Genomic DNA, 49,707 nt, shown 5'->3' with positions numbered 1-49,707 from the left:
CGAATTAGCTAAATTGTGAATCTATCAATTTTAAATATTTTAAATCTTAAGACCCCGCATTGGGGTGGAATTGTACGTTTGAAAAATATCTCCTCAAAAATTCATCGTGACCACAAATAATTCAGTATTAGGCAGTAACTGATCTTAATGTTAAATAGAGTTCCAAACCTTTAAACTATCAATTCAGAATAGGGCATATTCTTAAAATAGTACTTTTTATCTTTTTCATTGATTTCCCTTAATACTTTACATGGGTTTCCTGCAGCAACAACATTTGAAGGAATATCTTTAGTTACAACTGATCCTGAACCAATCACAGTGTTCTCACCAATGCTTATACCTGGGTTGATTGTACTGTTGCCTCCAATCCAAACGTTGTTTCCTATAGATATTCCTTTAGAGAATTTTACGCCTTTGCTCCTTAATTCTGGATCAATCGGATGACTCGAAGTGAATAATCCTACATTAGGCCCAATCATCACCTGATTACCAATTTTTACTTTAGCTCCATCGAGGATGACGAGATTATAATTTGCATAAAAATCTTCACCAATTTCTATGTTGTATCCATAGTCACAATGAAAAGGTGGTTCAATAAAAAACTTACCATTTATTTTTCCAAATAAAATCTTTATTATTTGATTCCTTGCTTTGACTTTTGTAGGGTCCATTTGATTAAATAGGAATAGTTTGGATTTAGCATGTTGCCTCTCTTTAAACAATTCATCACCCATTTCGAGATAGGTCTCCTCACTAATCATTTTTTCTTTTGACGACTTCATGGACTGAAATTATAATTTTTTTACAAAAATCTTCAATTTCTTTTGTTATTCAATGCGATCCATCGACCGTTAAATTAAAACGTTAATAAGAAAGACTTATAGAAATTCTAATTATTAGATAACTATGGAATACTATGCGAGTTTGTGTGTTTCTTTCTTTATGAAAGAAACTTCACATTTTTATATCAGTGGTTTTAAAACCTCTAAAAAAGAAATATACAGGGAATTTTAGCTTAAAATCCCTGTATAATATAAACTTTAGTTTTTGCTAATTACAAAATCTGATTTTGACATTCTAACCTTTTTAAGACTAGCTAACCAATCATTTTGGCTATCTCTGTACCCTAAAGGCAATATGGTCACACTACGTAATCCCAATTCATGTAAACCAAGTAATTCATCTAATGCATTTTTATCAAATCCCTCCATCGGTGTGGCATCAACACGTTGTTCTGCCGCAGCTGCGATTGCCAAACCAAAAGCAATGTAAGCCTGTTTTGATGCATGTTCATAATGTTGGTCCTTAGGCCAAGAATTAAAAGTGTTTAATAAGTTGCTTTTATACTCATCTGCAAATCCTGAAGGAAGCTCCCTTTCGGTTTCTTGTAATTGGAAAGGAGAGTCGACTCTTTCCTTTGTATATTCATCGTACGCTGCGAAAACTAATACATGAGAGGAATCAACAATTTGAGATTGATTAAAGGCAATGGGTAGGATTTGTGCTTTTAATTCAGGGTTTTTGATTTCAATAATTTTAAAGGGTTGAAGTCCGGAGGAAGTCGGAGCTAAACGGGCAGCTTCAATAATATAGTCTATCTTTTGTTGATCTACCTTTTCTCCATTCATTTTTTTAGTGGCATATCTCCATTCTAAATGTTCTAATAAATTCATTTTTTTGACGTTTTTTTGTGTAATTAATATAATATTGATTTTGTAAATCCTTCTATTGCATCTTTGAATACATCTGAGGGACATATGTTTTCTTTTTCCTGAAAGGCTAAAAGATCTACAGCTATGATTCCATGTAATATGGACCATAATGTTTTTAATTTTAGGTGCCGATCTATTCCTGTATTTTCACTTGATTGAATGAGCTCATCTATTAAGGAAAGCATAATGGTTGAAACAATTTTAAGCTCTTCTATTTTTCCAATTGTTTCACAAGTAGGTATCCCTAATCCAAACATAATTTCATAATGCTTTGGATGTGTAGCAGCAAATTTCCAATAGCCTTTTGCAAATTGATTTGTTTTTGTTTGTGGGTCTGCGCTTGGATCTATTGATTCATTTAATGAATTGATTAATTTAAGAAAGCCTTCTTTAATGAAATATGAAGATATTGCCTCCTTATTTTCAAAATGTCTGTAAATTACCGGAACAGAGTATTCAATAGCATCTGCAATTTTACGAATAGACAAGGCATTCCAACCTGACTCTTCAACTATTTTTCTTGAGCAATCAATGATTTGATTTTTTATTTGAATTTGCTGTCTTTGTTTTCTATCAATTAAACTCATATGCACATGTTAACAGTGTTAGCAAAAGTAACATTGATAGATTTATTTTCCAAATAGTGCCAAAAAATAGACTGAAAAATGACAATGCAACCCGCGTAATAATTGATATCTTTAGTTATGAACTTCTTAAAAAGTAAACGAAAAGTGTCTTTAGTATTAGGTAGTGGAGGTGCAAGGGGGATGGTACAAATTGGAATCATAAGAACATTGGAGGAAATGGGCTACCAAATTGATGAAGTTGTTGGATGTTCAATTGGTTCTTTAATTGGAGCTGCGTATGCTGAAGGAAAACTGTCGGAATTAGAAGAGTGGATGAAGACTCTGACCAAAAGACATGTTTTTAAGTTGTTGGATTTTACAGACCCTAGATTTGGAATGTTTAAGGGGGAGAAGGTTTTTGTTTCTTTAAAAAGTGTTTTCCCTGATGAAAATATCGAGGATATGAAATTAAGCTACAGAGCTGTTGCAACAGATTTGAAAAATGATACAGAAGTTGTATTTGATAGCGGTAGTCTCTATAAAGCTATTAGGGCATCCATTGCAATTCCTGCTGTATTTACAAGTATTGAGAGTGAAAACTGGAGTTTAGTAGATGGAGGCGTCATAAATCCATTGCCGATCAATTTGGTGCGTAGAAAACGTCGAAACATTGTAATAGCCGTGAATTTAGATGGAAAACTGGACCCGGATTTGGTCACCAAAAAAATCGAGAGTTCCTTAAACTCCTTAACTCTTTTAAAAAGGGCATTTTTTACGATGAGAAGAAGACTAGCCCAAATGAGTATAGAGTTATACAAACCTGATTTTATAATTAATGTGCCACAAAATATTGGGGGAATCTGGGATTATGAGAATTCTTCGTACTTAATCGAAAAAGGAAACGAACTTACTCGAAAAATAATTCCAGAAGTATCCAAAAAAAAGAAAATTTAATCAGTTCATGCTCTTACTTTATCCATATTATTCAAGTAATTGGTTCATATGAAAATTGAACTCCTCAGGATTTTCTAGATTTGGTAGATGACCACAGTTTTCAAATTCAATAAATTTCGATCCTATAATATCTTTTGATAATTTTGTCATCACCTCGCGAGAAACTACTTGATCTTCCTTTCCTCTTATAATCAATGTAGGAACATTAATTTTGCTTAATACTTCCGTAGTGTCTGTTCGTGAGGCTAGGGCCAATAAAGTTGAACAGATTGACGATACACTGTTTCTGCGTATGCTACTTTTTATAAGTTCAACCGCTTCTGGCCTATTTTCAATACTATTTTTATGAAATACATTTGCGGCAAATCCAATTGAAAATGGTCTCCGACCATGCTGTAAAACTGCCTGAATAGCATCGAATCTCTTCTGTTTGCCTAAATCATCATCTGATTTACTGTGTGTGTCTGATAGAATTAGTCCCGAAATTTTCTCAGGGAAAAGTTGGTAAGCTCTGAGGGCAATATATCCCCCCATTGAAACCCCACACAATACAGCTTTTTCGATCTCCATTTTTCTCATAAAAACATCCAGATCTTTTGCGAAAACGTCTATTGAAAAAAAACCGTGACCTTTAGTTGTATTGCCGTGACCTCTAATATCAATCGCTATTCCCGAGGTATTTTCATCTAAGGATTCTAATTGGTTACGCCACATATTCTTATTAAATGGAAATCCATGTAGAAAAATGATGAATTTTTCTGGTGTTTGAGTTGCCTTTTTGATCTGATATGCGATGCTAATATCACCAATTCGGAGCTTGTTGCTTTTTATTATTCGTTCAGCCATAAGTTTAAATATATAAATATCAATAGACTATGCAAAATATTGATCAAAATGATTAAAAAACACTTTAAACCATTTGGAAAATGCAAAAAAGTGACGATATTTGCAGCACTTCAATGGACCATTTGTCCTTAAGATTGCGCTCATAGCTTAACTGGATAGAGCATCTGACTACGAATCAGAAGGTTAGGGGTTCGACTCCCTTTGAGCGCACTCCTTATCAATATTCAACAGAATCTTCATACAATTTTTAAGCCAACCTCAAAAAAAATAACTCGTTGAACGTGAAATGTTTTGGACTAAAAATGAAAAAAAGTTTTGCTGAAATGATTATTTCCTTATATTTGCATCACCAAAACATAAAGGGCGTAAGTCGTGAGGTGATGGTCTATGCGCTCATAGCTTAACTGGATAGAGCATCTGACTACGAATCAGAAGGTTAGGGGTTCGACTCCCTTTGAGCGCACTTGGAAAGAGCCTAATTCATTATGCGGATTAGGCTTTTGTTTTTTATCATCAAAAATAAAATAACATCAAACTATGCTAAACCTTGTATTATTCGGACCTCCAGGAGCTGGAAAAGGTACCCAATCGGCTAAATTAATTGAAAAATATGCGCTTCATCATGTGTCTACTGGTGATATTTTTAGAGCACATATCAAGAATCAAACTGAGTTGGGGAAACAAGTTAGTCAAATCATCGCAGATGGAAATTTAGTTCCAGACTCCATTACAATTTCGATGTTAGAAGAAGAAATAAAAAATAATTCAAATGCAAAAGGATTTATTTTCGACGGTTTTCCTCGAACTGTGGCCCAAGCTGAAGCATTAGATTTATTTTTAGAGTCTATAAGTTCAAAAATAACAGGTGTTATTGCTTTAGATGTAAATGAAGATGAGCTTACTCAACGTATAGCTAAACGCCAAGAGATTTCTGGTCGTGCAGATGATGCTGCTGATAAGCTTAAAAAGCGCATTGAAGAGTATTTTAGTAAAACAATTCACGTTTTACCCTATTACGAGAAACAAGGGAAATTAAGTAAAGTGAATGGTATTGGAAATATTGACGACATTTTTGCTGATTTATCTGCAATTATTGATCGCTATTAATTGAGGTTTTAAAATTTATTATGGCGCAAGGGTCTAATTTTGTTGATTATGTAAAGATATGTTGCCGCTCAGGTCATGGGGGGGCTGGATCATCCCATTTGCACCGTGATAAACATACGGCAAAGGGAGGACCTGATGGTGGTGACGGAGGCCGTGGAGGACATATCATCCTTCAAGGTTCTAGTCAACACTGGACTCTGTTGCACCTAAAATACAGAAAACATATTATTGCCGAAAGTGGTCATCCTGGAGGGAGTTCTCTACGTTCTGGAGCGACTGGAAAAGATGAAATATTAGAAGTACCACTTGGGACTGTAGCTAAGAATTCAGAAACCGGTGAAATATTATTTGAAATTACCGAAGAAGGTGAAACGCAGATCTTAACCCCAGGGGGCAAGGGTGGCTTGGGCAATTGGCATTTTAAATCCCCAACAGTACAAACACCTCGCTTTTCCCAACCTGGATTACCAGGACAGGAAGAATGGATTATTTTGGAATTAAAAGTATTGGCCGATGTAGGGCTTGTGGGATTCCCGAATGCAGGGAAATCAACCCTTTTGTCTGTGGTATCTGCAGCGAAACCTGAAATTGCGAATTACCCTTTTACAACCTTAGTTCCTAACCTAGGGATAGTGAGTTACCGTGATAGTAAATCTTTTGTCATGGCGGATATTCCTGGAATTATAGAAGGAGCTTCTGAGGGCAAAGGTTTGGGTCACAGGTTTTTGAGGCATATAGAAAGAAATTCAGTGTTGTTGTTTATGATTCCTTCCGATACAGATAGGACCATTGAGGAGGAATATAACATCCTCTTTAATGAATTAACAGCTTATAATCCTGAATTACTTGATAAACCGAAATTATTGGCAATTACCAAGTCCGATATGTTGGATGACGAGCTTGAAAACGAAATGGAAAAGCAAGTTCCCAAGGGAATTCCTCACATTTTTATTTCTTCAATAACTGGAAAGAATATCCAAGGACTAAAGGATCTAATTTGGAAAGAAATTAACAAATAACTGAAAAGAATAGCAACCTTGAAGTTTGTCTTCTTTCTTATCTGATTATGGACTTATCGATAAAAGAATTCTTGGATAAAAAAGTTGAAGAATTCAACCAACCCAACTTTATCACGAATGATCCAATAAGCATACCCCATAAATTTTCAAATTCTGTCGATCAGGAAATTATGGGCTTTTTTGCTAGTATACTAGCTTGGGGGCACAGAAAAACAATTATCAACAAATGCATTGAATTGATTCAAAGAATGGATCATTCACCGTATGATTTTATACTTAATCATACCGATCAGGATCTTAAGAGTTTGCTTGGATTTAAGCATCGCACCTTTAACGATACAGATCTTCTTTACTTTGTGGCCTTTTTTAGACATCACTATAGTCAGTATAGCTCCCTCGAGGATGCTTTCTTGCAATTCGACGACCCAATCTCCTTCAGTGTAGAAAAATCTTTAAATGCTTTTAGAACTTATTTTTTCTCTTTGCCTGATTTTTCTTTGCGTACACGCAAACACATTAGTTCGCCACTTCAAAAGTCTACTTGTAAAAAATTAAACATGTTTTTGAGATGGATGGTGAGAAAAGATAATAATGGAGTAGATTTTGGTATTTGGAAAAGAATACAATCAAAAGATCTAATTTGTCCATGTGATGTTCATGTAGAACGGGTTGCCCGGAAACTCCATCTGATCACCTCAGATAAATCGAACTGGAAGACAGCATTGGAGTTAACAGATAATCTTAAGAAATTTGATGAAAACGATCCAGTCAAATACGATTTTGCATTGTTTGGAATAGGTGTAGGAGGAGAAATGTAATATACTTTTCTTCTAATGAATAGCATTATTAGCCCTGGTGGATATAATTTCAATAATATCAACTAATCTATTCGAGTAACCAAACTCGTTGTCATACCAACCGACCACCTTGACCAGCCCCCCAACAATACTTGTTAGTTGAGAATCAAATACACAAGAATATGGATTGTTTATAACATCTACCGATACAATTGGATCTTCAGTGTAATATAGTACGTTTTTTAATTCTGTCTCTGAGGCTAGTTTGAATTTCTGATTTATCTCTTCTACAGTTGTATTTTTCCGTAATGTACAGGTGAAATCTGTAAGTGAACCATTCAATACAGGTACTCTTATACCTGCACCACCTAATTTCCCTTCTAAATGCTTAAATACATTGGTTATTGCTTTGGCAGCTCCGGTAGTTGTTGGAATGATGGAGGCAGAGGCTGCTCTTGACCTTCTTAAGTCGCGATGAGGTGCATCGTGAAGGTTTTGATCGCCCGTCATGGAATGTACGGTTGTAATATAACCATCAACTATATTCCAATTTTCGTCCAGTATTTTGATAAGCGGTGCTACATTGTTTGTTGTACAAGAAGCATTGGAAAATAGGGGAGTGTTCCAGTCAAATGCTTGGTCATTCACTCCCAATACAACTGTTGGAACATCTTTATCTGGGGATGGTGCTGAAATAAGTACTTGTTTGGCTCCAGCTACCAGATGTTTTTTTGCGAGGTCACTTTTAACAAAAACCCCAGTAGATTCGATAACTAAGTCAATCTCGAGTTCCCTCCAAGGTAATTCCGAAGGATCTTTTTTATTAAATATTAATATAGTTTTGCCATCAACCGTCAATGTATCTTTTTCAAAAGAAATTACACGATTCAGTGGTCCATGAACAGAATCATATTTAAACAAATGGGAAATAGTCTCTGAATTTGCCAAATCATTTATAGCAACAACCTGAACCGTATCGTTTTCCCTATTTAATAAGTTTCTCAACGTGTGCCGACCTATTCGACCGAAACCATTAATGGCAATTCTCATTATTTTTTAAATTCGGCTATAACCTCATTAATATCCTTTTCACCTTCCCATGAAGATTTTAATGAACCGTCAGAGCCATAAACATAGTTTGCAGGAAACATTTTTGGGACATGGATTTTTTGTATAAATTCTTGATTCCGATCATAAAGCATTTCAATGTTTGCTTTGCCTTCGAGATCCTTTCCAAAAGTTTTAAAGAAATTTACCATTAATCCAGGGTCATTCATTGAAACATAAAGAATAGTTATATCTTTTATCTTGTCGTAATTCTTAGATAGCGCAGCTGCTTCTTGTTGGCAGTGGTTACAGGAAGGATCAAATAAAACAAACACGGTATTCCGTCCCGATGGAATATCCGATTTTGAATATGCTATTCCAGATTTAACCTTATAGAAGGTGAATTCTGGAATAAGATTGACTGGAGCACTTACGGATTGTGGTTTCTCAGAAACAGGAGGATTTACCTCTTGCTCTTTATGTTGATCTACACCTTTAACATCATTGTGAACCTGTTCCTCAGTAGTTTTATTATTGTTGCAACTTAATGTAAAAGTACATAAGGATAGTCCTAAAATAGGTAAAACAAATTTTGTCTTCATCTCTAATTATTATACCCAAAACTAATAAAAATAATAGATTAAAGGAGAATTAAATATACTCTGTAAATCATAATAAATCAAAAGGGCCCCGCAAATTTTTCGGGGCCCTTTTGATTTATGTGTTTTTCCTTTAATTAAGGGGTAGCTACTTTTTTACGTTTTTGTTCTTCAGAGCTAGTAGTAGCAGTTAAATGTTTACGACCACTTAAGTCATAAATTGCTGGTGCCGCTAAGAAAATCGAAGAATAGGTTGCCACAATAATACCAATTAATATTGCAAATGAGAATCCACGGATTACTTCACCTCCAAAAATAAATAATACCGCCAACACAAAAATGATAGTCAAGGAGGTAATCACAGTTCGGCTTAATGTTGAATTGATTGCATTGTTGATAGTAGACCCGAATTCTTCTTGCTGGCTATTGGGTTTCTTTAAATATTCGCGTAAGCGGTCAAATACAACCACTGTATCATTTACTGAATACCCTAATACCGTTAAAATTGCTGCTACAAAATGCTGGTCAATATCCAATGAGAAAGGAACGATTCCGTCTAACAAAGAAAATAGTCCCAATAAAATAATTGCATCATGAATTGTTGCAAATGCCGCTCCAGCAGAATATTGCCATTTATGAAAACGGACTAAAATATATGCTGCAATCACGAGCATTGACAATATCGAAGCATAAATCGCGCGGTCACGAATGTCATTAGCAATTGTTGGTCCTACTTTTTGTTGTGATAGGATTTCGTAATTATTGCCTTGTACCTTTTTTAAACCCTCATTCAATTTAGATAAAACATCTTTATCGGCAACATCACTTGTTTCCTCTATTTGATAAGATGTTGTTATTTTTAACTGATTCTCGTTTCCGAAGGTTTTTACCTCAGTGGTGGTTCCAAAGATTTCATCTAAATTATCACGTACTGTTTCTGGACTAATTGCCTCTTGAAATAATACGGTATAGGTACGACCTCCTTGAAAGTCAACTCCATACGTGAAGCCTTTTGTTGCAACTGCTGCTAAAGAAACCAAAATTGCTATTCCAGAAGCTATATATGCTATTTTCCTTTTCTTAATAAATTGAAAATTAGCGTTTTTCATTGTGTGATTCGACCATGGATACGATAATGTGATTTTGATATCCTTACTCAACATATATTCAAAAATTATACGTGTGATGAAGATTGCCGTGAACAATGAAGTGATTATACCAATCATCAAGGTAGTTGCAAAACCTTGTATTGGTCCACTTCCGGTAAAGAAGAGTATCAATCCAACTAAGAACGTGGTAACTTGAGAGTCAAGAATTGAAGGCATAGCATGCTTATAACCATCAGCAACAATTTGACGCATAGACTTACCCAATGCCTTTTCCTCACGCATTCTTTCATAAATTAAGACATTCGCATCCACGGCTGTACCCATTGTTAATACGATACCTGCAATACCGGGTAAGGTTAAGACAGCATTTAATGATGCTAATACTCCCATTAAAAAGAACACATTGAAAATTACTGCAATATTTGCAGCTATACCAGCACGATTGTAATAAGAAATCATGAAGCCCATTACCACGATAATCCCAATGATAGCAGAGTTCACACCGGAATCAATGGCTACCTGACCTAATGATGGTCCTACAATTGCTTCTTCAACGATTTTTGCGGTTGTTGGGAGGCGACCAGCCTTTAATACATTGGCCAAGTCATTGGTATCTTCTATAGTGAAATTACCAGAGATTTGAGAGCTACCATTTGGAATTTCTTCATTTACTCCAGGAGCTGAATACACAACACCATCTAAAACGATTGCAATAGCATCTTTGTTTTGTGCGGCTTGTGCAGTAATTCGTCTCCATTGGCGGGCACCGTCAGAATTCATATCCATTGAAACAACCGGATTGTTGAATTGGTCAAAATCTGCACGGGCATCCGTAATCACATCTCCGGTCATTACCGGTAAATTATCACTACCTGTGGTTTTTATTGCATATAAAGACAAGAATTCTTTAGTTTGATTCTCTGGCTTTACAGCCCATAATAATTTTAGATTACCTGGAATTAAAGATTTTACTTCTGGACGATTTAAATAAGCATTGACTTTGGCAGTGTCCCTTATGCTAGAGTACCCAACTACTGCGCCTGGTGCTAATTGCTGTTGTCCGCCTTCTGCCGAATAAGTTGACGGGCTTAATACAGCAAACAATGGATTATTAGCCATTACAGCGGCATCAGCTTGTGTAGACGAATCGCTTGAGGAAGAGTCAGTTCCTTGGGTATTTGCTCCTAATTTAGCTAATAAGTTCTCTTCTTTTTTAGTGCTATCAATCGACGTATTTGCAGTCGAGTCAGAAGATTCAACTTTAGTTGATTTTAGCGTGTTTGCTAGTGTATTGTTTATGTTTTCTAGCAATGAATAAATTTGTACGTTATTATACGTATTATAGAATTCTAATTTTGCAGAACCTTGTAGCAATTTACGTACACGTTCTTCATCATTTACCCCAGGTAATTCAATTAAAATACGATTTGTACCTTGTTGAATTTGAATATTTGGTGAGGTAACCCCAAACTTATCAATACGAGTGCGTAATACTTTATACGAATTTTGAATTGCATTATCTGCTTCTCTTTTCAAAAATACTCGTAAATCTGATTCAGAACTATTCGCTTGAATTGATGCAGCGTTATCATTTGTTGCAAAAAAACTAGCAATGGGAGCCCCAGCTCCACTAGCCTTATACTCATCGATAAATAAATCAATCAACGAAGTGTTGACTGTCTTGCTTTTAGCAACTGCTGTTTCTAATGCTTTGTTGAAGTTTACATCTTTTGGATTATCAGCCAAATTGGCAATTAGTTCGTCCAATGAAATTTCCATTGTTACGTTCATACCACCTTTTAGATCTAGTCCTAAAGCAATTTCATTTGCTTTTGCTTCGCGATAAGTGAATTTTGCAATTCCCAAATTGTACACTACTTCTCCAGAAATAGAATCTAAATAGGCTTTTTCTTTAGCCATATCGCCATTCGCATATTTTGCAGCATCCTTTTCAACTTTACGTGTTACAAAAGTGAATGATATGGAATAGAGGCACGCTAAGGAGACCACTATCACCAAAAATTTAATCAGCCCTTTACTCATTGTTTAATCGTAATAAATTATGGTTTTTGTTCTTTTTTAAGCTTAATAATATTTACCAAGAACCGCAAAGGTATAAAAAAAATGGATAATGAATATAAATAAGCAAAACTTAATCTTGAAAAAAATAAACTTATAATTCCCTTCAGAATGTGGAGGCGTTTTGAGCTATTCAGCTTTTGTAGTCTCGCCGTATAGGTGGTAATAGCTGATCACAAAAAAGGCCATATCAAAATGATATGGCCTTTTGCCTTAATATTTTAAAAATTTAGCTTATTTTAAAACAAATTTTACGCCGAAAGTGAAACCTCCACCATCAAAACCAGTATCGTTGTTCAAGCCTAAATATGGTTTATAATCTAAGTGCATTGCAATAGGAATAGTTGGGATTCTATATTCTAAACCTACCTGTGGACGGATTCCGAAATAAGTTTCTGAATCACCATCCCAGCTCGCAATACCAACCTGTGCACCCACACCTGCGTACCAAGCTAATCCATCTGCATTTGGAATTGCTTTTTCATATTGCCAATCTCCACCGAAAGAAACCCAATGATTACGGAAAGATGCTTGTAATTGTAATGCTGATGTGTTCGTTAATGCGGTTTTATATTGTACACCTACGTTTGAACCATCGTATCCATCAAAAACGATACCTAATGCTGATTTATAAGGAGTCTGAGCTTTTGCTTCGTTAAAACAAAAAGTTAATGCTCCTGCAGCTGCTAATGTAAGTAATGCCTTTTTCATAAATTCTAATGTTAATTTTTAATTTATTTACCTAACAGCAATTAGCTTGCCAAATTTTAACAATAATTAACCTTTTCTGAAAATTTTGTTCAAGAACGGATTGTTTATTTTTTGTCTAAGTATTGTAAATACTTTCTTGTTATTTTAAAATTCAATAAAATTTCATAAATTTGCCTCGCAAATAGGTAACCCCATTAATATTTGCTATGCAATTAGATCCACAAAAATTCGTCCAAGAAGGTCTCACATATGATGACGTTCTATTAATACCTGGATATTCCGAAATATTACCTCGTGAGGTTGATACAAGTTCCTTTCTTACAAAGAAGATAAAAATTAATATTCCTTTAGTGTCCGCTGCAATGGACACTGTTACAGGAGCTGACTTGGCAATTGCTATTGCGCAAGCGGGGGGTATTGGTATGTTACATAAGAACATGACAATTGCTGAACAAGCCGCTGAGGTCCGAAAAGTTAAACGTTCAGAAAGCGGTATGATTCAAGATCCTGTTACATTACTTGAGAACGCGACAGTAGGTGATGCATTTCAGATAATGAAGGAGCATAAAATTGGGGGAATTCCAGTGATAAACCTGGAAAGAAAATTAGTAGGTATAGTTACTAATAGGGATCTTCGTTTTCAAAAGGAAATGTTGCGTCCGATTAGTGAGTTAATGACAAAAACAAATCTCGTTATTGCTCCAATTGGTACGGATCTAATTAAAGCAGAAGAAATCCTTCAAAATTATAAAATTGAGAAACTCCCTGTAGTAGATGAGCATGGTGTACTTAAAGGATTGATTACATTTAAAGATATTCAAAAGTATAAACATTATCCAAATGCTGCTAAAGATGAACATGGAAGACTATTAGTGGGCGCTGCAGTTGGCGTAACACATGATACATTGGAAAGAGTAGATGCGCTAGTTAAAGCAGAGGTTGATGTTATAACAATTGATACAGCTCATGGACATTCCCTTGGTGTTATCAATAAATTAAAAGAGGTTAAAGCCGCTTATCCTGATCTTCAGGTAATTGTGGGTAATATTGCAACAGGGGAAGCAGCAAAAGCTCTGGCAGACGCTGGCGCAGACGCAGTTAAGGTAGGGATAGGTCCGGGATCAATCTGCACAACACGTATTATAGCGGGTGTAGGGGTTCCGCAGTTATATGCAATCTATGAGGTTGCTAGCGCTTTAAAAGGAACTGGAGTTCCAATCATAGCAGACGGTGGAATAAAACAAACTGGCGATATTGCTAAGGCAATTGCTGCTGGTGCTAATACCATTATGGCAGGATCATTATTTGCAGGAGTTGAAGAGGCTCCAGGTGAAACTATTTTATTGGAAGGTAGAAAATTTAAATCATACCGAGGTATGGGATCCATTGAAGCAATGGAAAAAGGTTCAAAGGATCGCTATTTTCAAGATGTAGAAGATGATATCAAAAAATTGGTACCTGAAGGTATTGTTGGTAGAGTACCCTATAAGGGTACTTTAGCGGAAGTTGTTTACCAATATATTGGTGGCTTGAGAGCTTCCATGGGGTATTGTGGTGCACCAACTATTGAAAAACTACAAGATGCAAGGTTTGTGCGTATCACCGGTGCTGGCTTACGCGAATCTCATCCGCACAATATTCAAATCACAAAAGAATCTCCAAATTATAACAGTAGAGGATAAGCTGAAATTTTTCTTTTGTGAATGTTTCAGTAGGATTAACTATTGACATATTATTAAGCAGCAATTGATTATACTATTGCTGCTTTTTTGTGCTTTTGTATAACTTTGGGGTAGTTCCCGTAATTGCTTTGAAGGATTTGTGAAAGCTCGCGAAATTGTAAAAGCCACTCTCAAAACATATTTCTTTAAGGCTGAGCTGAGAATTTCGAAGCTGAGAACAGGCATGAGAAACACGTAATTCAGTGATGAATTGAATAGGTGTTTTACTTGTTTTTTGTTTGAAATATCTGCAGAAAGAATTTTCTGTTAGATCTGCGATATTGGCAAGTTTGGATAATTTAATTTTCTGCTTGTAATTTTCCCCTATATATTCCATAAGACCATTCATTCGATATTGATCCATTGATTGATTCAGAATAGAGTAGTTTTTACTGGTTAAGGCTTCACACTCAATTGAGCTGATATCCTCTAAGAGCATCAAAAAATGTAATAGTTTTTGCAGACCGGTACATGTGAGCACCGTTTCAAGTTGATCTTTAATCTTATTGTTCTGATTTAAACGAATAAATCTACCCTGTTCTGAATGTTCAAGCAAGTATTTTAAATTTAACAATTCAGGTATACCTAAGAAATTGTTTAATCCGAAATTTTTGTTAAAATGGGCTACTATACAATCAATAGGTTGTTCTAATTCGATTTGCTGAGGTAATTCTTCGAATAGCCAATAATGAGGAGTTTGTGAGGAAATGAGTATGGTGTCACCCGGTTGAAAAGATTTTATTCTATCCCCAATAAAAAGAGTTCCAGTGCCTTTATTAATATACACTAATTCCCATTCTTGGTGGTAATGCCAAATCAATTGATGTTTTGGGAAATAATCCCTTCTAATTTGAAAACTTTGATCAATTTGAAATGGAAGAGTTAGTTGTTTGATAATCATAGTTAACTAATATATTCTATAACTTTCTAGGTTTTGTGATAAATATGGTAAAATAGTTTATAATTTTGGTAAAATACCTTATTTATTTGCAATCCATTTTACCGAGATTAGTCGTTCCATTATAATCTAATAGTATGAGTAAGACTAATAATAAGGTTGCCGTTATTTTAATAACATCTCTTTTTTTCTTTTGGGGGTTTCTTCATAATCTGGATCCGATATTGATTGCACATTTAAAAAGTGCCTTTAGTCTGACTCATTTTCAAGCATCTTTAGTAGATTCTGCAGTTTTCATTGCCTATTTATTCATGGGAATTCCTGCTGGTTTGATCATGAAAAAATATGGATATCGAGTAGGAATCCTTATCGGGTTGGTCCTTTTTGCTGTTGGATGTTTCTTGTTTGTTCCAGCGGCCAATACGATGAGCTATGCATATTTTTTATCTGCGCTTTTTGTGGTTGCATGTGGGATTACTCTATTAGAAACTGCAGCAAATCCATACATGACTGTACTTGGAGATCCAGATACTGCAACCCAAAGACTGAATTTTGCACAATCCTTTAATGGGCTCGCGGCATTTGTAGCTCCAATTGTTGGAGGACAGTTCATTTTGACTGAGAATCCATTATCCGTAGAGGAGGTGTCGAATTTAAGTGAAGTACAAAGGACATTATATATTCAAACAGAGACAGCCATAGTAAAGGGACCATATGTTATTTTAGGATGTATAATTTTATTGGCAGCATTCATCTTTTTTTGTATAAAATTACCGGAAGTGAAGGATCATCAAGAAAACAAATCAGGTTTTTTGAAAGCCTTTAAACATAAAAATGTTACGTGGGCAGTTGTAGCACAATTTTTTTATATTGGCGCACAAGTATGTGTCCTAAGTTTCTTGATTGTATTTGCCTCCGAGGTTTCCGGAGTAGATCCAAAAGATGCAAAATATTATGCAGGGGTAGCTGGTCTATTGTTCATGTTAGGTAGGTTCATTGGGACTTTTATGATGCGAAGGATTAACCCTTCAAAATTATTATTATATGCTGCATCAATTTCTGTATTATTAACATTGATTTGTGTTTTTGGTAAGGGGATAATTACATTATACGCTATGGTTTCTATTGCATTTTTTATGTCAATAATGTTTCCAACAATTTTTGCTATTGGTGTTCAAGGGACAGGTAGTGATACAAAATCTGCCTCAAGTCTGATTATTATGTCAATAGTGGGTGGAGCTGTGTTACCACCAATTTTGGGCTTTGTTTCAGATAAAACCGGTCATTTGCAATATGGGTATTTTGTTGTACTGGTTTGCTTCCTGGTTGTAGCATTATTTGCTTCGCAAAATAATTCATCTGGTAAAATTCAATCTGTCTCACATTAAAATATACTAAAATGAGCAAAAAATATGCTTTAGCCTTGGATTTGGTCGATGATCCAAAAATGATCACTGAATATGAAAACTATCATAAAACAGTTACCTCAGAAATTAAAAAATCAATAACAGATTCCGGTGTTACAGTTATGGATATATATAGATTTGGAAATAGGCTATTTATGGTAATGGAAGTAAATGAAAACTTTAGCTTTGAGGCGAAAGCAAAAATGGATGAAAGTAATCCGTTGGTACAGGTTTGGGAGCAATTAATGTGGAGATATCAACAACCCATTCCAGGCGCTAAACCTGGTGAAAAGTGGGTAATAATGAATCAAATTTTTGAATTATAGTAACAAATGGAAAATGAAAAATTAGCATTTCTACAAATCCATCCAAAAGATAATGTTTTGGTTGCTTTAAGGGACTTACCTCAGGGATATACTGTGAGGTTTGATAATGAGAATTATCAACTTAAAACTAAGATTCCTGCAAAGCATAAATTTACTGTCAATAAACTGAAAGAGGACGATGAAATCTATATGTATGGAGTTCTTGTTGGGAAAGTAAATTTTGATTTGGATCAAGGGGAGTTAATCAATGTAGAAAACTTAAGACATGCTTCAGATAGTTTTAAACTGGGGAAACGAAAATTGGAATGGGTAAAGCCAGATGTTTCTTCTTTCGAGTCAAAAACCTTTGATGGCTATCATAGAAGTAACGGACAAGTCGGGACTGCAAACTATTGGTTAGTCATTCCATTGGTTTTTTGCGAGAACAGGAATGTTTTGACATTGAAAGCTGCTTTAGAAGAAAAACTTGGGTATAAAGTCGATTCCAAAGATTATTCTAATGAAGTAGACGTTCTGATTTCTAAATATAAAGCGGGAGCTTCCGTTGATGAGTTATTAGGAACTGATCTTAATTATAGCAAAGAGAATAGTAAGAAATCAAGGTTATTCCCCAATATAGATGGTGTTAAATTTTTAAATCACGATATGGGATGTGGCGGTACACGCATGGATTCCGATGCTCTTTGCGGTTTATTAGCAGGTTATATTACCCACCCAAATGTTGCAGGGGCCACCGTTTTGAGTTTAGGCTGTCAACACGCGCAGGCAGGAATTTTACAAGCTGAAATTTTAAAAAGAACACCAAACTTAGATAAACCACTCCATATATTCGAACAACAATTCGAAGGGACTGAACGAGAGTTGATGCAAAAAGCAATTAAATCGACTTTTGCAGGTCTTACGATTGCAAATAAACAAACGCGAGAACCAGCACCTTTAAATAAACTTTGTGTAGGATTAGAGTGTGGTGGTTCTGACGGATTTTCCGGAATTTCAGCAAATCCAACTTTGGGATTCGTGTCAGATATTTTGGTTAGTTTAGGTGGCTCAGTGATTCTATCGGAATTCCCCGAACTTTGTGGGGTAGAACAGGAATTAAGTGACCGTTGTATTGATGATTCTACTGCTGAATATTTTATTCACTTAATGAAAACCTACAATGCAAAAGCTGAAGCTGATGGATCTGGTTTTTACATGAATCCATCTCCTGGAAATATACGTGATGGTTTAATAACTGATGCCATTAAATCGGCAGGAGCTGCAAAGAAAGGGGGAACTTCCCCTATAACGAATGTTGTAGATTATCCCGGATTGGCAAATAATGCTGGATTAAATCTATTATGTACCCCAGGGAATGATGTAGAAAGCACAACGGCAGAGGTTGCGGCAGGTGCTAATTTGGTGCTTTTTACTACTGGATTAGGGACGCCAACTGGAAACCCTATTGTTCCAGTAATCAAAGTTTCGTCTAATACCGCGATTTATAAGAAAATGCCCGATGTCATTGATCTAGACTGCGGAACCGTAATTCAAGGTGAAGAGACCATTCAACAGGCTGCGCATCGACTCTTAGATTATATCATTGAGGTCGCATCAGGAAGGGAAATTCCCAAAGCAGTTCAATTGGGACAAGATGATTTCATACCATGGAGACGTGGAGTATCACTATAAATAATAGTTATAAACTTTAATAAATCAATTTATTATGTTAAAATTAGAAGGAAAGATTTCGGTGATAACTGGAGGGGGAAGTGGGATAGGAAAAGCAATTTCTGAACTTTTCGCAGAAGAAGGTTCAACAGTACATATTTTAGACCTAAACACTCAAAATGCCAATCAGATTAAACAATTAATACAAAAATCTGGTTCTAAATGTCTTGTTCATCAGTGCAATGTAAGTAACCAAAAGGAAGTTCATGCAATTATTCAAAAAATTGGAAGAATTGATATTTTAGTAAATAACGCTGGAATAGCACACATTGGAAACGTAGAAGAATGTACTGAAGAAGATTTTGACCGAATCTACCAAGTGAATGTAAAAGGAGCCTATAACATCTTGCATGCTGTGGTTCCTGTGATGAAGAATCAAGGAGGAGGAGTTATTCTTAATTTAGCTTCCATTGCATCGTTGGTTGGAATCGCGGATCGTTTTGCCTATTCCATGAGCAAAGGAGCAGTTTATGCGATGAGTCTTTCAATTGCTAGGGATTACCTAAAAGATAATATCCGTTCTAATTCAATTTCGCCTGCCAGGGTTCATACACCATTTGTAGATGGTTTTATTGAAAAGAATTATCCAGGTAAAGAAAAAGAAATGTTCGAAAAGCTATCCCAATCTCAGCCTATTGGTCGAATGGCTCAACCTATCGAAATTGCTAAATTAGCCTTATTTCTTTGTTCTGATGATTCATCATTTATAACTGGTAATGATTATCCTATAGATGGTGGATTTATAAAATTAAATAATTAGTATTTTTAAAAACATAATAAAGTCATAGATTCATATTAAACTTTAAATATTTACGAAATGAAATTAATAAGATTTGGAGAGGCTGGTAGGGAGAAAATTGGAGTTAGAATTAACGAAAAAAATTATGATGTTTCTGCATTCGGTGGAGATTACAACGAAGAGTTTTTTGAAGGAAATGGTTTAGAGAGATTATTCGAATTTGTTGAAGCAAATAAAGAAAAATTAATAGAAATTCCGCAAACAACACGATTGGGTTCTCCTTTTACCAGGCCCTCAAAGATTGTTTGTATTGGTCTGAATTATAAAGACCATGCGGAAGAAACCGGCGCAATGATTCCAGCTGAACCAATAATTTTCATGAAATCTACAACCGCTTTAATTGGACCAAATGATAAAGTAGTCATCCCTAAAAACTCAAAGAAAACAGACTGGGAAGTTGAGTTTTGTATAGTGATTGGAAAAAAAGCTACATATGTAGAAGAATCTGAAGCGTTGAATTATGTTGCAGGTTATGTTTTGCATAATGATGTATCCGAACGCGAATTCCAAATTGAACGAGGTGGTACTTGGGATAAAGGTAAGGGATGCGATACGTTTGCCCCAATGGGTCCTGTAATGACTACTCCCGATGAGATTCCAGATATAAATAATGTGAAACTTTGGCTTAAAGTAAATGGTAAAACTTTCCAACAAGGAAATACATCCAATCTGATTTTCTCTGTTCCATTTGTAGTTTCTTATGTATCTCAATTTATGACTTTATTACCTGGAGATGTTATTTCAACCGGAACACCTGCGGGAGTGGGACTAGGCTTTAATCCGCCAATCTATTTAAAAGAAGGTGACGTTATTGAGCTTGGCGCAGACTATCTAGGTGAACAAAGACAAGAGGTAATCGGTTATAGCCAAAATAGATAGCAAAATTATGCGTATAGATGCTCATCAACATTTTTGGATATTTGATTCTGAAAAAGATGCATGGATTACCGATGATATGAAAATTATCCAGAAAAATTTTCTTCCTAATGATATTTCACTAACCCTTAAGGAACGAAATTTTGATGGCGTAATCGCGGTTCAGGCAGATCAATCTTCTAAAGAGACTGAATTTTTACTAGAACTCTCAACGGTCTATGCTTTAATTAAAGGAATTGTTGGATGGACGGATTTAAGATCTGAACATGTAGATGAACATTTAGAAAATTATTCAAAACATTCACTAATTAAAGGTTTTCGTCATATAGTGGAAGCCGAAGAAGATCCTGATTTTCTAAGTACAGATGAATTTTTACGGGGAATTTCAAGTTTGACGAAGTGGAATTTTACTTACGATTTGTTAGTTAATCCACAACAGTATCAAAGTGCATTACAGTGTGTCTCATGTAATCCAAACCAAAAATTCGTGTTGGATCACCTGGCCAAACCAGTTATTAAAGGGAGAATTCCAGATCAACATTGGAGGAGGTTTATCCAAAGACTCTCTGAATATCCAAATGTGTATTGTAAAATTTCTGGATTGGGGACCCAAGCGGACTGGAATCATTCTAATATTGGTGATTTTAAGAATTATATTTTGCATGTCGTTCAATGCTTTGGGAAGGAGAGAATAATGTATGGTTCGGACTGGCCAGTGTGCTTGCTTGCTGGAACTTTTCAAGAAACACAAGAAATAATAACGGCGAATTTGTTCGATTTTTCAGAATCTGAATTAGAAGGATTCTGGGGAAATAATGCTGTTAAATTTTATGACTTACAATAATATAGTTTTTTAGTAGTGAGTTTAACGCATTGTCGTAAGAAAAAAAAATGTCATTTGTATGAATTTAAATTTAAAGGATAAAGTGGTTATCGTCACTGGTGGCGCTAAAGGTATAGGAAAGGGGATAGTATTGGCATTAGCCGAGGAGGGGGCAATCCCAGTTATTATCGGTAGGAATAAACTGGATAATGATTTGCTTAAAACTGAACTTGAGACATTAGGTAAGGAGGCTTTTAGCGTTCAGTCAGAACTAGCCAATCCAGAAGAATGTAAGAAAGCTGTAGAGACCGTCGTTGAGGAATTTGGGCGAATTGATGGACTCATTAACAATGCAGGTCTGAATGATGGGGTTGGTCTAGAATCTGGTGATTATGACTCTTTTGTTAAATCGCTACATAATAGTTTAATTCATTATTATCTGATGGCTCAGTATAGTCTGCCATGGTTGAAGAAATCAAAAGGGGGCATTTTGAACATAAGTTCTAAAACTGCAGAAACAGGTCAAGGTGGCACCTCCGGTTATGCAGCTTGCAATGGTGCCCGGAATGCGTTGACTCGGGAATGGGCGGTCGAATTGTTAAGTTATGGGATTCGTGTGAATGCCATCATCGTAGCAGAGTGTATGACTCCACAATATAGGAGTTGGATTCAAACCTTGTCCAATCCACAGGAGACTCTTCGGAAAATTACGAGTCGAATTCCCTTAGAGAATAGAATGACTACGACGGAGGAAATTGCTAATATGGCTGTTTTTTTACTTTCCGATCGTTCCAGTCATACGACAGGTCAATTATTACACGTAGATGGGGGGTATGTACATTTGGATCGTGCACTAATAAACGATAAAAACGTCCCACACGAATAGATCGACTTTGTAAATTGTTCAAAATCACATAAGAAGTATTCTTCAGGAGGGATATTTAAGTATTAATAAGTTGTAATTTTTAAGAATTATTGGTTAGTGGCCAATTTGAAATGAATTTGTTGATTATTCAATAATCATCTATGCTATTGTTCCTTTAGAAAACGTAATTTTTTCTATTGATTAAATTTTTGACAGGATAGTGTTTGGTGAAGGTTGAAATCAATGTTGGTTAAAATAGTGTGATTTAGATGGAAATATTTGATACTTTTGTGATTAACTAAATTATGATTTTCATTTTCCTTAGGCAGTCATTGCTATTGGAAATTCAAAAAGTTACCTAAGTATGAATGTAATAAAAAATGGGGATGTTAAGCATCCTGTGGAATTTACTATACCCGCAGCTGGGGTAGGTTCATTTTATATCCAAGAAGATTTCAGATCGAACTTTTACAATCATTATCACCGACATAAAGAATATCAGATTTCTTATATTTTAAAAGGTAAAGGATCTGTTGTGATTGGTAATCTAATTCAGCCTTTTTCAGAAAATGAAATTTTTATAATAAAGGCAAATGACCCACACGTTTTTATTAATGAGGAAAATAGTTCTGAGGGAATCCATGCTATACATATTTTTATCACATTTGAGAAGCTAAAAAATTTTTTCGACATGCAAGAGTTACAATCTACTCGAGACTTATTTAAAAATCTAGACGCGAGTAAAAGGTTAACTTCAGTGTATAGCAAAGCGGTTCGTTCAAAATTTTTAGATCTGAAAAAAAACGAAGGATTAGCTAAGTTTAGGTGCTTATTGGAGGTTTTTGATTATTTAATTTCAAATGAGAAGTCAATGAATTCTTTATATTCAGGACTAGCTGATTCAAATTTTAATGACAAAGTAGGTGTTAGAATCAATGAAATTTTAAGATTTTCTTTAGAGAATTATAATAAAGAAATTAGTATCGAGGAGGTAGCAAAACTAATCCATATGACGCCTTCTGCATTTTGCAAATACTTCAAAAAACATACAATGAAAACTTATGTGACTTTTCTTAACGAAATCCGTATTGAAAAAGCATGTCAACTTCTAATCAATAAATCAACGGAAAATATTTCTCAAGTTGCTTATTTGTGTGGCTTCAATACTGTTGTACACTTTAACAGGGTTTTTAAGACCATATTACATAGTTCACCAAGTGAATTTGTTCATAACCATACAGCAAATTGGGCCTGAAGGGCTATGAATTTGGGTATTGAAAGTATCGGTTTCATCTAGATATTGATCCGTAAAAGCAAGTATTCTGTCAGAAAACTTGGCAATTGGATTAAAATTTGCTATATTATCGCAAACAGAAAAAGAAAGGTGATAACTATATGATAAAAAAACAGAAGATAAAATTAGAAAAGCTTTTAGAAAACCCGTACATTTTATATGTAACCAATGCGGGTTTTATCGGGACAGTCTCAGCTGAACCGAATCCCAAGGATGTTAACCACAATGGGTAACATACCTCAACACAAAATATAAATATTAAAATTTAGAGGTGCTTTTTGCTTGAAAAGCATTTTGTGTTTAATGACATTTTAACCTATAAAACTTTACTGCTTTTTAAAATTCAAAAATAGCTGACTTGGTTGGATTATCAACTTTTGTGCTTTTACGTATTTTATCAACCGTAACATGTAATATATTAGATTGATTTTTAAACTCCTTGTAAAGCAATTGATTGATGACTTCTAATTTCTTAATTTTATTATTTTCTTGAATTTCAAAATAACACCAAGCTACATCATCTTGAATCTCATAGCCTACATAGTTCATCTTTTTCTTTTGCCCGTTAACGCTAATCAGAAAATTTTTTTGAATGTATTTTGAGACTACTGAATCAACAAGGACCTTGTTTTCGGGGTTAATTATATCTATTCGTCGAGATTGATTGTTGTTTAGTGCTAGTTCAAGATCATCGTGGAAAAGTCTACAAGAAATCTCTATTTGTTTTTTATTGGAATTAAAATCAACTGAAGTAATGCTAACATAAAAAGGGTGCGTAAATGCGCTTAAAGCGATTAAACTTAGCATTAAAATAACCAACCTAGAGATTTTAATCATCTTTTATTTCTAATTTATCTTCAAATATTCCACTAATTTACCCAAAATAAAGAAATAGACTTTTGATTAATAAAAAAATATTAATTTTGCTTTCAATAAAACTGAATTATACCTGATAAATGAACGACTTTTCAATCTATTTCCAGCTAGGATGGCAACATATTTTGGATATTAACGGTTATGATCATATCCTTTTTGTATTTGTTTTATGCTGCAGTTATGTGTTTAAAGATTGGAAGCAAATTCTTTGGCTAGTAACGGCATTTACCTTAGGACATTCAATTACTTTGGCTTTAGCGGTTTTTAAAGTTGTTCAAGTGAATGGCAGTTGGATTGAATTTTTAATACCGGTAACCATTTTGATTACTGCATTATATAATCTGCCAAAAAGAAGAAAAAAAAGAAATCCTTATATATTATATGTAATGACTTTGAGTTTTGGACTAATACATGGCTTAGGGTTTTCAAATTATCTGCAGTCGCTTTTAGGTCAAGAAGTAAGTATCATTTTTCCCTTATTATCTTTCAATCTGGGATTGGAATTTGGGCAAATCTTAATTGTATTTTTTATTCTTTTAATATCAGAAATGATGTTAAAGGTATTTAGTGTGAGCAACAGGGATTGGAGTTTTTTCCTTTCGTCTGCTGTGAGTGGTGTATCCTTAGTTATGGCATTAGAACGTTTTCCGTTATGAAAAAAAAGTATCATTTGAAAAGTCTTCATTTATTTTTGTTGGGTTTAATTTGTTGTCAAGTTGGCTTTTCGCAGTCGAATAATAACCCCGGTTCAAATCATGGAAATAAATTTGAACAATTGGGCACCTTGTTAAGTGATCCCAACATCTTTAGAACAGCATCTGGCGCTCCAGGCGCTATGTATTGGCAACAAAAGGCCGATTATGTAATTAATGTTGAAATTGATGAAATAAATCAAATCCTAAAGGGATCTGAAACAATTACTTATACAAATAATTCTCCTGACCCACTAAGTTATCTTTGGATTCAATTGGACGAAAATGAACACGCTGACAACGCTGAAAGCAAAAGGTTTGATGAGAGTCAACTCGAAAATGAGGTATCATTGAATCAATTGAAAAACTTGGTCCCGGAACAGAAGGGGTACGGTGTTAATATTCAGAAGGTAGTTGACGGAAATAACAAAGCGTTAAAATATACCATCAATTATACAATGATGAGAATAGATTTACCCACGGCGTTAAAACCAGGGGCTAAATTCGAATTGAATATTGATTGGAATTTTAAGATTACCGATAGAATGGTGGAGAATGGCCGAGCCGGTTATGAGTACTTCCAAAAGGACGGTAATTATTTATACACAATTGCTCAATGGTTTCCTAGAATGGCTGTATATTCTGATTTTCAAGGCTGGCAAAATAAGCAATTTACAGGTAGGGGAGAATTTGCGCTTGTTTTTGGGGATTATAAAGTTAATATAACTGTTCCGGAAGATCATATTGTTGGGGCAACAGGCGAGTGCATGAATTATAATCAGGTACTGAGCGCAACCCAGGTTGCCCGCTGGAAACAGGCACAACTCGCCGATGAACCTATTGAAATTGTAACATTGCAAGAAGCAAATCAAGCAAGTCAAAAAAAGGCAAGCGGGAAAAAAACCTGGATATTCGAGGCAAAGAACGTTCGAGACTTTGCTTTCGTCTCATCACGTCGATTAATTTGGGACGCTTTTAAAGTTCGTGAAGGAATCCAAGGAAACCAACCTATGGCTATGTCATATTACGGCCCTGAAGCCTATCCACTTTACCGTAAATATTCTACCAAAGTTGTTGCTCATACCTTAAAAACATATTCAAAATTTTCTATCCCTTATCCGTATCCTGTCGCCATTTCTGTCGAGGCAGCAAATGGTATGGAATATCCCATGATTTGCTTTAATTACGGACGTGCAGATGAAGATGGAACATATTCTGAAGCAGTGAAATATGGCATGATAGGCGTTATCATCCATGAAGTTGGTCATAATTTCTTTCCTATGATTGTGAATTCTGATGAGCGGCAATGGACGTGGATGGATGAAGGCTTAAACACTTTTTTGCAGTTTTTAACTGAACAAGAATGGGATAAGGACTTTCCATCAAGAAGAGGTCCTGCGCATAAAATCGTGGATTACATGAAACTACCCAAAGATCAATTGGAACCTATCATGACAAATTCGGAAAATATCGTTCAGTTTGGTCCAAACGCTTATGCGAAGCCCGCGACAGCTTTAAATATCCTTCGTGAGACGATTATGGGAAGAGAGTTGTTTGATTATGCATTTAAAGAATATGCAAGACGTTGGGAATTTAAACACCCTACGCCTGCAGATTTCTTCAGAACTATGGAAGATGCTTCTGCGGTGGATCTTGATTGGTTTTGGAGAGGTTGGTTTTTTACTTCTGATGCTGTAGAAATCTCATTGGAAAGTGTAAAACAATATCGGATGAACGGTGCAAACCTGAAAATGGTCAGTAATCAAATGAAAGATGCTTTCGAGAAGGATAAAAACACGATTACCAGACAACGAAATATTGAAGAGAATATGACATTTATGGTTGACAAAGATACCTCTTTGTTAGATTTTTATAATAAATGGGACAGATTTGCTGTAAAGCCTAACCAAGAAGCTGATTATCAAAAATTTTATGACTCTCTTACAGCAGTAGAAAAAGATATATATAACGGTAACATTGGATTTTATGAAATAAAATTCCAGAATAACGGAGGTTTGGTCATGCCATTAATTATTGAATGGACATTTGCTGATGGCACAAAAGAAATTGATAATATACCGGCCTATATTTGGAGAAAAAATGAAAATGAGATTAGTAAGGTATTTGCAAAATCTAAGGAAGTTGTCGGAATTCAGTTAGATCCGTATCGTGAGACTTCAGATATTGATGAATCGAACAACACTTGGCCAAGACAAAATAAACCATCTAGGTTTGAGATATTTAAGGAGAATGGACGTTCAGTTAGAGGACAGTCTTCAAATTCGAATCCAATGAAAGAAGCAAAGAATCAACGCTAAACGAATTGAATAGGTTGATAAATAAATTTTGAGAAACTTTATTCTTAAAAACAAAAGACATTTTTATTTCGAAATAAAAATGTCTTTTGTTTTTAAATGGACTAAAAAGAGAATCGCATTTTTATCAAAGTTGCAGCTTTATTATTAAGTATTCTCGGAGAGGTTACTGCCATTTATTTTATTTCCTTGGAAGACTTAAGAGCTTAAATAAGGCATTTTCAATTCGCTCTCTTCCAGTGGCTTCGTTGACATCTATTCCGCAGAAAGTACTTCCATTTGATTTTGCATGTAGTGCTAAATAATAAAGTCCTGCTGTTTGAATCGCTAAAATTGCATGAATATCAAGATCTTTTGTGTCGTAGGAATTCTCAAGCTTTTGGATTAATAACTGCCCAACATATTCTCGATCATCTGCCGTTTTTTTGAGCACATCATTAGGTTCAGATAGCTCCCATTGCAGGATTCGACGTAAGATGGGATCTTCCAATACGGCTTGAAATTGACCTTTTAGCAGATCATACATCTCTTCAAATGAAATTTCATCTTGAGAGAGAAGCTCGGTTATTGTATTTTGGGCCTTACCTTTCCAATAATCCCGGCCAGTAATATACTCTTGAACCAAATTGTCTAAAGTTCCAAAATAGATATAAACTAGTTTTCTGTCCACTTTGGATTCACTGGCAATATTTGAAATTGTTAGGCCTGGATAACCATGTTTTTTTAAAACTTTCCCAACAGATTTGATTAATTTTTCCATTGTTCTCGCCTTTTCTCTAATCGGTCCTGATGTGACCTTTCTTTTTTTTGGTGGATTATTCGCCATTGCAATTAGTCATTGAATTCTTTCAAAATACTAAATTAAAATTAGATTATGCTAGGTTTTGTATGTGAATCTGTCGAATTCTTTTTGCTTTTATTCAGCATAATCCTGAATATTCTAAAAGCAATATCTGATTTTAGAAACAAAATTTAGTGGACACTTAAGTCGGGTTTAAGTTCTTAAATGAGTACAATTATTTTGACAACTTTAAGCTGAAATTTTACCTTTAAAAGAAAAATTGATCTTTATCGAATGTTCTACTTTAAGTATTCTTTAAAGGTCGATCCAGTAATTAAATTTTAACATAAAGGTATTTGTTGCTGGTAGACCAAACATGTTTTCTATATTATTTCCCCATCCTGGAAAATATAAATTGTCCTGTTTTGATCTGTTATGTTCCCAAACAAGATAAACTGTTGATCCTGGTAAGTATTCCCAACGAGCGACTAAATTAGAACGAAATTCATTAAAGCTAAAATTCGGATTCTTGAAGGACAACGTTTGATTATCAATCGTAGTTGAATACATCCCGTCTTTTAAACTTATTTCATCTGATGAAATTGCTCTGAAACGATCCTCATAATTTGATGCTTTGGTGTTTGTAGCTTGCTTAAACTCATCAAACTTTGCAATCGATGTAAATGGAGAAGCATAATACTGAATGGAAATATCTGGAGTCATATTTAATTGCATATTAATGGTCACTCCATAAGTTTTCTGCTTCATTTTCGCTAGCATGTAAAATGTTTTTTCTTTGCCATCATTTTCTGCTTTAAGGGAATTTATATATTGTAAATTATCAATATTATTCGCAAAATTGAATTGGGTTGTAAGTTTGACATGATTCCCCAATCGGAAAATTAAACTGGGGTGGACTGAATTATATCCGGTTTGTTCTTCCAAATAATGTCGACCATTATAAAGGAATTTAAAGACAACCTTTTTTGCTCGATCCGTGCTCAAATCCACTTTAGTTTCAAAATTTGCGTTATATTTCATATCAGGACCACCTCTAAGTCTTCGGCTGTCTACGGTATTCCAGCTAAAGGTTTCCTTTATATCCATTTCGAATCTACGTTTGGTACTCAAACTTCTCCATCGAAGACCTACATCATTATTGATTGCTTGGCCAGCATAGTTCCAAACATTTTTTTGAGTTAGGTTTATACCAGCGAATCGAAATGGTCCCCAAGGATCAGTCTTGCGAAAAGCTATCTCAGACTCGTTTAAAATGTAGTCTGATTCTTTCATATAGCCTACATCGTTAAGATCAAAACCAGGGGAGGACCAATTAAATGTTTGAGAATAATTCCATTGGGCATTTCCTTTTTTACCAGCCTTAAAATACCCCCCAGTTCCTTGAAGAGTTGTTTCTCCTGGATTCATCTTTAGATACTCTGCTGCTGACTCTCTATGATAATAATGAGTAGCATTCATTTTTTTATATAAAATAGATTCCGAACTACCATGGAGACTGCTGAACATTGCTTTCGCATCAATATAATATAACCGGTTGGAGAAATATTGCGTAAAATCTAAACCTGAAGTAAAAGCATTTTTAATTAATGCATCTTTGAGATGATCTTTGGACAAACGACGGTTTACTGATGTAAGCATTCCTCCAAATAATGTGTTGCCATTCCAATTTTTTTGAACACGTCCAACAGTATAATTTGTCAAGGGTTCAGTTATCTCTTTGTCTTGAATTCCGTTGCGCATTGTATTGGCATTGGTCTGTGCTGTGACACTCTCTAAGAGACCAATGGTTAGACCATTTTTATTTGTTCCAGTTAATTTCATTGCTGCCAGAATAGGGATAAAATTAGCTGTACTGGCAAAGTTGTCAATATTATCTATTCCTTGCGGTCTATAGGAAGGCATCGCACCAATACGTCTTGAATAAAACATCATTCCTCTTTCATTATTGTCAAATTCAAGAATATGTTTTCCTTCTAAAAAAAAAGGTCTTTTTTCATCATAGAAAATCTCATAAGCTGTAAGATTCATCACTGAAGGATCAAGCTCTACTTGTCCGTAATCAGGATTTATGCTTAGGTCTAAAGTATAATCACTTAAGGAAAACTTTGCATCTAAGCCCGCTGTTCCCTGTAATTTATTGCCTTTTTGAAAAGGACTGTTGGGTATTTTTGGTTCGTTAATATATTTGGTCATTGCATAGGGAAGAAATTCTATACCTTTTGGCTTAGGTAATTCATTCATTCCATGCATTTCTCCAAAAGAGAAAACATGACCGTTGTTTTTAATTGGAATTATACTCCAATTTTGAACTTCATTATTTTCACGAATTATCCTTCTTACATGTAATCCCCAAATTCCATCTGAATTGTCTTGATTATAACGTAGTTGACTGAACGGAATTCTTAATTCTGCTGTCCAGCTTGAGTCTGCCAGATTGATATTGGTCTTTCCTTCCCATACTGCATTCCAACTGAGATTAACTGAGAGTTTATCAGTAACCGTAAGGTCGGTTTTATTTCCACCTAGGTTGATATTAAATTCGGGCGCAACCCGATAATCATGATAGGTATCAAAAGCAATACTTATCAGGTCCCCATTGCTATTATCATCCCTATTACCAATGAAAGCATTCATTTTTTCCGGATGTTGGTCTTTACAATAAACCCCCACATAAATGTTTTCATCATCATAAAATATTTTAACCTGAGTCCAAGAAGCTGTGTAGACTCTTTCAAAAGGAATAACTTGTGAAAATTTTTCAGACCAATTCCCTGTGTTCTCCCATAAATCTTCGTCTAATTTACCGTCAATTTCTGGTCTACTATCTTTTAGCTTTGTGATATTGTATTGACGCTTGTAAGCATCTTCAAAAGAGACAATTTCTTTAGGTATGTCTTGAGCCTTACTATGTATACTTATGCTGAATAGAATCAGCAAACCAATGTGTTTATAAAAATAATTCAATGTTTTGGGTTTATTGTGATTTGCTTCAAAAGTATTAAAATTAAATAATTATAGATGTCTTTTTCATGCTTTTTATTTTATCACAAAAGAAGAAACTAGTTAACAAAGGAAACAAATCTTCATGGCTACTAGTTATATCATTTACCTTATTCACTTGAGATTCAACAGATTTATCCATTTGAACATGCTAATGTCATTTTTAAATGCAATATAGTTGCAATTACAGTTAATTTCGATATTTTCAACCCTATAAAAACGTGAAATCACTATGGAAAAGATTAATTTAAAAATTTACGATGTAATAATAATAGGCGGTAGTTATGCAGGTCTTTCAGCCGCTATGTCTCTTGGCAGATCCTTGAGGACGGTTTTGATTATTGATAATGATTTGCCTTGCAATAAGCAAACACCCTATTCACACAATTTTTTAACGCAAGACGGTCAAAAACCAGATGTCATTGTCAAAAAAGCAAAAGATCAATTGTCCACGTATTCCACTGTGGAGTTTTATACCGGTTTGGCTATTCAAGCAAATCGAATGGAAAATAAATTTTCTATTTTGACAGAGCAAGGAGATCGGTTTGCAGCATCAAAATTGATTTTTGCTACTGGAATAAAAGATCTATTACCTGAAATTGATGGATTTTCTTCCTGCTGGGGAATCACTGCAATCCATTGTCCTTATTGCCATGGATATGAATTTAGAAACGAGAGAACAGCCATTATGGCTAATTCAGACATCGCGTTTCATTATGCGCAATTAATTGGAAATCTCACACCCAAACTTTTAATCTTAACTAATGGAAAAGCTGATTTTACCTCACCACAGCTCAAAAAACTAAATTCGAATAACATAGAAATTATTGAGAAGAACATTGTGTCAATTAACCATAATAAGGGAGAAATTTTTGAACTTAAATTTTTTGATGGTACAACAACCCAATTGAAAGCACTCTACTATAGACCGCAATTTCGACAACATTGTGAAATTCCAGAGAATATTGGATGTGAATTAACTGAGCTTGGTTATCTGAAAGTAGATGCCATGCAGAAAACCAATATTGAAGGTGTGTATGCTTGCGGTGATAGTACGAATCCTATGCGTTCAATCGCTCATGCTGTCTCTACTGGGACTATGGCCGGAGCGGCTGTAAACATGGCCTTGGCAATGGAAATTTTTTAAAAATAGGGACGAAATATTTAGAATTTTGACGTTAGTTTCTTGAAATTGACGGATTCTTATTAAAATATTAGTATCTTAAACACAGATTCTAAACCTGAGATTCTAGCTTTGTTTAATTTTTTGTTAAAGTATATAGTCATTAATTGAGATAATTGGAGTATAATTCAATTTATCATTTCACATTAAATATGTCACTTTAGCCCAACTGTGTTTTAATTATTTATAAATAAACTCCATACTGATACTTGAATGGCTAGCGATAGAGAGATAATATGCCTAAAAATACCATCATTATTGCATGGTGAGGGACCTATTTGGCATTCTGGTCGGAAAACTGCTTTTTGGGTTGATATTTTGTCTGGAATAATTTTGGAGTACGATCCTATAGTGATCACTTATAAAACCTATAGCTGTGACCCAATGGTTTCGGCTGTCTTTGAATGTGAAGGAAATAACGAAAACTTGATTGTTGCGGTTGCTGGGGGTATCGGATTATATAATCTCGCATTACAAGAATTGACTATTAAGACCGATTTAAGTATTGATTGGAAGGATATACGTTGCAATGATGGTGCAATTGATTGCCAAGGAGACCTATGGATTAGTACAACCCATATGGATCACTTAGAGAATGTAGGTGATTTGTACTGTATATCTAAAGGATGGAGTGTTCAAAAAGTGATACCAAATGTTACCATTTCAAATGGTCCATGTTGGTCTAAGGACAATACTAAAATGTTTCACACAGATAGTGTTTCAAAATCAATAAAAAGCTATCTTTTCTCTAGCAAAGACAAGCATTTGAGTATCGAGGGCGATCTTGTGAATATTCATGATAGTATGGGGTTTCCAGATGGAATGGCCTTGGATCAAAGTGGACGCTTATGGGTTGCTATTTGGGGAAGTTCTTGCGTGGCTTGTTTTGACTTAAATTCTGGTGCGCAAGTAGATTGTATTCATTTGCCCGTCCCTCAGGTTTCTTCAGTTTCATTTATTGGCGACGGGTTGAATATGTTGCTTATTACAACGTCGAAAAAGGAAATGACTGAAAAACAATTAGCAGTCTATCCAGAAAGTGGATGCACGTACCTAGTTAAAATGGATGTACCAGGCATAGAAACTTATGCTTGTAGATTATAAGATACCAAAAAAAACTAAATATAATTATGAAACTACGTAGTCAGGATTGGTTTGCTAGAAAAGGCAAAGACGGATTTATCTATAGAGCTTGGATGAAAAATCAAGGTATACCAGCAGATATGTTTGAAGGTAAACCGGTTATTGGTATCTGTAATACCTGGTCAGAATTGACTCCATGTAATGCTCATTTAAGAGATCTGGCCGAATCCGTCAAAAAAGGAGTTCTTGAAGCCGGCGGCTTTCCACTAGAGTTTCCAGTGATGTCCCTAGGGGAGACGCTAATGAAACCCACTACGATGCTATTCAGGAACCTGGCTAGTATGGATGTGGAAGAGTCAATTCGGGCAAATCCGTTAGATGGTGTAATTCTTTTGTGTGGTTGTGATAAAACAACGCCTTCCTTAGTCATGGGAGCATGTAGTGTAGATTTGCCAACCTTAGTCGTTTCTGGAGGTCCGATGTTGACTGGAAAATATAAAGGAAAAAATATCGGAACATCTGATTTGTGGCGTCTAACGGCCGAAGTAAAAAAAGGAACACTAAGCGAAGAAGAATTAGGAGTTGCTGAGGCCGGGATGTGTAGAAGTATTGGTCATTGCGCAGTTATGGGAACAGCTTCTTCAATGGCCTGTATGGTTGAGGCGTTAGGGATAAGTCTACCGGGCAATGCTACAATTCTTGCAGCAGATTCAAATCGTAAAGTGTTAGCCCAACTCTCAGGAAGAAGAATTGTTCAGATGGTACAAGAGGATATGAAAATTTCAGATATCCTTACTCGTGAAGCAATTGATAATGCGATAAGAGTAAATGCTGCTATAGGAGGGTCGACTAATTTTACAATCCATCTGTTGGCCATTGCCGGAAGACTGGGTATAAAACTGGATTTAGACGATTTCGATGAACTCTCTAAAAACATTCCTCTGGTTGCAAATCTACAACCATCAGGAGAACATTTTATGGAGGATTTTTATTATTCCGGAGGTTTACAAGCTGTAATGCATAGTATTCAAAACTCACTCAATCTAGGAGTTATGACCGTAAATGGAAAAACATTGATAGAAAATATTCGTGACAACCAGAGTTTAAATGAGGATGTCATTTCAACTATCGAAAAACCATTTAACGCCATTTCGGGAATTGTTGTTTTAAAAGGTAATCTAAGTGAAAATGGGGCGGTGTTAAAACCGTCGGCCGCTTCCTCAAAATTGATGCAACATACTGGACGGGCTGTTGTCTTTGAAAATATTGAAGATTATAAAGCTAGAATTGATCATCCTGATCTAGAGGTAGATGAAAACAGTGTTTTAGTCTTAAAAAATGTTGGTCCCAAGGGATACCCAGGTATGCCTGAGGTCGGAAATATGAGTATTCCTAAGAAACTTCTTGAACAGGGAATTGAAGACATGGTTCGGATTTCTGATGGCCGGATGAGTGGAACAGGATATGGGACTGTTGTCTTACATGTATCTCCAGAGGCTGCCATAGGTGGAAACTTACAATTGGTTAGAGAAGGTGATTTAATAAAATTGGATGTTCCATCACGAATTTTAGAATTGTTAGTTGATGAAACTGAGCTTCAAAGGAGAAAGCAGGAGTCTGAAACGCCAACAAATGAATTTGATCGAGGGTATTATAAGCTATATGTTGATCATGTTGAACAAGCACATTTGGGTGCAGATTTGGATTTTTTAAGAGGTGGATCTGGTAGTATAATCACCAGGGATTCCCATTAATTAACATAGACCACATTAAATATGCAAAACAAAAGATTTTTAGGAAAAACCGCAATCGTTACTGGAGCAGGATTAGGTATTGGTTTTGAAATAGCTCGTATTTTGACATGTGAGGGGGCAAATGTAATATTGAATGATATTGACCCGAATTTAAATGAATCTGCAGTTCAACGGATTAAAGAGTTTGGCAATTGCAAAGCATTTTCAGGGGACGTTGCTGACCCATTATTTAATAAGGAACTCGTTCAGTTTGCCATCACTGAAACAAAATCACTTGATATTGTTATGGCGAATGCCGGTATCACGCTTTTTGGAGACTTCTTGAGTTATTCTGTCAAGGATTTTAACCGGGTGATCCAAGTGAATCTGGGTGGCGCATTCTTCTTAGCTCAAGCAGCTGGAAATTACTTTAAATCAACCAAAAAAGGTGGGACTATTGTTTTTACATCCTCTGTAGTTGGACATAGAGCACACAAAGATTTAGCGGCTTATGGAATGACCAAAGCTGCGATTGAGATGTTAGCAAAACATTTAGTACTGGAATTATCACCTTATAAAATTAATGTGAATGCTGTTGCTCCTGGAGCAACTCTTACTGACCGTACATTAGAGGATGCCAATTACACAAAGGCGTGGGCTGATGTAACTCCGATTGGTTCTGCGGCAATGCCAGTCGATATAGCAAATGCAGCACTTTTTTTGGCTAGTGAGGAAGCTCGACACATCACCGGTCAAACCATTGTGGTTGACGGTGGATGGACCTCGATTAGTCCTTCTCCGTTTAATTAGAAGTAATTGCTCTATGAGATTAGGTTAAAAAGTGAAAACAATAATTAGATTTTTAGAGATAAATAATTTAAATTTATTCATCAATTAAACCTAGAATCTTTACTATTTCTTAATAAACAGGAAATAGTAAAGGTTTATTTTCACGAATTAATCTAAACTCATATACCATGAAGAAAAGGCTCTTAATGTTTTGCACTGTAGGCTTGTCTATTAGTGCGTTTGCCGGTAATTTTCCTCCTCTACCAAACAATGATTTTCTTATTCCTAGGGACGTTTTATCGCAAAGGGAAGTAAAAGGCAAGGTAACAAATGCCCAAGGTGAGGGGCTTGCCGGTGTAACTGTCACCAACATTCAAACTGGACAATCTGTTCAAAGTGATGGCTCGGGAAATTTTGAAATTATTGCAAAAGCCGGGGATAACCTAACTATAAAAATTATAGGGTATACAGAGAAACAAATTCAAGTGACAGAGGAATTTATAAATGTTTCGTTGGAGAGTTCAGATGAAACAATTGATGAAGTTGTGGTCGTTGGTTACGGCACGCAAAAGGCATCCACAATAACAGGATCAATCGTGGGAGTGAAAGGCGAAGTTTTGGCAAAAGCACCGGTGACAAACCTGTCTAATTCGCTAGCTGGTAGGTTACCAGGGCTAGTTGCTGTTTCACGATCAGGTGAGCCTGGTAGCGATAATGCGACTTTAAGGATTAGAGGCGCCAACACCCTTGGAGATAATTCTCCATTGATTGTTGTGGATGGAATTGCTAACCGATCCTTGGAACGAATCAATTCACAGGATATTGAAAGTGTAACGGTTTTAAAGGATGCATCGGCAGCAATCTACGGATCTCAAGCAGCAAATGGTGTTATTTTGATTACGACAAAAAAAGGGAAACAAGGAAAACCTGAGGTCAAGTTATCCTATAATCAAGGTTTTACCAAACCTACTGTAATTCCTGAAGTACTAGATGCGGCAAGCTATGTCGAGATGTTGAACGAGATTAGTGTTTCAGCAGGTCAGTCCCCAAAATACAGCCAGGATGATATTGATCTATTTAGAAATGGAAACGACCCCTGGGGACACCCAAATACCGATTGGTATGAAGAAACATTTAATAATGTTGCTCCGCAGATTCAAACTAATTTCAGCATAAACGGAGGGTCTGAATATATCAATTATTTTATTTCAGCTGGTTATGACAAACAAAATGCGATTTACAAAAATACAGCTACCAAATTCAATCAATATAACTTCCGTTCAAATTTAAATGGGAAATTGAATGAATATGTTAAATATGGTGTCAATGTAGCCTTGAGAGAAATTAATAGAAATTATCCTACTCGATCTGCTTCAGACATTTTTGTGATGTTGCGTCGGGGTAAACCAAATATGCAAGCATATTGGCCAACCGGGGAAAACGGACCTGATATAGAATATGGAAATAATCCAGTAGTGGTTACCACCAACCAAACTGGATATGATCGGAATAAATCCATGATGCTGGAATCTAAAGCTAATATCGATATAACAATACCTTGGGTAAGTGGATTAAACTTATCCGGTAATGTGGCTTTTGATAGAACGGTACAAAATAACAAATTATGGAAAACCCCATGGTATTTGTACAATTGGGACGGTAGTACAGTTGATCAGAATGGCACTCCTGTTTTGGTTAGAGGTGAGAAAGGGTTTACTGGTCCAGAGTTAACGCAGGACTTCAGAAATGATGATTTGTTAACCTTAAATTCGTTGTTACGTTATGAGAATAATTTTGGAACATCACATCATTTCAATGCCTTGGTGGGTATCGAAAGAATTTCCGGAAGTATGATGTCCTTTGAGGCGTTCCGTAAGTTCTTTGTCTCCACAGCTTTGGAGGAATTGTTTGCCGGAGGAGATGCAGAGAAAAATAATACAGGGAATTCTTCAGTTCAGGCTCGTTTAAACTATTTTGGGAGAATTAATTATGATTTTGCTAATAAATATTTATTTGAATTTTTATGGCGTTATGATGGATCTTATAAATTTCCTGCAGAAAAACGTTTTGGATTTTTCCCTGGAGTATCATTAGGATGGCGTGTTTCCAATGAAAAATTCTGGGAAAACATTAAACCGATTGTAAGTGATTTCAAAATTAGGGGTTCTTGGGGTCAAACAGGTAATGATAGAATTAGTGATTATCAATTTTTATCTAGCTACGGATTCTTAACAGGTGCATCAAACATTTATGTATTTAATCAACAAGAGGAACAAAAGGTTCTGAACGAATTAAGGATTCCGAATCCAAATGTGACATGGGAAATTGCCAACCAATCTAATATTGGTTTAGACGCTAAGTTTTTAGATAATAAAGTATCCTTGTCAGCAGAGTATTTCTATAATATCAGATCAAATATTTTATGGAATAGAAACGCTTCAGTACCAACCTCTACAGGATTGACTCTGCCTCGCGAGAATATTGGTGAGGTGGTAAATAAAGGAATAGAGATCCAATTAGGGTATAACGATTTTATAAATGACTTTCAATATGGACTCTCCGCTAACGTAGCTACTAACAAAAATAAAATTAGGTTTTGGGACGAAACACCAGGAGTTCCTGAATACCAAATGTCTACTGGTAAATCCATGAATGCCGAATTGTATTATAATGCAATAGGGGTTTTTAAAGATCAAGCCGCTGTTGATGCCTACCCTCATTGGGCGGGAGCTAAAGCTGGCGATATCATATTTGAGGATGTGAATAACGACGGTAAGATTGATGGATTAGACCGTATACGAATTGATAAAACTGATCTCCCTACACTTACTGGAGGTTTTAATATAGATTTAAATTATAAAGGGTTTTATTCTAGTATATTTTTTCAGTGGGCGACTGGAGCAAACAGAAATAACTATTATGAAATGCAAGGAGAGGTAGGGAATTTTTTGGTCCAAGATATAGAAGGTCGATGGACTGAAAGTAATACAGACGCTCAAAAACCAAGAATATGGAATAGATATAGTGAGTATTGGCGTTCAAATGGAAATACCTATTGGTTACAGAATTCTGACTATCTCAGATTGAAAAATTTAGAACTAGGATATAGCTTTCCTAAAGAATGGTGTGAACACTTAAAAGTCAATGGAATACAGTTATATTTTACAGGTCAAAATTTATTAACATTTACAAAGGTTAAAGATTTCGATCCCGAAACCAATTCTGCTACTGCATATCCATTAAACAAAGTGTATAATTTTGGTTTAACGCTAAACTTTTAATCATGAAAAATTTCATTTATTTATATATAAGTCTAATTGTTATATGTTTCACATCATGTAATAAAGATTTCCTGAACACGAATCCATCAACCGAATTCTCAGAAAATAATGTTTGGTCAGATCCTGCACTTGTAGGAACATTTATTAACCAAATTTATTTTAGATTAGATGAACCATTAACTGATGGCCGATTTAAATCAAATCTAGTTGATGAAAGCCATTATCGTGGTAACGCTGCTTCTTTAAATTTTAATAAAAGTTTAATGACCCCGGATGGGCTCCATGGATGGTCTGTATCAAGATTCAGAACTTGGAGTGATTTGTACAAAACCATTCGTTTCTGTAATATTTTCTTTTCAAAAGTAGACCAAGTCCCGTTTACTGATGAGGTGATTGATGGTAAAAGTACGAAAGATAGAATGACAGGAGAGGTCCATTTTCTAAGGGCATATTTGTACCATTTCTTAGTCAGTACCTATGGCGGTGTACCCATCGTTACGGAAGTTTATGCTTTGGATGACGAATTTGAAAAAGCTAGGAATACCTATGAAGAATGTGTGGATTTTATAGTCGAGGATTTGGATAAGGCCGCTGGACTTCTCCCAATATCGCACTCAGGAGCCAATTTGGGACGTGCTACAAAAGGAGCTGCTTTGGCTCTTAAATCTCGTGTACTGCTGTATGCAGCAAGTGATTTAACGAATGAGGTAATTTTTCCGAATTATGATCATCAAGAACTTATAAGATATACGACTGGTGATCAAAATGCAAGGTGGAATGCAGCGAAGCAAGCTGCAAAGGATGTCATTGATTTAGGCGTATATCAACTTTATAAGGCTGAACCTTCGGAAACGGACTCTATTGCTCAAAATCTAACAGAAATATTTCTAAGTAAATCAACCCAAGAGGATATTTTTATAAAATATTTTACCACAGCAATGGGACAACGAGCTGGACTATATTCTTCCCCTAATGGTTATCACGGCTGGGGAACTAATGCTCCAATTGGCAATTTAGTTGATTCCTATGAAATGAGAGATGGAACCAAATTCGATTGGTCCAACTTAAGCCATTCCTCAGATCCTTATAAAGATCGGGATCCCCGATTTTATGCTACAATATTATATAATGGAGCAGGATGGAGGGCCCGCCCTGATGATGCAAAAGGCCTGGATCCTCTAAATAGGGTCCAAACTGGGAGATGGGAAAAGTGGAATCCAACAACATCAAAAATTGAAATAGTTAATGGGATTGATACCCGGAAAAGTAGTATCGAGGATTGGAATGGCTCCTACACTGGTTATTATCTTCGAAAGTATATTGACCCAAGCGTTGATGCTCAATATGTAAGACAAGCGGTGACTTGGAGATTTATTAGGTATACTGAAATTTTATTAAATTACGCTGAGGCTTGTATTGAACTAGGACAGGATCAGGAAGCAAAAATATATTTGAATAAAATTCGTAAACGTGCTGGAATGCCTGAAATAACTGAAACCGGTGAATCTCTGAGAGAAAGATATAGAAACGAAAGGAAAGTTGAGCTGGCCTTTGAGGAACATAGGTTTTACGATGTAAGGCGATGGGCTATCGGCGCACAAGTTTACAACATCACAACTAAAGTGGCCGATATCTTATACCCCATGAATAGTGATCATACAACTGCTAGCCATCCCAATATAAAACATGTTAATTTTGAAAAATATGAATGGAATGATAAGGCTTATTTTCTCCCGTTAATGAGAGATGAAATGAATAAAAACAGTTTATTACAACAAAATCCAAATTATTAAAATGAATATTAAAAATTTAATTGCAGCATTGTTAGGGATATTTTTCTACTTCCATTTATCAGGACAGGAAAAACTAACTATAACACACCAACCCTACATTCAAGCGCTCACTGATAGCACAGTCTCTCTCGTTTGGACGACAAATAACCCAGCGATCGGCTGGGTTGAACTCGCTCCTGATGATCAGAGCCATTTTTATCAAAAGCAGAGACCTAAGTTTTTTTCCGGTAAGTATGGTTTTAAAAAAATAGGGAGTGTACATCAGGTGGATTTAAATAATTTAAAACCTGGAACAAAATATCGTTACAGGGTTTATAATCAGGAAGTGCTTAAACATGAGGGTGTTAAAGTGCAATATGGTGAATTTACGGCCTCGAATGTTTATAAAACGGCACCCTTGTCATTTTCAACACCCAAACCATCTAATCAGTTATCTTTTATTGTCGTAAATGATATACATGGTAAAAATGACGTTCTCACTAACCTTATTGGGCAGGCTGATATGAGTAAGACTGATTTTGTCGTATTTAATGGTGACATGGTAGATGCTTTACACAGCGAGGATCAAATGTTTGAAGGGTTTATGGATACAGCAATTAAACTTTTTGCTAGTGAGAAGCCAATGTATTATTCAAGAGGGAACCATGAAACAAGAGGGCCATTTGCCACCTCTTATCCTGAATATTTTCCTACCAGTACTTCTGAACTTTATTATACCTTTAATCAAGGAGATGCTTGTTTCATAGTGTTGGATTGTGGAGAGGATAAACCTGACTCTGATATTGAATACAGTGGCATCGTAGATATGGATGCGTACCGTACTCAACAGGCCCAATGGTTGGCAAAAGTTGTCGAACAACCTTCTTATAAGAATGCTAGATATAAAATTATAATTTGTCATATGCCTCCATTAGGAGGGTGGCATGGAATGATTGATATTAAAGAAAAATTTGTTCCAATATTAAACAAAGCAGGTGCTCAAATCATGTTAACCGGGCATCTTCATAAGCATATTATGCAAAAACCAGGTAATGGAATAGACTTTCCTATTCTAGTTAACTCTAATGTAAACTTAGTTAAAGCGGATATTACGGCTGAAAGGGCTGTCTTTGAAATTGTAGACCAAAATGGAAAACTCGTTGATAAAATAAGCATTAACCCATTACGGTAAAATAATGGTTTTAAGTGATTCAAAAATGATTTTTGAAACTAGAAATCCATAGTTGTCTTACAGATATCTATAAATATCATTATATTTATGACTATGCTGAATAACTTATTTATTTTGGAAACCAGGTTCACAATATTGAATCTCCGGTAAAAATAAATCAGCAAAGATTATTTAGAATGGAACTGACGAAACACCAAATTATTAGTAGACTTGTAAAAGAGTCTGTTTGTAACGAACTAGCCTAGTAAAGGATGGAAACATTGATTCAGAAAGGATTCAAGTAAAAATTTAATCTAATTTTTGAATAGTGGATCCGATGATGTTAACTTAAAAATGGATAGATATTTAATGCTTCTAGAAAGAAATAGTTAATAGGGTAGCATTAATTATTTTATTATTCACAGCTATAGGTAGAATAATTGGTAAAAGGATATTATTTTTGGAACAGTAAAATTCAATTGACTATAACAATATGGTAATTATTAACAATTATGAGGAGTATAAGACTCATGAAGGACAGGTCTTAGGTTTATCGAAATGGCATCAGATTGATCAACAACAAATTAATAAATTTGCAGATGCGACATTAGACCATCAATGGATCCATGTTGATAAGGAAAGGGCCGAAAACGATGGTCCATTTAAATCGACTATTGCGCATGGTTATCTTACCCTTTCGCTAATACCATATTTATGGAAACAAATTGCTGAAGTTAGAAATGTGAAAATGGAGATTAATTATGGAATCGAGAATTTTAAATTTGGGCAAGCAGTCTTGGTAGACAGTGAGGTGCAATTGCAGGCAAAAGTGAAAACTATTGCTAATCTTAGAGGGACCGTAAAAGCTGTTATTCAAGCAACCTTATTAATTAAAGATAGTGCAAAACCTGCGTATGTTGGCGATGTAATTTTCTTATACCATTTTAATTAAGAAACAAGCTCTCAAAGATCGAACACCTATTGGCTTTGAGAGCTAATTTTTCAAGACAATTCCACAGTGCCAAACTTAAAATTAGAATTGGTTTTAAGTTTTAATAATGAAATCAATAACCCGAAATTATTCTCAATCTTAACCCATGAAAATTCTCATTATAATGTTCCTATGGACATTTCTTTTCCAGAGCGAAAATAAACAGGAATGTAAAAGTGATGTTTCTATAGATGCCGCAGTACCCTTAGGGGACCCATTTGTACTGTTGCACGATGACGTATATTATGCTTATGGAACGCATGCACGAGATGGCATTGAAGTCTATACCTCACAGGATTTGAAGATTTGGACTAAGAGCGAAAAGCTAGCACTCAATAATTCAGACTCATGGGGAAATCGGTGGTTTTGGGCACCAGAAGTTTACTTTATTAAGGAGAAAAATAAATTTTTCATGTATTATACAGCAGATGAACACATCTGTGTTGCGACTGCTGATTCACCATTAGGTCCATTTGTGCAACAAGTGCAGGAACCTATGTTGCCTTTTGAAAAAGCGATTGATAACTCGTTGTTTATTGATTCAAATGGAGACCCGTATCTTTATTTTGATAGATTTAATGACGGTCTGAATATCTGGGTTTCAAAATTAAAAGATGATTTAATTACCGTTGATACTAATTCCATGAAGCCCTGTATACATGTCTCTCAGGAATGGGAGAAAGTATGGCCTAGAGTGAATGAGGGTGCTTTTGTTCTAAAACATCAGAATCGTTACTATATGACCTATTCTGCTAATAGTTATGAAAGCAAACATTATGGAATTGGGTTTGCGGTTTCTGATACTCCAAGCGGACCATGGGTAAAATACGATAAAAACCCAATTTACCAGATGTCTGGCAATTTGGTTGGTATTGGGCATAGTGCATTATTTAAGGATAAGGAAGGAAATCTTAAAATTGTTTTTCATGCCCATCATAGCCAAGAAAAGATTCATCCCAGAGCAATGTATATTGCTGATCTATATTTCACAAAAGAGGAGGTTCCAGTGATGAAAATCTCCACTGAAATTTTAAAACCGATACTGAAACAGTAATTATTTTATCTAATTTCAGATCGATAAATTAGCAATTCAATACTAAATCGATTTATCTTTTTAGTATAAAGTTGTTATATTGCTTTTGATTAGCAACCTTTAAACTATGTCACTCACACAAATTTTTAAATCTGGATCTTTTCTGTTATTGATTTTAGTAGCTTTCTTTACAAAAGCTATAGCGCAGTCTGAGGCTGTAATTGCGGGAGACTTCCCTGACCCCACAGTAATTTATGCGGACGGAAAATATTATGCTGTAGGGACTTCAAGTGAATGGGCTCCACATTTTCCAATATATTCATCTTCTGATCTGCAAAATTGGAAACAAAATGGTTTTGTTTTTTTTAAAACTCCAGATTGGGCTGAATCGTCCTTTTGGGCGCCTGAATATTTTTTCCATAAAGGATTATATTATCTTTATTATTCAGCAAAGAGAAAAGGAGATGGGGTTTCCTGTATAGGAGTGGCAACGTCCAGATTTCCAGATCGTGATTTTGTTGATCAAGGAATAGTTGTTGCTTATGGGTCCGAATCAATCGATGCATACGTTGTAAAAGACGATGAAGAGTTATATATGACATGGAAGGCGTATGGATTGGATAACAGGCCTATTGAATTATTAGGAAGTAAAATGTCTCCGGATGGAATGAAACTTGTGGGCGAGCCGTTTACTTTATTAAGAGATAATCAGAAAATTGGAATAGAAGGGCAGAGTTTTGTGAAAAAAGACGGATATTATTATATGTTTTATTCAGCTGGCGCTTGCTGCGGTCCAGAATGTAATTATCGCGTGTATGCCTCTCGATCAAAGTCGATTAAGGGGCCGTTTATAAATATAGGAGAGACGGTCTTATTAGGTGAGAATAAAAATTGGAAATGTATGGGACACGGTACCTTTGTAAAGGGAGCAACCGACAAGCTGCATTATTTATTTCATGGATACAACAAAAATGGCTTTACCTATACGGGTAGAGAGGGGCTTTTGGCTGAATTGATATGGTCAGACAAAGGAAATCCAGTTTTTGATTTTATACCAAATACTACCAACGAAGAAAACATATTTAAAATTGATTTTACAAAAACCAAAGATTTATTTTGGCAGTGGGACTTTAGAAATACAAATCCGATTTGGAAATTTACAAAAAAAGGGGTTGGGATAACAGGTGAAATAAGACAGGGTAATGAGGTAGGGGTTGTTATGGGATGGAGGCCTAAAAAGAAATCATATTCAATTGAAACTAATGTAATTTTGCAAGAAAATGATAATTCAGCGCTAGTTGGGATTTCTATTTATGGAGACAAGGAAAAAGCAGTGGGAATAGGAATACAGAAAAATTCTGTTAAAATATGGCATACTAAAGAGCAAAAATTTCATGTTTTGAAATCAATTGAACTACCTTCAGGAATTGCATCAATTGAATTAAAATTAGAAGTTCTCGCTGATCTACGCTGTAAGGCTTTTTATAGAACAGCAATAAATGATTGGAAAGAGCTGAGTTTACCAAATAGCGATTTCACTATAGAAAATCTAGCACCATGGGATAGAAGTCCAAGGCCATCTCTACACGTAAAAGGAAAAGAGGATCAATTTGGTTACTTTTCAGCTGTAGAACTTAAATATAATTAAAAGATCAGAAATGTCCATTTCAAATGAAACTGAATTAATAGGAATGCAAAAGGCTGGTAAGGCTGTCGCATGTGCTTTAAGGGAAATGATGAATTACGCCCAACCAGGAATGAATACCAGCGAGCTTGATGAATATGGTGCAAAGATTTTATCCGAATATGGAGCGCGATCTGCCCCCTATTTAACTTATGGGTTTCCAGGATGGACATGTATTAGTGTGGACAATGAGTTTTGCCATGGTGTGCCGTCTAAGAACAGAATATTAAAAAAGGGAGATCTTGTTAATATTGATGTTTCGGCTGAGCTTGAAGGGTTTTGGGCCGACAATGGAGCATCATTTGTTTTGGGGAACGAAGACAATCAACACCAACACTTGGTTAATACATCCAAGGAAATTTTAAAAAAGGCAATCAACAACATAAAAGGTGGGGTAAAAATAGCTGAAATTGGATTTTTGATGGAAATGGAGGCCAAAAAAAAGGGATACAAAGTTATTAAAAATTTAGCAGGTCATGGAATTGGCCGTAGTCTTCATGAACAACCTGACGAATTATTTAATTATAAAAATCGTTTTGATAATAGAAGATTTAAAAAAAATTCTGTAGTTGCAATTGAAACCTTTATTTCGACAAATTCTTCAATTGCAGTTGAATTGAATGATGGCTGGACTATGGTGGGTAATAAGGGTGGCTTTATGGCTCAACACGAACATACGATTGTTGTAACTGATGGATTGCCAATTATCTTAACTGAGATGAATCAAATATTTGATTAAAGGTCAAGTAATTCTAAATCGATTAATGCATTGACTTATGGCAATGTGCAAGTAAGTGGTTAGCTTGAGATTTTTGGATTATCGAAACCAAATTTGTACTAATAGCTTCTTTGAAGATGGCCCTAATTAAATAGTAGATTATTTTACTATTTTACTCATATATTTTCTAAGATTATGAAATTAAAACGATTAGAATACCTACCTTCGCGGCGATGAAAAAAATAGCAGACTACAGAAAGCTCTTAAATGTAGATAAAACAGCAGATTTGGGTACTTTAAAATCAGTATACCGAACAATAATGAAAGAATGTCATCCTGATAAATTTGTTAACGATCATGAAGGTCTTTTAGCTGCTGAAGAAAAAAGTAAAGGAATGATTGAAGCATATCATTTTCTTGTTAGCATATCTTCAGAAACTTTAGAAAAACAATATCCCATTTATAAAAATACAATAGAAACCTCTGTTATCTATGACTTTGAGTGGAAAGGTCAAATTCTAACGATTACATTTCTTGATGGCAGCCAATATGAATACTTTGGTGTAGCTCGAAACGAGTATGTTAAGTTAGTAAATGCCGATTCTCCAGCTCGCTTTGCGAAGAGACATATTTATCCTAAATATGCATATAGAAATGTGTTAAAAACAAAGGAAGCAGTTTAATTCTTATACTAAATAAGTAAAATCTGTACTCTTTGCGTTGTCAAAGCTTAAAGCTTATTGACTTTGTTCACACAGATGGAACTGTACTTTTCTCTAATTCTAATAACCATTTTTTACGCCAGATGCCACCGCCATAACCTGTGAGATTTCCATTAGAACCGATCACTCTGTGGCAAGGTATTAGAATTGCAATTTTATTCATTCCGTTTGCATTGGCAACGGCACGTACAGCTTCTGGATTTTTTATAGCAATTGCCTGTTGTTTATAAGATATAGTTTCACCATAACGAATCTCTTTTAAAACATTCCAAACTGAAATTTGGAAATCAGACCCAGGTGTGAACAAAGGGACAGTAAAATTTTTTCGATGTCCATTAAAATACTCTTTTAACTGCTCTTCCAATAGGTTGAAATGAGGATTGTCACCTTGGATTATTGTAGCATTTAAGGTTTTTGAGAGGTACTTAAACTCTGTTTCAAGCATTTTTCGATCCGTAAACTCCAACAAGCAAATTCCTTCTTCGACACCACAGGCATACATTGTCCCAAGAGGAGTTTCAATGCGTTTTAAATCAATTATTTTTTTATTTTTACTCTTCTTTGGAGATATCCCAAAAATATGTTTAAAGGAATCTCCAAAACCGCTTAGGGATTCAAAACCTGAATCAAAAGCAACTTCTGTTACCGAAGCACCATTTTTTATTTTTTTAAATGCAGAATTTATTCGAAACATTCGTTGATAAGCTTGAAAAGTAATTCCGTGATTTTTCATAAACCAACGCCTTAACTGATTCGGCTCAATTCCTCGCTGACTTAAGTCATCATCTTTGAATTTTAAACTTGGATTATTAGAAAGTTCGTTAAGAATTTGTTTGATGAACTCTGGTGTTTTGTGTAGCATTTCAAGAGGACGACATATTTTACATGCTCGATATCCTTTTAAAATGCACTCTTTGGTTGATTTAAAAAACTCAATATTTTCTGGTTTTGGTTTTCTAGCTGTACAGGAAGGGCGGCAAAATATTCCCGTGGTTTTTACTGCAGTGAAAAAAATACCTTCATAATGAATATCTTTATCAATTATTGCTTTATACATTTGCTCAAAACTTAGTTCCATGACTTAAATTCTTTTAAATTGAATAACAAATGTAGAGTTGTTCAAAGCTATACACAACCGAAAATTTAACAGGTATTTTTTTTAGTATCTCTATCTCCAAGTTTCCTGAGAATCTCCTGAGCGTGGATTTGAGATCTTTTTGAAAATACTTTTATAATCTAAATATTATAAAATAAGTATATAAAAACACAAGACAGATATTTAAAATGGAAGAGGCTTAATAGTTCTTGTCAAAATAATTTAGGTTTAGCAGCAATTAGCTTGTCAAGTTCCAAATATTTTTCTTTTATCAGGCTTAAAGCGAAAGCTGCGGCAGAAGCAGTAAATACAGAATAATCAAAAGCTCCTTTGAGTCCTGTTGAAAAACTCATTGACAGAGCAAATATTAACAAAAGCAATCCACTTAATTTCGCAAATAGTTCAGTTTTAAATCCGATTATCAGGAAAATCGCGAAAGCGAGTTCAGCAGCGGTTGCTATAATGCCCATTGTTGGGATTAATACCTTCGGGATCCAAGGATTTATTAACTGGGTATAATCCAAAAAATTATTCCAATTTCCCCAAACAGAAATTTCTTTCTCTAACATTCCAAACCTATCCGCAACCGCTGATAAAAATCCTATTGAAATTGCAAATCTCAAAAACAGTTTTATAGTCTTTTTTTCCATAACTAATTGTTTTACCTAGATTAATATGCTAGTGATTTTTTGAACTGTAAGTTACGTATTCTTCCCCGAAACCTGATATCCCTTGTAGTCTTTCCAAAGTGATTTGTTTTTTTACAATCTGTAAGTACCTTTGTATATTCACTCTAAAATACTGATGGAGTCAAAGATGATTTGAAATATCTTCTTCTAGTTTTGTAAATATTAATTCCTAGTGTTAAAAGATACTGTCATGGTGTGTCTGACAAGGTTCTCACTAGTAATATTATCTTTTCTATCAACTCTCCTTTTTAAATTTATTACATAAGTAGGGATAATGGTATTGTTTTTCATAGATTTCCTTAAATGATTTATTGGATTAACTTACTTACAACTAATGCACCGCGTTAGGATCAAAATTTTGTAAAACGAACTTTAATCCTGAAGATTCGTTTTTATTGCTCTTATTTAATTTGGGCAAATTTAAAGTTGAAAATTCATAAAGCTTTGATCTGATCCTCAATCGATTTGTCATTGGAATTCTAATAATTCCTTCAGATTTATTCGCTGAAGTTAGTAGGACATATTCAACAAATGCAAGGACAAAAAGGTAGCATTTACCAAACTTGGCCTGTGGCACAATAAGGTTGAGAACGCCGGCATACCATCATTTAAGAGCGTCGCAAGATCCATTGCAGCACATCATCAATACATCCTACACTACTTCGACAACAGAAGCACCAATGCCTCGGCGGAGTCTTTCAATGCAAAGCTCAAAGCTTTCAGGAGTGTCTTTCGTGGCGTAAGGGATACGACATTCTTCCTGTACAGAGTGATGAAATTGTATGCTTAAAAAAGATATTCCCCCCAAACTTT

The 49,707-nt window shown here is 35.2% G+C and carries 42 protein-coding genes and 2 tRNA genes; 30 read left to right on the top strand and 14 right to left on the bottom strand.

Annotated features, from left to right (window positions below):
• Positions 1-170 precede the first annotated feature (170 nt).
• The 3 genes from AC6CHH_RS15270 to AC6CHH_RS15260 form a co-directional block, all read right to left on the bottom strand.
• Positions 171-782, bottom strand: coding sequence for a sugar O-acetyltransferase (locus AC6CHH_RS15270; RefSeq protein ID WP_498284419.1), 612 nt, complete (start codon positions 780-782; stop codon positions 171-173).
• A gap of 258 nt (positions 783-1,040) precedes the next feature.
• Entirely contained in the window at positions 1,041-1,673 is a 633-nt protein-coding gene (locus tag AC6CHH_RS15265; protein WP_498284417.1) for a nitroreductase family protein, read from the bottom strand.
• A gap of 23 nt (positions 1,674-1,696) precedes the next feature.
• Positions 1,697-2,299 (bottom strand): TetR/AcrR family transcriptional regulator, encoded by a 603-nt coding sequence (locus tag AC6CHH_RS15260; RefSeq protein WP_498284415.1) that lies wholly within the window; start codon positions 2,297-2,299, stop codon positions 1,697-1,699.
• 117 nt (positions 2,300-2,416) lie between these two features.
• Between AC6CHH_RS15260 and AC6CHH_RS15255 the strand changes: the two genes are divergently transcribed.
• Positions 2,417-3,232, top strand: coding sequence for a patatin-like phospholipase family protein (locus AC6CHH_RS15255; protein ID WP_498284413.1), 816 nt, complete (start codon positions 2,417-2,419; stop codon positions 3,230-3,232).
• 27 nt (positions 3,233-3,259) lie between these two features.
• Here AC6CHH_RS15255 and AC6CHH_RS15250 read toward each other — a convergent pair whose 3' ends face one another.
• Positions 3,260-4,078 (bottom strand): alpha/beta fold hydrolase, encoded by an 819-nt coding sequence (locus AC6CHH_RS15250; RefSeq protein WP_498284411.1) that lies wholly within the window; start codon positions 4,076-4,078, stop codon positions 3,260-3,262.
• Between the two features lie 136 nt (positions 4,079-4,214).
• Between AC6CHH_RS15250 and AC6CHH_RS15245 the strand changes: the two genes are divergently transcribed.
• The 5 genes from AC6CHH_RS15245 (at position 4,215) to AC6CHH_RS15225 (ending at position 7,022) form a co-directional block, all read left to right on the top strand.
• A tRNA-Arg gene (locus AC6CHH_RS15245) sits at positions 4,215-4,288 on the top strand.
• A gap of 179 nt (positions 4,289-4,467) precedes the next feature.
• Positions 4,468-4,541: transfer RNA gene (locus AC6CHH_RS15240), tRNA-Arg, on the top strand.
• A gap of 74 nt (positions 4,542-4,615) precedes the next feature.
• Positions 4,616-5,185 (top strand): adenylate kinase, encoded by a 570-nt coding sequence (locus AC6CHH_RS15235; RefSeq protein ID WP_498284409.1) that lies wholly within the window; start codon positions 4,616-4,618, stop codon positions 5,183-5,185.
• A gap of 20 nt (positions 5,186-5,205) precedes the next feature.
• On the top strand, positions 5,206-6,204 hold the full coding sequence (gene obgE, locus AC6CHH_RS15230; protein WP_498284407.1) for a GTPase ObgE: 999 nt from the start codon (positions 5,206-5,208) through the stop codon (positions 6,202-6,204).
• A gap of 47 nt (positions 6,205-6,251) precedes the next feature.
• The gene (locus tag AC6CHH_RS15225) at positions 6,252-7,022 is read left to right on the top strand and encodes a TIGR02757 family protein (RefSeq protein WP_498284405.1); all 771 of its coding nucleotides are present in this window, start codon (positions 6,252-6,254) and stop codon (positions 7,020-7,022) included.
• A gap of 12 nt (positions 7,023-7,034) precedes the next feature.
• Here the strand turns inward: AC6CHH_RS15225 and gap are convergent, their stop codons facing one another.
• The 4 genes from gap to AC6CHH_RS15205 all read right to left on the bottom strand — a co-directional run bounded on the left by gap (position 7,035) and on the right by AC6CHH_RS15205 (position 12,546).
• A complete protein-coding gene (gap, locus tag AC6CHH_RS15220) occupies positions 7,035-8,051 on the bottom strand; it encodes a type I glyceraldehyde-3-phosphate dehydrogenase (RefSeq protein ID WP_498284403.1) in 1,017 nt (338 codons plus the stop codon).
• Complete coding sequence (locus AC6CHH_RS15215) at positions 8,051-8,650, bottom strand: peroxiredoxin family protein (RefSeq protein ID WP_498284401.1); 600 nt, start codon at positions 8,648-8,650, stop codon at positions 8,051-8,053. Before AC6CHH_RS15215 ends, gap begins: the two co-directional genes overlap by 1 nt.
• A 134-nt stretch (positions 8,651-8,784) precedes the next feature.
• Complete coding sequence (gene secDF, locus AC6CHH_RS15210) at positions 8,785-11,799, bottom strand: protein translocase subunit SecDF (RefSeq protein WP_498284399.1); 3,015 nt, start codon at positions 11,797-11,799, stop codon at positions 8,785-8,787.
• A 270-nt stretch (positions 11,800-12,069) separates the two neighbouring features.
• Positions 12,070-12,546, bottom strand: a complete 477-nt coding sequence (locus AC6CHH_RS15205) for a hypothetical protein (protein WP_498284397.1) — start codon at positions 12,544-12,546, stop codon at positions 12,070-12,072.
• A 206-nt stretch (positions 12,547-12,752) separates the two neighbouring features.
• Between AC6CHH_RS15205 and guaB the strand changes: the two genes are divergently transcribed.
• A complete protein-coding gene (guaB, locus tag AC6CHH_RS15200) occupies positions 12,753-14,228 on the top strand; it encodes an IMP dehydrogenase (protein ID WP_498284395.1) in 1,476 nt (491 codons plus the stop codon).
• Between the two features lie 73 nt (positions 14,229-14,301).
• Here the strand turns inward: guaB and AC6CHH_RS15195 are convergent, their stop codons facing one another.
• On the bottom strand, positions 14,302-15,168 hold the full coding sequence (locus AC6CHH_RS15195; protein ID WP_498284393.1) for an AraC family transcriptional regulator: 867 nt from the start codon (positions 15,166-15,168) through the stop codon (positions 14,302-14,304).
• Positions 15,169-15,302: 134 nt separating this feature from the next.
• On the opposite strand from AC6CHH_RS15195, the gene fucP reads away from it, so the two are divergent.
• The 8 genes from fucP to AC6CHH_RS15155 all read left to right on the top strand — a co-directional run bounded on the left by fucP (position 15,303) and on the right by AC6CHH_RS15155 (position 23,225).
• Entirely contained in the window at positions 15,303-16,553 is a 1,251-nt protein-coding gene (gene fucP, locus AC6CHH_RS15190) for an L-fucose:H+ symporter permease (RefSeq protein WP_498284391.1), read from the top strand.
• Between the two features lie 11 nt (positions 16,554-16,564).
• On the top strand, positions 16,565-16,897 hold the full coding sequence (locus tag AC6CHH_RS15185) for an L-rhamnose mutarotase (protein WP_498284389.1): 333 nt from the start codon (positions 16,565-16,567) through the stop codon (positions 16,895-16,897).
• Positions 16,898-16,903: 6 nt separating this feature from the next.
• A complete protein-coding gene (locus tag AC6CHH_RS15180; RefSeq protein WP_498284387.1) occupies positions 16,904-18,568 on the top strand; it encodes a UxaA family hydrolase in 1,665 nt (554 codons plus the stop codon).
• 34 nt (positions 18,569-18,602) lie between these two features.
• Complete coding sequence (locus AC6CHH_RS15175; RefSeq protein WP_498284385.1) at positions 18,603-19,367, top strand: SDR family NAD(P)-dependent oxidoreductase; 765 nt, start codon at positions 18,603-18,605, stop codon at positions 19,365-19,367.
• Between the two features lie 57 nt (positions 19,368-19,424).
• A complete protein-coding gene (locus AC6CHH_RS15170) occupies positions 19,425-20,285 on the top strand; it encodes a fumarylacetoacetate hydrolase family protein (protein WP_498284383.1) in 861 nt (286 codons plus the stop codon).
• A gap of 7 nt (positions 20,286-20,292) precedes the next feature.
• On the top strand, positions 20,293-21,126 hold the full coding sequence (locus tag AC6CHH_RS15165; protein ID WP_498284381.1) for an amidohydrolase family protein: 834 nt from the start codon (positions 20,293-20,295) through the stop codon (positions 21,124-21,126).
• 58 nt (positions 21,127-21,184) lie between these two features.
• Positions 21,185-21,991, top strand: coding sequence for an L-fucose dehydrogenase (locus tag AC6CHH_RS15160; protein ID WP_498284379.1), 807 nt, complete (start codon positions 21,185-21,187; stop codon positions 21,989-21,991).
• Between the two features lie 343 nt (positions 21,992-22,334).
• A complete protein-coding gene (locus AC6CHH_RS15155) occupies positions 22,335-23,225 on the top strand; it encodes an AraC family transcriptional regulator (RefSeq protein WP_498284377.1) in 891 nt (296 codons plus the stop codon).
• Positions 23,226-23,600: 375 nt separating this feature from the next.
• Here the strand turns inward: AC6CHH_RS15155 and AC6CHH_RS15150 are convergent, their stop codons facing one another.
• Positions 23,601-24,101, bottom strand: coding sequence for a DUF6702 family protein (locus tag AC6CHH_RS15150; protein WP_498284375.1), 501 nt, complete (start codon positions 24,099-24,101; stop codon positions 23,601-23,603).
• A gap of 119 nt (positions 24,102-24,220) precedes the next feature.
• Here AC6CHH_RS15150 and AC6CHH_RS15145 point away from each other — a divergent pair, with 119 nt between their 5' ends.
• Positions 24,221-24,796, top strand: a complete 576-nt coding sequence (locus AC6CHH_RS15145; protein WP_498284373.1) for a HupE/UreJ family protein — start codon at positions 24,221-24,223, stop codon at positions 24,794-24,796.
• Positions 24,793-27,150: a M1 family metallopeptidase gene (locus AC6CHH_RS15140; RefSeq protein WP_498284371.1), complete on the top strand. Its 2,358-nt coding sequence runs from the start codon at positions 24,793-24,795 to the stop codon at positions 27,148-27,150. Before AC6CHH_RS15145 ends, AC6CHH_RS15140 begins: the two co-directional genes overlap by 4 nt.
• Positions 27,151-27,328: 178 nt before the next feature.
• Here AC6CHH_RS15140 and AC6CHH_RS15135 read toward each other — a convergent pair whose 3' ends face one another.
• On the bottom strand, positions 27,329-27,907 hold the full coding sequence (locus tag AC6CHH_RS15135) for a TetR/AcrR family transcriptional regulator (protein WP_498284369.1): 579 nt from the start codon (positions 27,905-27,907) through the stop codon (positions 27,329-27,331).
• 336 nt (positions 27,908-28,243) lie between these two features.
• Positions 28,244-30,913: a DUF5916 domain-containing protein gene (locus AC6CHH_RS15130; protein ID WP_498284367.1), complete on the bottom strand. Its 2,670-nt coding sequence runs from the start codon at positions 30,911-30,913 to the stop codon at positions 28,244-28,246.
• Between the two features lie 268 nt (positions 30,914-31,181).
• Here AC6CHH_RS15130 and AC6CHH_RS15125 point away from each other — a divergent pair, with 268 nt between their 5' ends.
• The 12 genes from AC6CHH_RS15125 (at position 31,182) to AC6CHH_RS15070 (ending at position 47,070) form a co-directional block, all read left to right on the top strand.
• Positions 31,182-32,096, top strand: coding sequence for an NAD(P)/FAD-dependent oxidoreductase (locus AC6CHH_RS15125; RefSeq protein WP_498284365.1), 915 nt, complete (start codon positions 31,182-31,184; stop codon positions 32,094-32,096).
• 249 nt (positions 32,097-32,345) lie between these two features.
• On the top strand, positions 32,346-33,236 hold the full coding sequence (locus AC6CHH_RS15120) for an SMP-30/gluconolactonase/LRE family protein (protein WP_498284363.1): 891 nt from the start codon (positions 32,346-32,348) through the stop codon (positions 33,234-33,236).
• A gap of 26 nt (positions 33,237-33,262) precedes the next feature.
• On the top strand, positions 33,263-34,969 hold the full coding sequence (locus AC6CHH_RS15115) for an IlvD/Edd family dehydratase (protein ID WP_498284361.1): 1,707 nt from the start codon (positions 33,263-33,265) through the stop codon (positions 34,967-34,969).
• Between the two features lie 21 nt (positions 34,970-34,990).
• Complete coding sequence (locus AC6CHH_RS15110) at positions 34,991-35,758, top strand: SDR family NAD(P)-dependent oxidoreductase (RefSeq protein ID WP_498284359.1); 768 nt, start codon at positions 34,991-34,993, stop codon at positions 35,756-35,758.
• 167 nt (positions 35,759-35,925) lie between these two features.
• On the top strand, positions 35,926-39,018 hold the full coding sequence (locus tag AC6CHH_RS15105) for a SusC/RagA family TonB-linked outer membrane protein (RefSeq protein WP_498284357.1): 3,093 nt from the start codon (positions 35,926-35,928) through the stop codon (positions 39,016-39,018).
• A 2-nt stretch (positions 39,019-39,020) separates the two neighbouring features.
• Positions 39,021-40,811 (top strand): RagB/SusD family nutrient uptake outer membrane protein, encoded by a 1,791-nt coding sequence (locus AC6CHH_RS15100; protein ID WP_498284355.1) that lies wholly within the window; start codon positions 39,021-39,023, stop codon positions 40,809-40,811.
• 1 nt (position 40,812) lies between these two features.
• Positions 40,813-41,982 (top strand): purple acid phosphatase family protein, encoded by a 1,170-nt coding sequence (locus AC6CHH_RS15095; RefSeq protein ID WP_498284353.1) that lies wholly within the window; start codon positions 40,813-40,815, stop codon positions 41,980-41,982.
• Positions 41,983-42,454: 472 nt separating this feature from the next.
• Positions 42,455-42,913 (top strand): MaoC family dehydratase, encoded by a 459-nt coding sequence (locus AC6CHH_RS15090; protein ID WP_498284351.1) that lies wholly within the window; start codon positions 42,455-42,457, stop codon positions 42,911-42,913.
• A 145-nt stretch (positions 42,914-43,058) separates the two neighbouring features.
• Positions 43,059-44,006 (top strand): glycoside hydrolase family 43 protein, encoded by a 948-nt coding sequence (locus tag AC6CHH_RS15085; RefSeq protein ID WP_498284349.1) that lies wholly within the window; start codon positions 43,059-43,061, stop codon positions 44,004-44,006.
• A gap of 106 nt (positions 44,007-44,112) precedes the next feature.
• Positions 44,113-45,633: a glycoside hydrolase family 43 protein gene (locus AC6CHH_RS15080; protein WP_498284347.1), complete on the top strand. Its 1,521-nt coding sequence runs from the start codon at positions 44,113-44,115 to the stop codon at positions 45,631-45,633.
• A 10-nt stretch (positions 45,634-45,643) separates the two neighbouring features.
• Complete coding sequence (gene map, locus AC6CHH_RS15075) at positions 45,644-46,408, top strand: type I methionyl aminopeptidase (RefSeq protein WP_498284345.1); 765 nt, start codon at positions 45,644-45,646, stop codon at positions 46,406-46,408.
• A gap of 212 nt (positions 46,409-46,620) precedes the next feature.
• Positions 46,621-47,070: a KTSC domain-containing protein gene (locus AC6CHH_RS15070; protein WP_498284343.1), complete on the top strand. Its 450-nt coding sequence runs from the start codon at positions 46,621-46,623 to the stop codon at positions 47,068-47,070.
• A gap of 67 nt (positions 47,071-47,137) precedes the next feature.
• Here AC6CHH_RS15070 and AC6CHH_RS15065 read toward each other — a convergent pair whose 3' ends face one another.
• Together AC6CHH_RS15065 and AC6CHH_RS15060 are read right to left on the bottom strand one after the other, a co-directional pair.
• Positions 47,138-48,187 (bottom strand): bifunctional transcriptional activator/DNA repair enzyme AdaA, encoded by a 1,050-nt coding sequence (locus AC6CHH_RS15065; RefSeq protein ID WP_498284341.1) that lies wholly within the window; start codon positions 48,185-48,187, stop codon positions 47,138-47,140.
• 230 nt (positions 48,188-48,417) lie between these two features.
• Positions 48,418-48,855: a DoxX family membrane protein gene (locus AC6CHH_RS15060; protein ID WP_498284339.1), complete on the bottom strand. Its 438-nt coding sequence runs from the start codon at positions 48,853-48,855 to the stop codon at positions 48,418-48,420.
• A gap of 559 nt (positions 48,856-49,414) precedes the next feature.
• Here AC6CHH_RS15060 and AC6CHH_RS15055 point away from each other — a divergent pair.
• The gene (locus tag AC6CHH_RS15055) at positions 49,415-49,684 is read left to right on the top strand and encodes a transposase (protein ID WP_498284421.1); all 270 of its coding nucleotides are present in this window, start codon (positions 49,415-49,417) and stop codon (positions 49,682-49,684) included.
• Positions 49,685-49,707 lie beyond the last annotated feature (23 nt).

The sequence above is a fragment of the Sphingobacterium sp. GQ94 genome (assembly GCF_059758715.1).
This window is presented reverse-complemented; position numbering and strand designations above follow the sequence as displayed.

Excerpts from the sequence above, each read along its gene's own strand:
- AC6CHH_RS15270 (WP_498284419.1), bottom strand. The coding sequence starts at position 782 with ATGAAGTCGTCAAAAGAAAAAATGATTAGTGAGGAGACCTATCTCGAA.
- AC6CHH_RS15265 (WP_498284417.1), bottom strand. The coding sequence starts at position 1,673 with ATGAATTTATTAGAACATTTAGAATGGAGATATGCCACTAAAAAAATG.
- AC6CHH_RS15260 (WP_498284415.1), bottom strand. The coding sequence starts at position 2,299 with ATGAGTTTAATTGATAGAAAACAAAGACAGCAAATTCAAATAAAAAAT.
- AC6CHH_RS15255 (WP_498284413.1), top strand. The coding sequence starts at position 2,417 with ATGAACTTCTTAAAAAGTAAACGAAAAGTGTCTTTAGTATTAGGTAGT.
- AC6CHH_RS15250 (WP_498284411.1), bottom strand. The coding sequence starts at position 4,078 with ATGGCTGAACGAATAATAAAAAGCAACAAGCTCCGAATTGGTGATATT.
- AC6CHH_RS15235 (WP_498284409.1), top strand. The coding sequence starts at position 4,616 with ATGCTAAACCTTGTATTATTCGGACCTCCAGGAGCTGGAAAAGGTACC.
- obgE (WP_498284407.1), top strand. The coding sequence starts at position 5,206 with ATGGCGCAAGGGTCTAATTTTGTTGATTATGTAAAGATATGTTGCCGC.
- AC6CHH_RS15225 (WP_498284405.1), top strand. The coding sequence starts at position 6,252 with ATGGACTTATCGATAAAAGAATTCTTGGATAAAAAAGTTGAAGAATTC.
- gap (WP_498284403.1), bottom strand. The coding sequence starts at position 8,051 with ATGAGAATTGCCATTAATGGTTTCGGTCGAATAGGTCGGCACACGTTG.
- AC6CHH_RS15215 (WP_498284401.1), bottom strand. The coding sequence starts at position 8,650 with ATGAAGACAAAATTTGTTTTACCTATTTTAGGACTATCCTTATGTACT.
- secDF (WP_498284399.1), bottom strand. The coding sequence starts at position 11,799 with ATGAGTAAAGGGCTGATTAAATTTTTGGTGATAGTGGTCTCCTTAGCG.
- AC6CHH_RS15205 (WP_498284397.1), bottom strand. The coding sequence starts at position 12,546 with ATGAAAAAGGCATTACTTACATTAGCAGCTGCAGGAGCATTAACTTTT.
- guaB (WP_498284395.1), top strand. The coding sequence starts at position 12,753 with ATGCAATTAGATCCACAAAAATTCGTCCAAGAAGGTCTCACATATGAT.
- AC6CHH_RS15195 (WP_498284393.1), bottom strand. The coding sequence starts at position 15,168 with ATGATTATCAAACAACTAACTCTTCCATTTCAAATTGATCAAAGTTTT.
- fucP (WP_498284391.1), top strand. The coding sequence starts at position 15,303 with ATGAGTAAGACTAATAATAAGGTTGCCGTTATTTTAATAACATCTCTT.
- AC6CHH_RS15185 (WP_498284389.1), top strand. The coding sequence starts at position 16,565 with ATGAGCAAAAAATATGCTTTAGCCTTGGATTTGGTCGATGATCCAAAA.
- AC6CHH_RS15180 (WP_498284387.1), top strand. The coding sequence starts at position 16,904 with ATGGAAAATGAAAAATTAGCATTTCTACAAATCCATCCAAAAGATAAT.
- AC6CHH_RS15175 (WP_498284385.1), top strand. The coding sequence starts at position 18,603 with ATGTTAAAATTAGAAGGAAAGATTTCGGTGATAACTGGAGGGGGAAGT.
- AC6CHH_RS15170 (WP_498284383.1), top strand. The coding sequence starts at position 19,425 with ATGAAATTAATAAGATTTGGAGAGGCTGGTAGGGAGAAAATTGGAGTT.
- AC6CHH_RS15165 (WP_498284381.1), top strand. The coding sequence starts at position 20,293 with ATGCGTATAGATGCTCATCAACATTTTTGGATATTTGATTCTGAAAAA.
- AC6CHH_RS15160 (WP_498284379.1), top strand. The coding sequence starts at position 21,185 with ATGAATTTAAATTTAAAGGATAAAGTGGTTATCGTCACTGGTGGCGCT.
- AC6CHH_RS15155 (WP_498284377.1), top strand. The coding sequence starts at position 22,335 with ATGAATGTAATAAAAAATGGGGATGTTAAGCATCCTGTGGAATTTACT.
- AC6CHH_RS15150 (WP_498284375.1), bottom strand. The coding sequence starts at position 24,101 with ATGATTAAAATCTCTAGGTTGGTTATTTTAATGCTAAGTTTAATCGCT.
- AC6CHH_RS15145 (WP_498284373.1), top strand. The coding sequence starts at position 24,221 with ATGAACGACTTTTCAATCTATTTCCAGCTAGGATGGCAACATATTTTG.
- AC6CHH_RS15140 (WP_498284371.1), top strand. The coding sequence starts at position 24,793 with ATGAAAAAAAAGTATCATTTGAAAAGTCTTCATTTATTTTTGTTGGGT.
- AC6CHH_RS15135 (WP_498284369.1), bottom strand. The coding sequence starts at position 27,907 with ATGGAAAAATTAATCAAATCTGTTGGGAAAGTTTTAAAAAAACATGGT.
- AC6CHH_RS15125 (WP_498284365.1), top strand. The coding sequence starts at position 31,182 with ATGGAAAAGATTAATTTAAAAATTTACGATGTAATAATAATAGGCGGT.
- AC6CHH_RS15120 (WP_498284363.1), top strand. The coding sequence starts at position 32,346 with ATGGCTAGCGATAGAGAGATAATATGCCTAAAAATACCATCATTATTG.
- AC6CHH_RS15115 (WP_498284361.1), top strand. The coding sequence starts at position 33,263 with ATGAAACTACGTAGTCAGGATTGGTTTGCTAGAAAAGGCAAAGACGGA.
- AC6CHH_RS15110 (WP_498284359.1), top strand. The coding sequence starts at position 34,991 with ATGCAAAACAAAAGATTTTTAGGAAAAACCGCAATCGTTACTGGAGCA.
- AC6CHH_RS15105 (WP_498284357.1), top strand. The coding sequence starts at position 35,926 with ATGAAGAAAAGGCTCTTAATGTTTTGCACTGTAGGCTTGTCTATTAGT.
- AC6CHH_RS15100 (WP_498284355.1), top strand. The coding sequence starts at position 39,021 with ATGAAAAATTTCATTTATTTATATATAAGTCTAATTGTTATATGTTTC.
- AC6CHH_RS15095 (WP_498284353.1), top strand. The coding sequence starts at position 40,813 with ATGAATATTAAAAATTTAATTGCAGCATTGTTAGGGATATTTTTCTAC.
- AC6CHH_RS15090 (WP_498284351.1), top strand. The coding sequence starts at position 42,455 with ATGGTAATTATTAACAATTATGAGGAGTATAAGACTCATGAAGGACAG.
- AC6CHH_RS15085 (WP_498284349.1), top strand. The coding sequence starts at position 43,059 with ATGAAAATTCTCATTATAATGTTCCTATGGACATTTCTTTTCCAGAGC.
- AC6CHH_RS15080 (WP_498284347.1), top strand. The coding sequence starts at position 44,113 with ATGTCACTCACACAAATTTTTAAATCTGGATCTTTTCTGTTATTGATT.
- map (WP_498284345.1), top strand. The coding sequence starts at position 45,644 with ATGTCCATTTCAAATGAAACTGAATTAATAGGAATGCAAAAGGCTGGT.
- AC6CHH_RS15070 (WP_498284343.1), top strand. The coding sequence starts at position 46,621 with ATGAAAAAAATAGCAGACTACAGAAAGCTCTTAAATGTAGATAAAACA.
- AC6CHH_RS15065 (WP_498284341.1), bottom strand. The coding sequence starts at position 48,187 with ATGGAACTAAGTTTTGAGCAAATGTATAAAGCAATAATTGATAAAGAT.
- AC6CHH_RS15060 (WP_498284339.1), bottom strand. The coding sequence starts at position 48,855 with ATGGAAAAAAAGACTATAAAACTGTTTTTGAGATTTGCAATTTCAATA.